Source organism: Luteimonas terricola, from assembly GCF_004352845.1.
GTDB lineage: Bacteria > Pseudomonadota > Gammaproteobacteria > Xanthomonadales > Xanthomonadaceae > Luteimonas > Luteimonas terricola.
This window is the reverse complement of record NZ_SJRX01000002.1, coordinates 560,687-611,157: the sequence shown is the minus strand read 5'-3', so window position 1 is coordinate 611,157 and position 50,471 is coordinate 560,687. Positions and strand designations below refer to the sequence as shown.

At 71.1% G+C, this 50,471-nt stretch carries 40 protein-coding genes, 1 tRNA gene and 1 riboswitch (1 of these 42 cut by a window edge); of the genes, 12 read left to right on the top strand and 29 right to left on the bottom strand.

The genetic code is table 11. The annotated features are described in order from the left end of the window. Positions 1-265: 265 nt before the first annotated feature. Positions 266-2,788 carry an ATP-dependent helicase HrpB gene (hrpB, locus tag E2169_RS07525; RefSeq protein ID WP_132985977.1) on the top strand — a complete coding sequence of 841 codons (2,523 nt, stop codon included), beginning with the start codon at positions 266-268 and terminating at the stop codon, positions 2,786-2,788. Positions 2,789-2,897: 109 nt separating this feature from the next. Further along, the gene (locus E2169_RS07520) at positions 2,898-3,347 is read left to right on the top strand and encodes a hypothetical protein (protein ID WP_132985976.1); all 450 of its coding nucleotides are present in this window, start codon (positions 2,898-2,900) and stop codon (positions 3,345-3,347) included. Positions 3,348-3,385: 38 nt separating this feature from the next. Here the strand turns inward: E2169_RS07520 and E2169_RS07515 are convergent, their stop codons facing one another. The 19 genes from E2169_RS07515 to E2169_RS07425 form a co-directional block, all read right to left on the bottom strand. Beyond that, positions 3,386-4,489 carry a hybrid sensor histidine kinase/response regulator gene (locus tag E2169_RS07515; protein ID WP_165942361.1) on the bottom strand — a complete coding sequence of 368 codons (1,104 nt, stop codon included), beginning with the start codon at positions 4,487-4,489 and terminating at the stop codon, positions 3,386-3,388. Positions 4,490-4,615: 126 nt separating this feature from the next. Continuing rightward, positions 4,616-5,173: a pseudouridine synthase gene (locus E2169_RS07510; RefSeq protein WP_132985974.1), complete on the bottom strand. Its 558-nt coding sequence runs from the start codon at positions 5,171-5,173 to the stop codon at positions 4,616-4,618. Beyond that, a complete protein-coding gene (locus tag E2169_RS07505) occupies positions 5,174-6,076 on the bottom strand; it encodes a class I SAM-dependent methyltransferase (RefSeq protein ID WP_370465084.1) in 903 nt (300 codons plus the stop codon). It abuts the gene before it with no gap. A 185-nt stretch (positions 6,077-6,261) separates the two neighbouring features. Continuing rightward, complete coding sequence (gene aceK / locus E2169_RS07500) at positions 6,262-8,028, bottom strand: bifunctional isocitrate dehydrogenase kinase/phosphatase (RefSeq protein ID WP_132985973.1); 1,767 nt, start codon at positions 8,026-8,028, stop codon at positions 6,262-6,264. A gap of 508 nt (positions 8,029-8,536) precedes the next feature. Then, complete coding sequence (gene icd / locus E2169_RS07495; protein ID WP_132985972.1) at positions 8,537-9,865, bottom strand: isocitrate dehydrogenase (NADP(+)); 1,329 nt, start codon at positions 9,863-9,865, stop codon at positions 8,537-8,539. 179 nt (positions 9,866-10,044) lie between these two features. Continuing rightward, a complete protein-coding gene (locus tag E2169_RS07490) occupies positions 10,045-10,536 on the bottom strand; it encodes a hypothetical protein (protein WP_132985971.1) in 492 nt (163 codons plus the stop codon). A gap of 34 nt (positions 10,537-10,570) precedes the next feature. Next, complete coding sequence (locus E2169_RS07485) at positions 10,571-10,933, bottom strand: LysM peptidoglycan-binding domain-containing protein (protein ID WP_132985970.1); 363 nt, start codon at positions 10,931-10,933, stop codon at positions 10,571-10,573. A gap of 120 nt (positions 10,934-11,053) precedes the next feature. Then, a complete protein-coding gene (gene queF, locus E2169_RS07480) occupies positions 11,054-11,923 on the bottom strand; it encodes an NADPH-dependent 7-cyano-7-deazaguanine reductase QueF (RefSeq protein ID WP_132985969.1) in 870 nt (289 codons plus the stop codon). A 268-nt stretch (positions 11,924-12,191) separates the two neighbouring features. After that, positions 12,192-13,508: a M20 family metallopeptidase gene (locus tag E2169_RS07475; RefSeq protein ID WP_132985968.1), complete on the bottom strand. Its 1,317-nt coding sequence runs from the start codon at positions 13,506-13,508 to the stop codon at positions 12,192-12,194. A 60-nt stretch (positions 13,509-13,568) separates the two neighbouring features. Continuing rightward, complete coding sequence (gene mgtE, locus E2169_RS07470) at positions 13,569-14,987, bottom strand: magnesium transporter (RefSeq protein ID WP_132985967.1); 1,419 nt, start codon at positions 14,985-14,987, stop codon at positions 13,569-13,571. A 172-nt stretch (positions 14,988-15,159) separates the two neighbouring features. After that, on the bottom strand, positions 15,160-15,558 hold the full coding sequence (locus E2169_RS07465; protein WP_132985966.1) for an acyl-CoA thioesterase: 399 nt from the start codon (positions 15,556-15,558) through the stop codon (positions 15,160-15,162). Further along, positions 15,555-15,896, bottom strand: a complete 342-nt coding sequence (locus E2169_RS07460) for a thioredoxin family protein (protein WP_132985965.1) — start codon at positions 15,894-15,896, stop codon at positions 15,555-15,557. The genes E2169_RS07465 and E2169_RS07460 overlap by 4 nt, the downstream gene beginning before the upstream one ends. After that, the gene (locus E2169_RS07455) at positions 15,868-16,431 is read right to left on the bottom strand and encodes a flavodoxin (RefSeq protein WP_132985964.1); all 564 of its coding nucleotides are present in this window, start codon (positions 16,429-16,431) and stop codon (positions 15,868-15,870) included. Before E2169_RS07455 ends, E2169_RS07460 begins: the two co-directional genes overlap by 29 nt. Positions 16,432-16,435: 4 nt before the next feature. Next, positions 16,436-17,497, bottom strand: a complete 1,062-nt coding sequence (locus tag E2169_RS07450) for a ribonucleotide-diphosphate reductase subunit beta (RefSeq protein ID WP_132985963.1) — start codon at positions 17,495-17,497, stop codon at positions 16,436-16,438. Positions 17,498-17,659: 162 nt separating this feature from the next. Continuing rightward, positions 17,660-20,074, bottom strand: coding sequence for a ribonucleoside-diphosphate reductase subunit alpha (locus E2169_RS07445; protein WP_165942359.1), 2,415 nt, complete (start codon positions 20,072-20,074; stop codon positions 17,660-17,662). Between the two features lie 187 nt (positions 20,075-20,261). Further along, a riboswitch (cobalamin riboswitch) is annotated at positions 20,262-20,497 on the bottom strand. A 52-nt stretch (positions 20,498-20,549) separates the two neighbouring features. Beyond that, complete coding sequence (gene zapE, locus E2169_RS07440; RefSeq protein WP_132985961.1) at positions 20,550-21,683, bottom strand: cell division protein ZapE; 1,134 nt, start codon at positions 21,681-21,683, stop codon at positions 20,550-20,552. Continuing rightward, complete coding sequence (locus E2169_RS07435) at positions 21,676-22,347, bottom strand: alpha/beta hydrolase (RefSeq protein ID WP_132985960.1); 672 nt, start codon at positions 22,345-22,347, stop codon at positions 21,676-21,678. The genes zapE and E2169_RS07435 overlap by 8 nt, the downstream gene beginning before the upstream one ends. Before the next feature lie 93 nt (positions 22,348-22,440). After that, the gene (locus tag E2169_RS07430) at positions 22,441-23,862 is read right to left on the bottom strand and encodes an ExeM/NucH family extracellular endonuclease (protein WP_132985959.1); all 1,422 of its coding nucleotides are present in this window, start codon (positions 23,860-23,862) and stop codon (positions 22,441-22,443) included. A gap of 78 nt (positions 23,863-23,940) precedes the next feature. Continuing rightward, positions 23,941-24,456, bottom strand: coding sequence for a c-type cytochrome (locus E2169_RS07425; protein WP_132985958.1), 516 nt, complete (start codon positions 24,454-24,456; stop codon positions 23,941-23,943). Positions 24,457-24,730: 274 nt separating this feature from the next. Here E2169_RS07425 and E2169_RS07420 point away from each other — a divergent pair, with 274 nt between their 5' ends. Beyond that, positions 24,731-26,482: a sodium:solute symporter family protein gene (locus tag E2169_RS07420; RefSeq protein WP_207918371.1), complete on the top strand. Its 1,752-nt coding sequence runs from the start codon at positions 24,731-24,733 to the stop codon at positions 26,480-26,482. After that, positions 26,479-26,610 carry a putative transporter small subunit gene (locus tag E2169_RS14435; protein WP_229659070.1) on the top strand — a complete coding sequence of 44 codons (132 nt, stop codon included), beginning with the start codon at positions 26,479-26,481 and terminating at the stop codon, positions 26,608-26,610. Before E2169_RS07420 ends, E2169_RS14435 begins: the two co-directional genes overlap by 4 nt. Before the next feature lie 112 nt (positions 26,611-26,722). Here the strand turns inward: E2169_RS14435 and E2169_RS07415 are convergent. Then, positions 26,723-26,799, bottom strand: a tRNA-Arg gene (locus tag E2169_RS07415). 110 nt (positions 26,800-26,909) lie between these two features. Between E2169_RS07415 and ubiA the strand changes: the two genes are divergently transcribed. Then, positions 26,910-27,830: a 4-hydroxybenzoate octaprenyltransferase gene (gene ubiA, locus E2169_RS07410; RefSeq protein ID WP_132985956.1), complete on the top strand. Its 921-nt coding sequence runs from the start codon at positions 26,910-26,912 to the stop codon at positions 27,828-27,830. Then, entirely contained in the window at positions 27,830-29,515 is a 1,686-nt protein-coding gene (locus E2169_RS07405) for an MFS transporter (RefSeq protein WP_132985955.1), read from the top strand. The genes ubiA and E2169_RS07405 overlap by 1 nt, the downstream gene beginning before the upstream one ends. Before the next feature lie 5 nt (positions 29,516-29,520). Here E2169_RS07405 and E2169_RS07400 read toward each other — a convergent pair whose 3' ends face one another. Further along, entirely contained in the window at positions 29,521-30,372 is an 852-nt protein-coding gene (locus E2169_RS07400; RefSeq protein WP_229659071.1) for a ComFC family protein, read from the bottom strand. 49 nt (positions 30,373-30,421) lie between these two features. Here E2169_RS07400 and bioB point away from each other — a divergent pair, with 49 nt between their 5' ends. From bioB to E2169_RS07385, 3 genes are read left to right on the top strand one after another with little or no spacing between them, the layout of a single operon-like run. Further along, positions 30,422-31,483 (top strand): biotin synthase BioB, encoded by a 1,062-nt coding sequence (bioB, locus tag E2169_RS07395; protein WP_132985954.1) that lies wholly within the window; start codon positions 30,422-30,424, stop codon positions 31,481-31,483. A gap of 10 nt (positions 31,484-31,493) precedes the next feature. Then, a complete protein-coding gene (gene bioF / locus E2169_RS07390; protein ID WP_132985953.1) occupies positions 31,494-32,693 on the top strand; it encodes an 8-amino-7-oxononanoate synthase in 1,200 nt (399 codons plus the stop codon). 31 nt (positions 32,694-32,724) lie between these two features. Further along, positions 32,725-33,729 carry a DMT family transporter gene (locus E2169_RS07385; protein WP_132985952.1) on the top strand — a complete coding sequence of 335 codons (1,005 nt, stop codon included), beginning with the start codon at positions 32,725-32,727 and terminating at the stop codon, positions 33,727-33,729. A 42-nt stretch (positions 33,730-33,771) separates the two neighbouring features. On the opposite strand, the gene E2169_RS07380 is transcribed toward E2169_RS07385, so the two are convergent. Genes E2169_RS07380 through E2169_RS07355 form a run of 6 tightly spaced genes read right to left on the bottom strand, consistent with a single transcriptional unit; the run spans position 33,772 to position 43,052 of the window. After that, the gene (locus E2169_RS07380) at positions 33,772-35,577 is read right to left on the bottom strand and encodes a serine hydrolase (RefSeq protein ID WP_132985951.1); all 1,806 of its coding nucleotides are present in this window, start codon (positions 35,575-35,577) and stop codon (positions 33,772-33,774) included. Further along, on the bottom strand, positions 35,577-37,070 hold the full coding sequence (locus E2169_RS07375; RefSeq protein ID WP_229659072.1) for an NAD-dependent succinate-semialdehyde dehydrogenase: 1,494 nt from the start codon (positions 37,068-37,070) through the stop codon (positions 35,577-35,579). The genes E2169_RS07380 and E2169_RS07375 overlap by 1 nt, the downstream gene beginning before the upstream one ends. Before the next feature lie 8 nt (positions 37,071-37,078). Beyond that, complete coding sequence (locus E2169_RS07370) at positions 37,079-38,293, bottom strand: MFS transporter (protein WP_132985950.1); 1,215 nt, start codon at positions 38,291-38,293, stop codon at positions 37,079-37,081. Further along, positions 38,290-39,699 (bottom strand): tetratricopeptide repeat-containing sulfotransferase family protein, encoded by a 1,410-nt coding sequence (locus tag E2169_RS07365; RefSeq protein ID WP_165942358.1) that lies wholly within the window; start codon positions 39,697-39,699, stop codon positions 38,290-38,292. The genes E2169_RS07370 and E2169_RS07365 overlap by 4 nt, the downstream gene beginning before the upstream one ends. A 28-nt stretch (positions 39,700-39,727) precedes the next feature. Then, positions 39,728-42,130 carry a TonB-dependent receptor gene (locus tag E2169_RS07360; RefSeq protein ID WP_207918370.1) on the bottom strand — a complete coding sequence of 801 codons (2,403 nt, stop codon included), beginning with the start codon at positions 42,128-42,130 and terminating at the stop codon, positions 39,728-39,730. Between the two features lie 52 nt (positions 42,131-42,182). Further along, on the bottom strand, positions 42,183-43,052 hold the full coding sequence (locus E2169_RS07355) for a carbon-nitrogen hydrolase family protein (RefSeq protein ID WP_132985948.1): 870 nt from the start codon (positions 43,050-43,052) through the stop codon (positions 42,183-42,185). Positions 43,053-43,306: 254 nt separating this feature from the next. Between E2169_RS07355 and E2169_RS07350 the strand changes: the two genes are divergently transcribed. Continuing rightward, positions 43,307-45,814 (top strand): choice-of-anchor D domain-containing protein, encoded by a 2,508-nt coding sequence (locus E2169_RS07350; RefSeq protein WP_132985947.1) that lies wholly within the window; start codon positions 43,307-43,309, stop codon positions 45,812-45,814. A 13-nt stretch (positions 45,815-45,827) separates the two neighbouring features. On the opposite strand, the gene E2169_RS07345 is transcribed toward E2169_RS07350, so the two are convergent. Together E2169_RS07345 and gabT are read right to left on the bottom strand one after the other, a co-directional pair. Further along, positions 45,828-47,627 carry an aminotransferase-like domain-containing protein gene (locus E2169_RS07345; RefSeq protein ID WP_165942357.1) on the bottom strand — a complete coding sequence of 600 codons (1,800 nt, stop codon included), beginning with the start codon at positions 47,625-47,627 and terminating at the stop codon, positions 45,828-45,830. A 64-nt stretch (positions 47,628-47,691) separates the two neighbouring features. Next, positions 47,692-48,987 (bottom strand): 4-aminobutyrate--2-oxoglutarate transaminase, encoded by a 1,296-nt coding sequence (gabT, locus tag E2169_RS07340; RefSeq protein ID WP_229659073.1) that lies wholly within the window; start codon positions 48,985-48,987, stop codon positions 47,692-47,694. 273 nt (positions 48,988-49,260) lie between these two features. Here gabT and E2169_RS07335 point away from each other — a divergent pair, with 273 nt between their 5' ends. Together E2169_RS07335 and bioC are read left to right on the top strand one after the other, a co-directional pair. Next, positions 49,261-50,172 carry an alpha/beta fold hydrolase gene (locus tag E2169_RS07335; protein WP_132986021.1) on the top strand — a complete coding sequence of 304 codons (912 nt, stop codon included), beginning with the start codon at positions 49,261-49,263 and terminating at the stop codon, positions 50,170-50,172. Continuing rightward, positions 50,169-50,471, top strand: partial view of a malonyl-ACP O-methyltransferase BioC gene (bioC, locus tag E2169_RS07330; protein ID WP_132985944.1) — the 5' end (the start) only. Its footprint extends 600 nt past the window's final position; 303 of the gene's 903 nt are visible here — the first part of the coding sequence; its start codon is at positions 50,169-50,171; its stop codon lies beyond the right edge, outside the window. Before E2169_RS07335 ends, bioC begins: the two co-directional genes overlap by 4 nt.

Below are 50,471 nucleotides of genomic sequence, written 5' to 3'. Positions count from 1 at the left end.
CCGCCGTGGCCGGGAGGCCTTCGCGGGGAAGTAAAGGAGGAGGCATCCGCCGCCAGGCGGATGCCGGGGGACATGAGCCGCGAAGGCCTCCCGGCCGCGGCGGGGCCCTCCAGCTCACGACGAGGCGTAGCGAAAGAAGCAGACACCTCGTCGAAGCCGCTTCCCCGGAGTTGGCAGATGAACCGGAAATCGAGCGTGGCCGGCGTCGCGATCGCGCCGCAGCGGGCGTCGCCGGGGGTGTGTGCGGGGCGGCTATCCTTTGCGGGTGCACGATCTCCTGTTCCCGATCGATGAGCTGATTCCGGCGATCCGCGAAAGCCTGGCGGTGCATCCACGCCTGGTGCTTGAAGCCCCGCCCGGCGCCGGCAAGACCACGCGCGTGCCGCTGGCGCTGCTCGATGCGCCGTGGCTGGCCGGCCGGCGCATCGTGATGCTGGAGCCGCGCCGCGTGGCCGCACGCGCGGCGGCCGGATTCATGGCCTCGTCGCTTGGCGAAGACGTCGGGCAGACCGTTGGCTACCGCATCCGCTTCGAGAACCGGATCTCCGCCGCGACCCGGATCGAAGTGGTCACCGAGGGCATCCTCACCCGCATGCTGCAGGACGATCCGATGCTCGAGGGCGTCGCTGCGCTGCTGTTCGACGAGTTCCACGAGCGCCATCTCGCCGCCGACCTGGGCCTGGCGCTGGCGCTGGACGTGCAGACAGGGCTGCGCGAGGACCTGCGCATCGTGGTGATGTCGGCGACGCTCGATGGCGAGCGCCTGGCGGCCCATCTCGATGCGCCGCGGCTGGCGAGCGCGGGGCGCAGCCATCCAGTGGAGGTCGCGTATTTCCCGGCGCGTCGCGAGGAGGCGCTGGAACACCAGCTGCGCCGCGCCGTCGAACAGGCGCTGCAGCGCCATCCCGGCGATGTGCTCGCCTTCCTGCCCGGACGCCGCGAGATCGCGCGCGCGGCGGCGGCGCTGGCCGGTGGCGATGCGGTGCGAACCGCCGGCGCCGAGGTGCTGGAGCTCCACGGCGACCTGCCGGTTGATGAGCAGGCGCGGCTGCTGCGCCCGGCCGCCGACGGCCGTCGGCGCGTGGTGCTGGCCACGAACGTGGCCGAGTCCAGCGTCACCCTGCCCGGCGTGCGGGTGGTCGTGGACAGCGGGCTGGCGCGCGAGCCGCGGCACGATCCCAACAGCGGCTTCAGCCGCCTGGACGTGGTGCGCATCGCGCAGGCGTCGGCCGACCAGCGCACCGGGCGCGCGGGCCGCGTCGCGGCGGGCTGGGCGTACCGGCTGTGGCCGGAGTCGCAGCGGCTGGAGGCGCAGCGGCGACCGGAGATCGCGCAGGTCGAGCTTGCGGGGCTGGCGCTGGAGATCGCGGCCTGGGGCAGCGATGCGCTGCGCTTCGTGGATGCGCCGCCGGTGGGCACGCTGGCGGCGGGGCGCGACCTGCTTCTCCAACTCGGTGCACTCGCGACGGGCCCCGGTGCGATGACGATCACGGCACGGGGGCGACGCATGCTCGCGCTCGGCACGCATCCGCGGCTGGCGGCGATGCTGCTGGCGGGCGACGATGCGCCGTCGCGCGCACTGGCCTGCGACCTGGCCGCATTGCTGGAAGCGCGCGATCCGCTGCGGGCGCGCAGCGACGCGGTCGGTGCGCGCTGGCGGGCGCTCGCCGCCTTCCGCGCGCGCCGGGTGCCGCCCGAGGCCAACCGGTCGGCGCTGGCCGCGATCGATGCCGCCGCGCGCCAGTGGCGCCGCCGACTGCGCGTGGACGCGCCGCCGCCCAACGATGTGCCTGCACATGCGCTCGGCGACCTGCTTGCGCACGCCTTCCCCGATCGTATCGCCGCCCGCCACGCCGGCGACCTGCGCCGCTACCAGCTGGCCAACGGCCGCATGGCGCGACTGCTCGACGACAGCGAGCTCCTCGGCGAACCCTGGCTGGTGGCCAGCGAGCTGCGGCACGAAGCGCGCGGTGACGCGCTGTTGCTGCGCGCCGCGCCGGTGGACGAGGCCGCGCTGCGCCGGGACTTCGGCGACCGCTTCAGCGAGCGCGACGAAACCCGCTGGGACGCCGACCGTCGCGCGCTGGTCGCCGAGCGGGTGCGTCGCTTCGCCGGCATCGTGCTCGACAGCCGGCCCGCCGGGCGTGCCGATCCCGCCGCCGCCGCCCAGGCGCTGACCGACGCCGTGCGCGCGCTCGGCCTCGACGTGCTGCCCTGGAGCGAAGGCCTGCGCCAGTGGCGCGCGCGCGTCGCCGGCCTGCGCGCCTGGATGCCGGAGCTCGCGCTGCCCGACCTTGGCGACGAGGCCTTGCTGGCCGGCCTCGACGATTGGCTGCGGCCGGCCTTGGCCGGCAAGTCGCGGCTCGACGCGCTCACCACCGGGGAACTCGGCACCGCGCTGCGCGGAGGATTCGACTGGGCGCTGCAGCAGCGCGTCGACGCGCTCGCGCCCACGCGCATCACCGTGCCGTCGGGCCAGTCGCGTGCCATCGACTACGCGATTGGCGACGACGGCCAGCCGCGTCCACCGGTGCTGGCGGTGAAGCTGCAGGAACTGTTCGGCCTGGCCGACACGCCGCGCGTCGCCGACGGCCGGGTGCCGCTGCTGCTGCACCTGCTGTCGCCGGCGGGGCGGCCGCTGCAGGTGACCTCCGACCTGCGCAGCTTCTGGGACCGGACCTGGCCCGAGGTGCGGCGCGAAATGAAGGGCCGCTATCCGAAGCACCCCTGGCCCGAGGATCCGTGGGATGCCGTTCCCACCCATCGGGCGCGACCGCGCAGCGGCTGAACGGGATCGGGCGGATCACGCCGGCACCACGCGTCGCGCCCGACACTACGCACCTGGTCGTTCCGACCTCGGCGCACCCGCGCCGGCCCACGCAACCGAGGACCCCCGCATGCGCAAGCGCACCATCATCCGCGACGTTCGCGACGCTCTTCCCGACAAGGCCATGGACTTCGCCGGTCGCGTCGGCGACGGGCTCCGCCACGCCGTGCCCGACGGCGCCGGCAAGTGGCTGCACGACGCGCCGCGGAGCGCGGGGCAGTGGCTGCAGGGCGTGCCCGATGGTGCGGGCAAGTGGCTCCAGGCCGGCGTCGCGCTGGGCGCCGCGCGCACCGGCGCGCGTGCGGCCGGCAAGGTCGCGCGCCGCCATCCGGTGGCGCTTACCGCGGCCGCGGTCGGTATTGGCGCCGCGCTGTACGCCGTCGCCCGCCACCGCCGCAAGGCCGCCGAGCGCCGCGCGACCGAAGGCCGTTCGCAGCGGATCCGGGATGCGCTCGACAGCGTCGACGTCGACCCGCATGCCGGCGACCTCGGCGTCGGCCCGGCTCGCGACGTCGGCTGACCCCCCGATGCAGGAGCAGCCATGGCCGCTCCTGCGAATCAGGTGAGGTCCGGCACCTCGGGCAACTCGACCACGAAGCAGGCGCCGCCGCCTTCGCGGTCCTCGTACCAGAGCTGCCCGCCCGCGTTGCTCACGATCTGGCGCGCAAGCGACAGGCCCAGCCCGCTCGATGCGCCGACCCGCGCCGGGTCGCCCTCGGCGATGCGCGTGAACGGCGTGAACAGTTCGCGCTGGCGGTCGTTGGGCACGCCCGGGCCGCGGTCGGACACCCGCAGTCGCCTGTAGCCGGGCGCCCCGCGATCGGTGTCGAGGTCGACGTCGCTGCCCGGCGCGTACTTGATGGCATTGCTGATGAGGTTGCCGGCGACCTGGCGCAGCACCACTTCGTCAATGGCCACCACGGCCGGCCCGATCTCGCCCACGCGCAGCCGGCAGCCGCTGTCCTCGAACTGCAGGCCGTAGCGCCCGACGATCCACTCCACGATGGCGGCCAGCGCCACGCGCGCCTCGGCGTTGTCCGTGGCCTTGCGGGCGGTGGCCTGGGTTTCCAGGTAGCGTCGGATATAGCCCAGGCCGTCCTCGGCGCTCTCGCGGATCACTTCGAGATAGCGCGGGATACGCTCGGGCTTGAGCGTGCCGGAGACCAGGATGTCGCTTGCGAAGACGACGCTGCTCAGCGGGTTCTTGAGGTCGTGCGCGACCAGGTTCACCAGCTCCTGGCGCTCCCGGGCCACGTGCTCCAGCCGGTCGCGCGCGAGCTTGAGGCCGATGTGCGCGTTCACCCGTGCAAGCAGCTCCTCGGGGATGAAGGGCTTCACCACGTAATCGACCGCGCCGACCTCGAAGGCACGCAGCAGCAGCGCGCGGTCCTGGGCGGCGGTGAGGAAGACCACGGGCACCCGCGGCAACAGCGCGCGCACGCGGATCTCTTCCATCACCCCGAAGCCGTCCATGCCCGGCATCATCATGTCGAGCAGCATCAGGTCGGGAGCCTGCGTCTCGGCGACCGCGAGCGCGCCCTCGCCGTTCTCGGCGATGGACACGTCGTAGCCCTGGCGCTCGAGCAGCGCGCTGACCACGCGCAGATTGGCCGGCTGGTCGTCGACGACGAGAACGCGGCCCCGGTTGTTGTGTGCCTTCATTGGCATTGATCCGCAGCTGCGCGGGAGGAGGAGTTGCGCGGCAACGGGCAAGTTAGCAGAAAGACGCAGCGCTGAAGCGGGCAGCGCAGGCGCTGGCGGCCGTCGCGATGACAACGCCTGAACCGTTCAGGAAAACGGCGTTGCGTGTGGCAGCGCGCGCCACTGTCCAGGCGCAAGCGCGTCCAGCGCGACGCCGCCGATCGCGATCCGCACCAGGCGCAGCGTCGGCAGGCCGACCGCCGCGGTCATGCGCCTGACCTGCCGGTTGCGGCCTTCGCGGATCACGAGCTCAAGCCAGGCGTCGGGCACCGTCTTGCGTGCGCGCACCGGCGGATCGCGCGGCCACAGCGGTGGCGCGGCATCGAGCAGGCGCGCCTGCGCCGGCCGCGTCGGGCCGTCGCGCAGCTCGATCCCGTCACGCAGTCGCGCAAGCTGTTCGCGGCCCGGATCGCCTTCCACCTGCACCAGATAGGTCTTGGCCAGCTTGTGGCGCGGGTCGGTGATGCGGTGGACCAGGGCGCCATCGTCGGTGAGCAGCAGCAGGCCTTCGCTGTCGTGGTCGAGGCGGCCCGCGGGATAGACGCCCGCCGGCAGGCCGAAGCCCGCCAGCGTCGGCCGTGGCGGCGTGCTTCTGTCGGTGAATTGACAGAGCACGCCGTGCGGCTTGTTGAACGCGACCAGCACTCAGGGCTTGATGAAACGCAGCGTCATTCGGTCGCTTTCGCCGATGGCCTGGTACTGCTGCCGGTCCTCGGCGTCGTGGCGGTTGGTGGGCGGCAGGGTCCACACGCCGTTGGGATGGTCGCGCGTGTCGCGCGGGTTGGCGTTGATCTCGCTCGCCTCGTCGAGGCGGAAGCCCGCGGCCTCGGCCAGCGCGATCACCTGGTCCTGGCCGACGTAGCCGGACCGGTCCTCGTCGGCCACGTCGCCCGCGGCGCGGTGCTCCACCACGCCCAGCACGCCGCCGGGCTTGAGCACGTCGAAGAAGCCCTTGAACATGGCCCCGGCGATGCCTGCCGAGCGCCAGTTGTGGACGTTGCGGAAGGTGAGCACGGCGTCGGCCGAGCCTGCCGGGCCGAAGACGGGGGCCGCCGGGTCGTAGGCGACCACGCGGGCATCGCCATACTGCTCGGGCTTCGACGCGAACAGCGTGTCCAGGCCGGCCTTGGCGCGTGCCGGATAGTCGCGCCGGTCCTCGGGATAGGCCATCGGGTCGGGGATCGCGGCGACGTAGCCGGTACGCAGCCAGGGCGCCAGGATCTCGGCGTACCAGCCGCCGCCCGGCGTGATCTCGACCACGGTCCGGCCGGTCTCGATGCCGAAGAAGGTGAGGGTCTCACGCGGGTGGCGATGCACGTCGCGGGCCACGTTCTCCGGCGAGCGCCAGGCGCCGGCCAGGGCCTGGTCGAGCAGCGGGTCGGGCGCGCGCATGGACATCGCGACGGGCGGGGTCGACTGCGCGGCCGCATCCGCGTTGGCTGCGGACTCGCCCGCGGGCGTAGCCGCGCAGGCGCAGAGCATCAGCGGCAGGAGGGCTTTGGCTAGCAGGCGTCGGCTCATGGGGCGGCTCCTCGGGGCAGGCGCCAAGCCTAACGGCAAACCGCTCAGACCGTCGCGCCAGCGGCGGGTCGCCCTGCTCGCGCATGCGCGCCACCAGGCCCGGGCTCGCCACCGGCACCAGCCACTCGGGCGGCGCGATCCGTTCCAGCAGGCGCTGGCCCTCCGCGGTCGTGCGGATGCCGGATCGGTGGAGACGCGCTTCGGCCGCGGTGTCACGACCCTGCGCGCGACGGCGCTGTCGCTGTTCCGCTGAGCCCGGGCCGGGCCAGGCGGGCCGCATCCGGGTACGGCGCGACGTCGAAATGGCCACCCCCGCGGAGCCGCGCCTGCACCTCGCGCCACCAGCCGGCGCGGAAGATCCCCGGATGCGCCTCCAGCAGCGCCTCGCGCAGCGGCGGCGCCAGGCCGAGGAAGCGGGTGAACAGCGCGGGGAAGACGTCGTCCCTGCGGGCATAGAGCCAGTCCTCCAGGGGGCGCGTCTCGTCTTCCTCGCGCGGCTCGGGGACGTCGCGGAAGCGCACGTCCTCAAGCAGGCACAGCTCGTCGAAGTCGTAGAACAGCGCGCGTCCGTGGCGCGAGACGCCGAAGTTCTTCAGCAGCAGGTCGCCGGGGAAGATCCCGCTGCGCGCGAGGTCGGTGACCGCCTGGCCGTAGTCGATGACCGCGCGCAGGGCTTCGTCCACCGGCCGCTCGCGTGCGTGCAGGTCCAGCGGGCGCAGCCGGCGTTCGGCGTAGCAGTGGCGCACGAGCACCGCATCGCCTTCGTCCACCACGGTCTCCGCGCACTCCTCCAGCAGCTCCCGCAGCATCGCCGGCTCGAACGCCGCGCGCGGGAAGCGCAGGCGGCGGAACTCCTGCGCTTCCACCAGCCGCCCGACGCGGTCGCGGCGCGACACCAGGCGATACTTGCCCTCGATGTCGGCGCGCACGCTGTCCTTGGGCTCGGCGAAGCGGTCGCGGATGACCTTGAACACCACCGGCAGCCCGCGCGGGGTGAACACCGCCATGACCATCCCGCGCACGCCGTCGGCGCGCACCAGCTGTTCGTCGGGATGCGCCGCGAAGTGGCGCTGGATCTCGCGGAAGCGTTCGGTCTTGCCCTGCTTGCCGCGGCCGAGCACCGAGTACAGCTCCGACACCGGCTTGTGCGGCAGCAGTGCGTGCATGAAGGCCACCGCATCGCCCACGCGCGCGAGGTCGGCATGGAACCAGCTGTGCGCGTGCCCGAACAGCATCGACACCCGGTCGCGCTCCACCAGCACCGCGTCGGCGCGCACGCCCTCGGGCTCGTTCACCAGCGCCACCACCAGGGGCCGCGGACCGCCGGGGGCGTCGACCCGGCCCACCAGGTAGGCACGGCGCTCGCGGTAGAAGACCGTGTCGAGCAGGTCGACGTCGGGGCCGCGCGCGTCGGCATGTGCGTCGAGCCGGCCAGCCACCGCGTCGGCGATCGCGCGCGCGTCGGCCTCCAGGTCGCGATGCGGAAAGCCGCGCGACCTCAGCGCCAGCCGCCAGCGCTCGGAGGCATCCGCTCCGTCCGGCAGCGGCCGCAGCTCGCCCGGGCAGGAGGGATCACCGGGCGCGCCGTCGCCGGGCTCGTGGAATTCCAGCGCTGGCGCCACGCCCTCGGTGAGGAAGAAGCGCCGCGACATCGAGTTGAACAGCGTCCGCGCCAGCGCGGCATCCGCCCGCCCGCTTGTCAGCTCGCCATAGCGTTCGCGCACCGCGGCCCAGAACGCCCGCGACCGCATGCGCTCGCCGACCAGCGCCTCGAAGCGCCCGAGTGCCTCGGCCAGGAAGCCGTCCTGCATGTCGATGCGCGCCACCGCATCCGCCTGCGCCCCGCGCCAGTCCCGCCGCACGAACCGGCGCCGCGCCCGCCGCGTCAGGTCGCCGAAGCGCGCGTCGTAATCCTCGAACGCATCCAGCACCAGGGCTGCCGCGCGCTGGACCAGCGGGTCGGTCAGGAGTGTCGGCATGCCGCCGAGTGTGGCGCAGTTCGGGTCGTGGCGACCACGACCTCAAGGCCCAAAAACTTCTCCCAGCTGAGGCAATGGCGCGCCATTGATGCTCTCGGGCGCCGGGTGCCAAGGCCCTTGAGTGCTCATGTCCCCCGGCGCTGGCCTTGCGGCCATCGCCTCCTCCTTGACTTCGCTCTCAAGGGCCTTGGCACCCGGTGCGCAGCAATACGCGGTGGCCCAAGAGCAAAGCCGGGACCATGCGCATCTGCAGCCGAAGCCGAGCCCCGTCGTGGCCGGGAGGGCGTCGCGGGGAAGTAAAGGAGGAGGCATCCGCCGCCAGGCGGATGCCGGGGGACATGAGCCGCGAAGCCCTCCCGGCCGCGGCGGGGCCCTCCAGGTCACGGCCAGGCGTAACGAAGGAAGCAGACACCTCGTCGAAGCCGTTCCCCCGGAGTTGGGAGATGGACCAAAAAAAACAATGCCCACGACTCGCATCGCGGGCATTGCCGTTGAACAGCGGTAGCGATCAGAGGTGCTTGATGATCTCGTCCGCGAACTCGCTGCACTTCACCTCGGTCGCACCGTCCATCAGGCGCGCGAAGTCGTAGGTGACGCGCTTGCTGTCGATCGCGCCGTCCATCGCCTTGATGATCGCGTCGGCGGCCTCGGTCCAGCCCATGTAGCGCAGCATCATTTCGCCCGACAGGATCACCGAGCCCGGGTTCACCTTGTCCAGGCCGGCGTACTTCGGTGCCGTGCCGTGCGTGGCCTCGAACACCGCGTGGCCGGTGACGTAGTTGATGTTGGCGCCCGGCGCGATGCCGATGCCGCCGACCTGGGCGGCGAGCGCGTCGGACAGGTAGTCGCCGTTGAGGTTGAGCGTGGCCGAGACGTCGTACTCGCGCGGGCGCAGCAGGATCTGCTGCAGGAACGCATCCGCGATCGCGTCCTTGATGATGATGCCCGCGCCCGGCTTGCCCTCGGGGATCACGTGCCACGGACCGCCGTCGAGTTCGACCGCGCCGAACTGCTCGCGCGCCACCTTGTAGCCGAAGTCGCGGAACGCGCCCTCGGTGAACTTCATGATGTTGCCCTTGTGCACCAGGGTCACCGACTTGCGGCCGTTGGCGATCGCGTACTCGATCGACGCCCTCACCAGGCGTTCGGTCCCCTGCCAGCTGACCGGCTTGATGCCGACGCCGACGTTGACCGAGGTGTCGGTGGCCGGCAGGCCGACCGCGGCCAGCTGGTCGTTCCAGGCATTGGCCTTGTCGGCGGTGCCGAAGCGGATCTTGTCGAAGCCCTTCGGGAACTCCTTCTGCAGGAAGTCGAGCACCTTCTGCGCGTCGGCCGAGCCCGGCTCGAACTCGATGCCGGCGTAGATGTCCTCGGTATTCTCGCGGAAGATCACCATGTCGACGTCGCCAGGCTTCTTCACCGGCGAGGGCACGCCCTCGAACCAGCGCACCGGGCGCAGGCAGACATAGAGGTCGAGCATCTGGCGCAGCGCGACGTTGAGCGAGCGGATGCCGCCGCCCACGGGCGTGGTGAGCGGACCCTTGATGCTGACCAGGTACTCGCGGCAGGCCTCGACGGAGGACTCGGGCAGCCACTCGCCGGTGGCGTTGAACGCCTTCTCGCCGGCCAGGACCTCCATCCACTCGAGCTTGCGCTTGCCGCCGTAGGCCTTCGCGACCGCGGCGTCGAGCACGCGCACGCTGGCGCGCCAGATGTCGGGGCCGGTGCCGTCGCCTTCGATGAAGGGAATGATCGGGCGGTCGGGGACGCTGAGTCCCTTCGCGGTCTTGGTGATCGGGCTGCCGCCTGCCGGCACGGCCGGGGTGAAGTCTGCCATCGGTTCCTCCAGGGGGGCCGCGGCGGATCGCGCGCGGCGGAATTGGACGGCCATTGTCGCGCTTCGCGGCGGTGCGGGCAAAGCGCGGGGCGGCGGCGGGCGCGGTGGTTCCGGGCTGCCGCGGCCTGCGGGCATCAAAAAGGCGCGGCCCCTGAGGACCGCGCCTGCAGGCGTGTGCCTCAGCGGACCTCGAAGTCCCGGGTCTGCACCACCTGGCCGTCATGGAGGATCTCCACGCGGTAGTTGCCGGTCGGCCAGCCGTCGGGCTTGCTGATCTCGAAGGCGGTGGTGCCGGTGCCGGTGAAGCTGAAATCGCGGCTGGTCTCGTCCACCAGCTGGTCGCCCTCGTAGGTCCAGCGCGCGGTCAGTTCGCCGGCCTGCGGGGTCGAGGGATCCGAGGACACGGTGGCCACCGATGCGTGGATGGTGTCGGTGGTGGCGAAGGTCGTGGCCGGCGCGGCGACGCGGTTGTTGCCGTCGATGGCGTTGCCGAGGTCGACCGAGGTCACGCTCACCATCGGGGCGGGCGCCGGGGTGGGGGCCGGCGTGGGCGCGGGCGCCGGGGTGGCCACCGGCGGCGGCGGAGCCGGTTCGTCCTTCTTGCAGCCGGCCAGCGCCAGGGTGGCCAGCAGTGCCGCGGCCAGCGCGGCGGGAATCGGGTTGCGGGTCATGGGGTGTCTCCGTGGTGTCGGGATGCGGGGGCGGTCAGTTTTCGGAGGGCGCGGCCGGGATCTTCAGGACCTGGCCGGGCTTGATCCGGTCGGGATCGTCCAGCTGGTCGCGGTTGGCGTCGAAGATCCGCCGCCACTGGCTGGCCTTGCCGTAATGCGCCTTGGCGATGTGCGAGAGGGTGTCGCCCTCCTGCACGGTGTACCCGGTCTCGCCCACGGTCGCCTCGGTCGAGCGGACCGAGGACTGCACGTTGCTGAAATCGGGCTTCGCCGCTTCGGCCTCGGTGCTGCGGACGCTGCTTTTGACGTTGCTGAAATCGGGCTTGTTCCCGGACGCGGTGCCGCCGGGCTTCAGCGACAGCGAGTCCGGATCGTTGGGATTCTGGCGATTGCTCATTCGGGCCTCCTGTGCCGCACGTGGCTGTGACAGATAAGCACCGGTCCTGTTAAGAAAACATCGCGCCGGCGTGGAAGCCGTGGCGAGTTGTCGCGGACGCAGTGGCGGGCCGTGGCGCGCCTACTGCCGCGGATCGCGGCCGGCCGGGGGCGGCGACAGCCCGGGCGTCGCCCGCCAGGGATTGATGTCGAGTCCCCCGCGGCGGGTGTAGCGCGCCTCGACCGACAGCTCCGTGGGGCGGCAGTGGGCGCTGACGTCGACGAAGACCTGCTCCACGCACTGTTCGTGGAAGCCGGCGTGCTCGCGGAAGGACACCAGGTAGCGCAGCAGGCCGGCCCGGTCGATGCGCGGCCCGCGATAGGCGACACGCAGGCTGGCCCAGTCGGGCTGGCCGGTGACCGGGCAGTTCGACTTCAGCAGCGCCGAGTGCAGGACCTCGTGCACGAGGTCGCCGGGATCGGCGGCGAGCAGTGCCGGGTTGGGCGCGTCGTATTCGTCGCAGTCGACCGCGATGCCGTCGATCGACACCGGCGCGGGATCGGTTCCGGGCAGCGTCGCCGCGGCACGGGCCCCGTCGCCATCGCCTTCCAGGCCCGTGCCCATGTCCAGCGGCGGCAGTCCGAAGCCGACCGTGACCGCGGCACCCGCCGCCGCCGACAGGTCGGCGGCGATCCGTGCCCGGACCTCGTCACGGCCGGTGAAGCGGGTGGAGTTGAGCGAGTTGAGGTAGAGCTTGAGCGATTTCGATTCGACCAGCCGCGGCGAATCGGCCGGCACCAGGAAGGTGGCGGTGGCCGTGTCCGGCTTGCCGCGCGGGCCCAGCCAGGACAGCTCGTAGGCGTGCCAGCGGTCGTGGCCGGCAAAGGGCAGGGCGCCGCTGGCGATGCCCAGCGCCGCGCGGCCCTGGTCGCGGGCGATCGGGAACAGCAGGGACGGGTCGTAGCTGCGCGGGTAGGCGACTTCGCGGCCGAGGGGGAGTTCGCTGGTCATGCCGCCATTATCGCGCGCCTGCGTCGCCGGATCCTGCCGTTCGACGCCATTGCGGATCGCCGGTGGCATGCACAGCCTTGCCACGGATTTACGCGGATAAGGGCGGATTTGCACGGATGAAGCAGAGGAAAGAAAGAGCAAAGGGCTTCTGCCGCGGCTGTGAACGGATTGCACCAACCTGGCCGAGCCGCGGCTGAAAGGCTTTTCCCGGCTTCGGCTTTATCCGCGTAAATCCGTGGCAAAAAAGCTTTCTTTCTTTCCAGCGGTGTCAGCCCTCGCCGTGCAGATAGTCGAGTGAGAGCTGCAGCATCGCGCGCAGGCCGACATCGAGCGCGGATTCGTCGAGGAAGAATTCCGGCGAGTGGTTGCTCGGCGCGGTGGCCGGATCCTGCCCGGCCGGCGTCGCGCCGACGAAGAAGAACACCGCGGGCACCTCGCGGGCGTAGTACGAGAAGTCTTCGGCGCCCATGTTCAGCGGCATGTCGATCAGGTTGCCGGTGCCGGCGACCTTTTCCAGGCTGGGCCGCATGCGCGCGGTCAGCGCCGGGTCGTTGGCGGTGACCGGCGTGCCCTCGGTGTCGGGCACCTTGGCCTCGACGGTGGCGCCGTGCGCGGCCGCGACCTTTTCGGCGACGTTGGCGAGGTCGGCGAACACCGCCTGGCGCATGTCCTCGTCGAAGCTGCGGATGGTGCCGACCAGTTCGACCTGGTCGGGGATGATGTTGAAGCGCACGCCGCCCTTGATCGCGCCGAAGCTGAGCACCACCGGCAGCCTGGAGATGTCCTGGCGGCGGCTGACCACGGTCTGCGCGGTGCCGATGATGTCGGCCGCGGCCACGATCGGATCGACGCCGCCCCAGGGCCGCGAGCCGTGCGTCTGGCGGCCCTTGACCACGATGTTGAAGCGGTCGGACGCGGCCATGGTCGGCCCGCTGCGTACGCCGAGCTGGCCGGCGTTCAAGGTCGAGAACACGTGCAGGCCGAACACCGCCTCGGGCCTGAAGTCGTCGAAGATGCCCTGCGCCAGCATCTCCTCGGCGCCGCCCTTTTCGCCGTCGGGCGGGCCTTCCTCGGCGGGCTGGAAGATGAAGAGCACCTCGCCCGGCAGTTCGTCGCGCATGGCGACCAGCGCCTCGGCCACGCCCATCAGCACGCTGGTATGGGCGTCGTGGCCGCAGGCGTGCATCACGCCGACGGTCTCGCCGCGGAAGGTGGTGGTGGCCTTCGAGGCGAAGGGCAGGCCGGTGGCCTCGGTCACCGGCAGCGCATCCATGTCGGCGCGCAGGGCGATGCGCGGGCCGGGCCTGCCGCCCTTGAGCAGCGCGGTGACGCCGGTGGTGGCGATGCCCGTTTGCGGTTCCAGCCCGAGCTCGCGCAGGTGCTCGGCCACCAGCGCCGCGGTGCGCGTCTCGCGGTTGCCGAGCTCGGGGTGCTGGTGGATGTCGCGGCGCCAGGCCACGACCTTCGGCTGCAGCGACCGCGCAGCGTCCGCGACTTCGGCGCGCTGGGCGTCCTGTGCCTGCAGCGGGGCGGCCAGGCCGGCCAGGACAAACGACGACAGCAGGATGCAGGTGGTGCGCGACATGGCGATCTCCCCGGGCAGTACGCCGATGTTACCTGCCGCCCGGCGACACCGGCAGTCCGCTCACGCCGGCTGTCCCAGCCACGAAAGCATCACGGTGGCGATCCCGAAATAGATCAGGATGCCGACGCCGTCGGCCAGCGAGGTGATCAGCGGCGAACTGGCCGACGCCGGGTCGGCCCGGAACCGGCTCAGCAGGAACGGCAGCGACATGCCCATGACGCTGCCGACCAGCACGATCAGCAGCATCGTGGTCGCGACCACGATCGCGATCTCGGGCCCCCCGCGGAACAGTCCGATCGCGCTCACCGCCAGCGCCATGGTCAGCCCCAGCAGGGTCGACACGATGAACTCGCGCCCCAGCATGCCGGCCCAGTCGCGCATTTCCACGTCGCCGGTCGCGATCGCGCGCACCATCAGCGTGGCCGACTGCGCGCCGGCGTTGCCGCCGCTGGCGATCAGCAGCGGCAGGAAGAACACCAGCGCCAGGTTGGCGGCGATCAGGTCTTCGAAATGCGCGATGCCGGCCCCCGAGAACAGGTTGGCGAACACCAGCAGCACCAGCCAGAACACCCGTTGGCGGTACAGCAGGCCGATGCCGGCATCCTTCATGCTGACCGTGAGGGTGCCGAGCGAACCACCGGCCTTGTGGAAGTCCTCGGTGGCCTCGGCCTCGGCCACGTCCATCGCGTCATCGGCGGTGACGATGCCGACAATCCGCCGCTCGCGATCGATCACCGGCAGGGCGATGAAGTCGTAGCGGGCGATCTTGCTGGCGGCCTCGTACTGGTCGGCATCGACGAACACGGTGACCGGATCGGACGCCATGACCTCCGAGACCGGCATGTCGGGCGCGGCCAGGATCAGGCGTCGCAGCGTGGCCACGCCAACCAGGCGGCGGTCGTGGTCGATCACGTAGGCGTTGTAGATCGTCTCCTTGTCCGGCGCGACGCGGCGCAGTTCGGCGATCGCTTCGCCCGCGGTGAGCTCGGGGGTGAGCGTGGCGTACTCGGAGGTCATCAGCGCACCGACGCTGTCGCGCGGGTAGCTGGCCAGGCGACGGATGTCCTCGCGCTCGGCCTGCGCCAGCGCCGGCAGCAGGCGCTCGCGCCGGTCCGGAGGCAGGGTGTTGAACAGGTCCACGCGCTCGTCGGCGGACATCAGGTCGAACAGCTCCAGCACCGCGGGCCGCGACATGCCGGCGGCCAGCGCGGTCTGCAGCTTCAGCGGCAGGTAGCCGAATACCAGCGCGCGCTCGTCGGCGGCGATCAACGCCAGCATCGCGGCCTGCTGGCGCGGGCCCAGCCGCGTCAGCGCGTCGGCCAGGTCGGCCGCGAGCTCCCCGTCGAGCGCGTCCTGCAGGCCGGCCGGGTCGGTGTCGAGTGCCACGGCGATCGCCGCCGCTACCTTGTCGGCATCGAAGTCGCCTTGCGCATCGACCAGGTGCAGGGCGCGTCGACCGCGCGTTGCGTGCTCAATCATGGCGTGTCTCCAGCCGGGCGTGGGGCCCCCACGCTCCGCCACGGACGCGCGCGGTCCAAGGGGGTCGGGAACGTGGAGGATCGATCGTGTCGGTCCGTGCCGTGGGCGTGGACGTGGTCGCGGACACCGGACCTTGCGCCCGCGGCAGTGTAGGCAGCCGCCCGGAAACCGGTCAATCGCCGGGCAAAGGGGCCACCTGCGCGGGTCGCCCGCGACTGTCGAGCGCGATCATCACGAAGCGGCCGCGGGTGCAGGTTTCGCGCTCGCCGCTGAGCAGGTCCTCGGCGATCAGCTCCACCTCGACCTGCATCGAGGTGCGGCCGACCGCGACCACCCGGGCCACGGTCTCGACCAGCTGGCCCTGGCGGATCGGCAGCGTGAAGTCGACCTGCTCCGACCGCGCCGTCACCACGGTCAGGCGTGCGTAGCGCGAGGCGGCGATGAATGCCGCCTTGTCCATCCACGCCAGCGCCTGGCCGCCGAACAGGGTGCCGAGGTGGTTGGTGTGGTCGGGGAAGACCATCTCCAGCAGGCGGGCTTCGGTCGGCGCAGCGGAGGCCGGGGGCGTCATGCCGGAGCCCGCGCGAAGTGGCGTTCGACGGCCTGCGCGATCTGCGCCGGGGCCTGGAAGCCGGGCAGGCGTGCCGCCTCGGCACCGTCGGCGAACAGGGCCAGCGTCGGCGTCTGGCGCAGGCCGAGGCCGCGGAAGAAGTCCTCGCCCACGGTCTCCAGCTTCACCTTCAGCAGCACCGTGCCTTCGGCATCGGACGTGGCGGCGAACGTCCGCAGCGCCATGTCCAGCATGCGGCAGCCGGGACAGTCGTCCTTGTAGTAGTCGACCAGCAGCCGCGGATGTGCGGCGATGGCGGCGTGGTGGTCCTCAGGCGAGGCGGCGTGCAGGGTCTGCATGGGGGATGGTCTTCTCGGGAAAGGGTTCGTCGGGTGCCGGCCCGCGGCCGGCGATGTCGTTGCCGACGCGGCCGATGGCCCCGCCGCCGGCACTGCCGGCGATGGCCAGGACGTCGTCGGTCCAGCGCTGGATCTTCAGCGCGTCGCGCTCGCCGTGCGGCATCTGCTCGATCTCCAGGCGCGGGTAGCCGCTGTCGAAGAAGGCCGCCATGCGCCGCAGCGCGCCGCAGTAGTACTCCTCGCCCCACTGCGTCTCGCCGGTGCCGAACACGGCCAGCTGCTCCGGCTTGCCGACCGCGGCCACGAGCTCGGCGATGAAGCGCTTCATCTCCGGCGGCGTGCGCCCGGCGTTGTCGGTCCAGGCGCCGAGCAGGTAGAGGTCGTGGTGCGGGTCGTCGCCGGCGGTAGCGAGGCCTTCGATGTCGGTCTCGATCCAGCTCACCGCGTGGCCCAGTGCCTCGCAGCGCGTGCGCACCGTGCGCGCGAGATCGCGCGTGTTGCCGCTCAGCGATGCGTAGGCGACCAGGATGCGCATGGCGCTAGAGGTCGTCGAAGCCGTTGTCGACGTTGGTCTTCTTGTAGCTGGCGTTGCGCATCTCGAAGAAGTCGGTCTTGGTCTCGGTGAAGTTGTCGGCGTAGGCCTTGATCCAGGGCATCACGTTCTCGGTGGCGTCGGAGTACAGCTTCTCGATGCCCAGCATCCCGGCCATCTTGTTGGCGCGGTACTTCACGTAGCGGACCATCTCATCGACGTCGATGCCGTCGATGCCGTCCAGCACCTCGCCGGTCCACTGCACTTCCAGCTCGATGGCGTGCTCGAAGGCGCCGTGCACATAGGCGGTCAGCTCGTCGGTCTGCAGCTCCGGGTTCTCGCCGACGATGGCGCGGATCAGCTCGCTGATGAACTTGGTGTGCGCCAGCTCGTCGCGGTTGATGAAGCTGATGATCTTGCCGGTGCCGGTCATCCGGTTCTGGCGCACCAGGTTGTAGAAATAGGCGAAGCCGGAATAGAAGTTGATGCCCTCGAGGATCGAGGACTGGATCAGCGAACGCAGCAGGGTCTCGGCGGTCTTCTCGCGCATGAAGTCGTCGTAGGACCCCATGATCGGCGCATTGCGCTTCTGGATCGTCGGATGCGTGCGCGCGATCTCGAACACGCGGTTCTGGTTGGCCAGGCCGGTGATCGAGGCCAGCACGTAGCTGTAGCTCTCGTTGTGGATCACCTCCTGCTGGCCGATGATCGCGGCGTTGGCGTGCGCCGCCGGATCGGTGATGTACTCGGCGACGTTGTAGATGAAGCGCGTCTGCGGCGAATCGAGCGTGGCCAGCAGCCCGATGATCGAATCGTAGGCATTCTTCTCGCGCGCCGAGAGCTCGCCGTACTGCCTGGCGTCGGCCTTCATGTCGACCTCGTCCGGGATCCAGAAGTTGGTCGAGAGCTCCTTGTAGGCGCGATAGAACGACGGATACGGAATGTCGTTCCAGTTGAGGATGCCCGAAGTGCGGCCGTTGATGATCCCGGTCGAACGGTTCGGATGGCGCGGCTCGAGGATCCGGATGCGATCGAGCGGCGTGGCGGTAAGCGGCGTGGTGGCGGACATGTGTGCCTTCTCGTGTTTCGGTTGCGCGCAGCAGCGCAAACGCTCTGGAGGAAAGCCCCCCTGAGTCAGGGGGGCGCGCCGAAGGCGCGGGGGTCTGGGTGCTGGTAATGCAGGGTCCACGGTTCGCAACGCGAACCGTGGAAGCAAAAGCGCGAATGCGCTTTAGCTACTGCACCACTCGCATTCGGCGATATCGATGTCGTTGGAACGCACGTAATAGGTCGTCTTCATGCCTTCGCGCCAGGCGGTCATGTGCAGCTCCAGCAGGGTGCCGGCGCGGATGGTGCTGGGCACGTAGAAGTTGAAGCTGATCGACTGGTCGACGTGGCGCTGGCGGCGGGCGTTCTGGCGCACGCTTGCGAACTGGTCGACCCGGTAGGCGCCCTTCTCGTAGTAGGGCCAGGTCCCGAGCGACAGGCCGGGCGCGGCCACCGGGCGGCGGTAGTCCTTCTTTTCTTCGTAATAGAACGCGGAGTAGACCGGGTCGATCGACGCGGTGCTGCCGGCGATCTGCGCGGTGGACATGTTCGGCGCAACGGCCATCAGCCAGCCGTTGCGGACGCCGTTGACCGCCACCTGCGCGGCCAGCTCCAGCCACTGCGGGCTGTCGTAGTCGCGGTCGCGGAAGTAGGCGCCGCTGTGCCAGTCGCTGCCCTGGAACACGGGGTAGGCGCCCTTCTCCTTCGCCAGCGCCATGCTCGCCTGCACGGTCAGGAAGTTGATGCGCTCGTACAGCGTGTCGCTGTAGTCCTCGGCGTCGACCGAATTCCAGTCGATGCCCTTCTGCGCCAGCAGGTGGTGCCAGCCGAAGGTGCCCAGGCCGATCGCGCGGTACTTGCGGTTGGTGATCGTGGCCTGCGGCACCGGCAGCAGGTTCAGGTCGATGACGTTGTCGAGCATGCGCACCTGGATCGGGATCAGGCGCTCCAGCACGTCGGTGATCAGGTCGCCCTGGCCGCCCTGGGGCACGATCGCGCGGCCCAGGTTCACGGACGAAAGGTTGCAGACCACGAAGTCTCCGGCCTGCTTCGTGGTCACGATCTGGTTGCCGCTGATGATCTCCTGCATCAGCCGCGTCGGGCTCATGTTCTGCAGGATCTCGGTGCAGAGGTTGGACGAGTACACCATGCCGGCGTGCTTGTTCGGATTCTTCCGGTTGACCTCGTCGCGGTAGAACATGAACGGGTTGCCGGTCTCCAGCTGGCTGACCATCAGCCGCTTGAGGATGTCGATGGCCTTGATCGTCTTGCGGGAGATGCGCTCGTCGGCCACCACTTCTTCGTACTTCTCCCGGAACGAGCCTTCGCCCTTCTTCTCGTCGAAGAAGTCCTGCAGGTACCAGCCCTTGATCCGCTGCACCTCGTGCGGGTCGAACAGGTACCAGTCGCCGCGGCGCTCGACCGCCTCCATGAAGATGTCGGGGATGCAGACCGAGGTGAACACGTCGTGTGCGCGCAGGCGCTGGTCGCCGTTGTTGAGGCGCAGGTCGAGGAAGGCCTCGATGTCGCGGTGCCAGACGTCCAGGTACACGGCGACCGCACCCTTGCGCTGGCCGAGCTGGTCGACCGAGACCGCGGTGTTGTTGAGCTGCTTGATCCACGGCACCACGCCGCCGGAGGAGTTGGGCACGCCGCGGATCGACGCGCCCGACGCGCGCACGTAGCCCATGTAGGCGCCCACGCCGCCGCCGCCCTTGGACACGCGGGCGACGTCGGTATTGGAGTCGTAGATGCCCTGCAGCGAATCGTCGACGGTGTCGATGAAGCACGACGACAGCTGGCCGCCGGTCTTGCCGGCGTTCTGCAGGGTCGGCGTGGCGACCGTCATGTACAGGTTCGACAGCGCCCAGTAGGCCTCGCCGACCAGCTGCATGCGCCGCTCGCGCCCGCCCTTGCCGGAGGTGCCTTCTTCCTGCATCAGGTACAGCGCGATCGTCAGCCAGCGCTCCTGCGGCAGCTCGTAGACCTCGCGAGAGGTGTCGGTGGCGAGATACCGCGTGGCCAGCAGGTACAGGCCGTTGTAGTTGAACAGCAGGTCGCGCGCCGGATCGATCATCTTCCCGGCTTCGACCAGCTCCTCCTTGGAATAGGCGCGCAGGATGTCGTTGGAGTACACGTTGCGGTCGGCCAGGCTTTCCTGCAGGCCGACGTAGGAACCGTACTTCTGCGCCACGTCGTAGAAACGGTTTCGGCTGGCGCGCTTGTACAGCCGGTGCAGGTAGATCCGCGCGGCGAACATCTCCCATTCCGGCGCGGCCACGTCCACGCGCGCCTCGGCCTCGCGGATCAGGTGATCGACCAGGTCGTCGGCGTTGACCGCGTCCTTGCGCTCGACGAAGCCGAACACGCTGCGCTTGTAGTCGGCGGCGTCGAGCTGCGGGAATTCGGCGTGCACGCGGTCGATGGCGCGCTCCAGGCGCGCGCGGTCGTAGGGGATCCGGCGGTTGCCGGCTTCCTTGGTGATCCACGTGGCGGCGGTGGCGTCCGCGGACGCATGGGACGTGGATGACGCAGCGGTCGTGATCGGTGGCGCGGGTGGTGCGGGTGGTGCCGTGATGGTGCTGTCGTAGCTGCTCATGCCTGCTCCCGGATGGCGTGCGCACGGCCGCCTGTCCCGGGGCAGGCGGCGGGCCGGAGCGGTCATCGACAGGGTGGGAGCGCGGCGTCGCAGCGGCCGCGGCCGCGCTCCAGGGCGGAGGGCGGGCGTACGCATGCTTCACCAGCCATCTCCCCCCGGAGATTGCGCAGCCGGCACCGCGCGATGTGCATGCGCGCGGCTGTCGGCAGGTCTTCGGGCTCGTGGATCCGGGAGCCTGGGCTCCGCGCCTCGGCCGCCGCTTCCCGGGACCACCGTCCCAGTGCGTGTGCGACCTCGTTTCCACCTACCGCTGCGGGGCAGCGCCGGGATTGGCGGGCGCATCGATGGTCTCGACCGCTGCCGTACCGGCTTCCCTTTTCATCCCGTGCCCTGTGGCGCGGGAACCGACGGGACACAACATATCGGGGCACGGCGAATCCGTCAACGCCATATATGGGGGTGGCCGTGGCCGCTTCTACAGGTGGTGCCGGGCGAGGTAGTCCGTGGACTGCATCTCGATCAGCCGCGATGCGGTGCGCTCGAAGGCGCCGGCCAGGCGCCCGCCGGCATACAGCGCGTGCGGCGCGGCGTCGGCGGTGCAGACCAGCTTGACGTTGCGGTCGTAGGCCTCGTCGATGAAGGTGACGAAGCGGCGCGCGGCGTCGTCGCGCAGGGCGTCCATCACCGGCACGCCGCCGAGCAGCACGGTGTGGAACTCGCTGGCGATCTCGATGTAGTCCGACGCCGCGCGCGGACCTTCGCACAGCGCTTCGAAATCAAACCAGGCCATGCCCGGGCAGCGCGCGCGGGTGGCGATGCGCCGGCCCTCGAGTTCGATGCTGCCGTCGCGGTGCGCATCGTCGCCGCCGAGCGCATGCCAGCGCGACGCGAGCCAGCCGTCGGCCTCCGCGTCCAGCGGCGCGCGGTACACCGGCGAACGGGTCAGTTCGCGCAGCCGGTAGTCGGTGTCGCTGATGATCTCCAGCACCTGGCAATGCTGTTCCAGCAGCGCGATCGCCGGCAGGAAGCGTGCGCGCTGCAGGCCTTCGGCATACAGGCCCGACGGCGCGATGTTCGATGTCGTCACCAGCACGATGCCCTCGGCGAACATCCGCTCGAGCACCCGCGCCAGCAGCATGGCATCGCCGATGTCGCTGACGAAGAATTCGTCGAGCACCAGCACCCGCAGCGAACGCCGCCATTCGGCCACGATCGTGGCCAGCGGGTCGCGTTCGCCGGCGTGCTCGCGCAGGCGCGCGTGGACCACGCGCATGAAGCGGTGGAAGTGGGTGCGGCGCTTGCCGTTGCCGTCGCCGCGGCCGGCGTCGAGCTTGGCCACCGGCAGCGGCAGGCCGGCGTAGAACAGGTCGACCATGAAGGTCTTGCCGCGGCCGACGCCGCCCCAGAGGTACAGGCCCTGCGGCGCGGGCGCGCCGCTGCCGAAGGTGCGCGACAGCCAGCCGCGGCGCGGCGTGGCCAGCAGTTCGCCGTGCACGCGGTCGAGCGCGGCCAGCGGCGCGTGCTGCGCGGGATCGTCGTCCCAATCGCCGCGCGCCACGCCTTCGCGATAGGCCTGCGACGGGCGCGGTGCCGCTGGCGCTTCAGCCATGGGCGGCCGGCAGGTGGCGCCGGGCACCGCTCTTGATCGCGCCGCGCAGGTCGATGAGCTTGCGGTGGAAGAAGTGGCTGGTGTCGGGCATGCGCACCAGCTCCGGCGCGGCCTTGAGCCCGTCGAGCCAGTTGTAGACCGCCTGCGGGTCGACGATCTCGTCGGACTCGCCCTGCACCACCAGCCAGGGCATCGTCGGCGTGGTGATTGCATCGAAATCCCAGCGCCCGGCCGGGGGCGCGATCGAGATCAGCATCGACGGCTGCAGCTCCGCCGCCATCGCCAGGCTGACGTAGGCACCGAAGCTGAAGCCGGCCAGCCAGAGCTGGTCGTCGGGGCGCGTGGTGCGCACCCATTCGGCCACCGCGCGCAGGTCGCCGCGCTCGCCGTCGCCGCCATCGAACTCACCTTCCGAGCTGCCCGTGCCGCGGAAGTTGAAGCGCACCGTGGCCAGGCCCAGCTCGCGCAGCGCGCGCGCGGCCATGGTCACGACCTTGTTGTGCATGGTCCCGCCCTCGGTGGGCAGCGGGTGGCAGACGATCGCGATGGCCGGCTGCCGGGCGACATCGTCCTCGGGCAGGTCCACGGCAACTTCGAGCGCGCCGGCGGGCCCAGGCAGGACGAGGCTGCCGGAGGCGTCCGGAAAAAGCGGGGGGCTGGTCATGCGCCCATGATAATCGCCACGGCATGTGGGGGCGGTTACGCCCTGGGGCCGTCGGTGTCGGGGAGCGCGCGGGGCGCGTCGCCGCGTCCGAAGCTAGCGGGTGCGCAGGCGCAGACCGACCAGCGACGGATCGTGGTCCGAGGCCCGCCAGGGCCCGGTCGGGAACTCGTCGTCGTTGGCTGCAGGATCGACGACGTTGGCCGCCTCGTCTGCATTGCTGTGCCAGATGGCCGCATCCTGCAGCCGCCCGCCCAGCGCCGGACTCAACAGCACGTGATCCAGGCGTCCGGCCTGCGCATCGTAGACATAGGTGTAGGGCCGGCCGCCGTCGGCATCGGCCAGGGCGTCGTGCCAGCCGGAATCGATGAAGCCGCGGACCGGGTCCTCCATCGCGTAGGCGTTGAGGTCGCCCAGCACCGCGACCAGGTCGCTGCCGCTTGCGGTCGGGTCGCCGGCCAGCCAGTCGCGCAGCGCCTCGCCCGATGCCCGGCGGGTGGCGTTGAAGCAGGCCTGGCCGTCGCCCTGGTCGAGGTCGGCGCCGGCGGCGTCGCGGCAGCCCTTGGACTTGAAGTGGTTGGCCACCACCACGAAGGCCGGGCCGTTGCCGGCGCGGAAGGCCTGGGCCAGCGGTGCGCGGCTGAGCGGGCCGAAGGTGCCGGCTTCGAGCGTGGCCGGGCGACCCAGCGGCGCGACGCGGTCGGCGCGGTAGACGATGCCGACCCGGATCGGGTTGTCGCCGGGTCCGTTGCCGGCATCGACGAAGCGCCAGCGCAGGCCCTGGGGATCCAGCGCGGCGACCAGCTGGGCGAGGCTGGAGTCGGCGTCGTAGCCGTCGTTCTCCAGCTCCAGCAGCGCGACCACGTCGGCATCGAGCGAGGACAGCGTGGCGACCAGGCGCGCGAGCTGGGCCTGGTATCCGGCCGGGCTGCGCGCGCCGCGTTCGGTCGGGAAGCCGCCGCCGCGGCCATCGCCGTTGAACAGGTTCTGCAGGTTGAGGCTGGCCAGGCGGACTTCGCCGGCCACCGTCGGTGCCGCCGGGCGTGCCGCGGGCTGCAGCACTTCGACGTCGCGCAGGTGCAGGCGCGGGCCGTCCGCGTCGAGCCTGAGTTCGCCTTCGGCGCCCTCCAGCACGCCGCCACCGCGCCAGGTGCGCGGATGGCCGGCAGCCTTCTCCGGCAGCACCAGGGTGAGGCTGCGCACGCGGTTGGCGGCGGCCAGGGCAGCGGCCTCGGCGCCGGGCAGGGCGATTTCGGTCGGTGTCCGCAGGCGGTCGCCGAACGCGGCCACCACGCTGTCGTCGCGGCCCAGGCGGTGGTTGCCGGACACCACCAGCGGCACGGTGATGCGCACCCGCTGGCCGTCGTGGACCTGCCAGTCGGCCGGTGGCGTCGCGATCTCGACGACGGCCTGAACATCGGCGGGCGCGTCGCGCATGGCCGTCGAGGCCGCGCATCCGGCCAGCGCAAGCGCCAGCAGCATCGACAGGGCGGGAAGCACGGGCGCTTTGTGGATCATGGCAGCCTCACGGATTGCGGGGAGCGAAAACGAAGACGCCGCCCGGTGGGCGGCGTCGGCGGCCAGCTGGCGGCCAGCTTACTGGAGGTTTTCCAACATCCAGTCGACCGTGGCGATCACCTGCTCGTCGGTCAGCGCGGGGTTGCCGCCCTTCGCGGGCATCATGCCGGTCGACCCGGTGAAGCCCTCGATGGCGTGGCGGTGCAGGGTCTCGGTGCCCTGGGCGATGCGCGCCGTCCAGTCGGCGCGCTCCATCTTCGGCGAGCCGGCGACGCCGGCGGTGTGGCAGCCGGCGCAGAGGTTGCCGTAGATCACCGAGCCGTCGAGCGTGCCGCCGTAGGCGACCTGCGCGGCTGCGGAGGCCACCGCGGCGGCGGCGGCCACGGCCTGCGCGGCGGCACCGGTGTCGCCTGCGTACACGGCGCCAATCGGCGCGATGCGGTGGGCGGTACGCGTGGCGACGCCGGGGTCGACCTCGCCGGGCAGCGACTTGTGCACGAAATAGGACAGGACGATCAGCCCGAAGGTCACCACGGCCAGGAAACCGATGATCAGGGAGAACCGCTTGAGGAAGTCGAGGTCGTAATTGCGCACGGAACACCTTGGCATGCGTGGCCGGCGGCCACAGCTGCGCTGGATTATAGAACACGCGCCGGGACTGCGACATGGCCACCCGCCGCCGCACCGGGCAAGCTGCAACAGTGCGTTTCCAGCGGCTTTTCGCGCAAATGCTAAGATGGTGCCTTCGCCGCGCCCCCGATGTCATTGCCGTCCGACGACGGTTCCGGGGTCGCCCCAAGGCGCAGCTGGTCCAATTCCGCGCTCAATGCATCCGTTCGGACGTCTGCCGTCCGCCCCGGACTGTCGCGTGCTGCGTCCCATCAAGCCCCAGCGGCTTCGACCAGGGAGCTTCCACCTGCCAGTGGCCGACCTCACGTTCTATCAACTGCAAACATCCACCGTCATCCTGCTGATGCTCGCCTTCTATGGCGGCACGTTCCTCCTGTCCACCCGCATCGGGCGCAAGAACGAGAACGTCGACGGCTACATGACCTCCAGCGGCAAGGTCGGCTTCGGCGTCTCCGCCGCCAGCATGACCGCCACCTGGATCTGGGCGGCTTCCTTCTACGCAGCGGCCACCTCCGGCTACAAGTACGGCATCTCCGGCCCCATCCACTACGGGCTGTGGGGCGCGCTGATGATCCTCTTCATCTATCCCTTCGGCCGCCGCTTCCGCGAGGTCGCGCCCGAGGCGCATACGCTGGCCGAAATCATGCACGCCCGCCACGGGCGCTCCAGCCAGCTGATCCTCGCCGGCTCCAACATCGCCGGCAGCGTGATCAGCCTGATGGCCAACTTCACCGCCGCCGGCGCGCTGGTGGCGATGCTGTCGCCGCTGGACTTCGTGCACGGCGTGATGATCGCCGGCATCGGCACCTTGTCGTACACGCTGTGGTCGGGCTTCCGCGCATCGATCATGACCGACGTCATCCAGGTGGCGGCGATGCTCGGCGCCGCGGCGCTGATCATCCCGCTGGTGTTCTTCAGCGCCGGCGGTATCGACGCGGTGGCCCAGGGCTGGGACCGCCTCAGCGCCGAACAGGCGTCGATGTTCTCGAAGACCGCGTTCCTGGAACAGGGCGCACCCTACTTCGTGGCGGTGCTGGCCTACGCGATCGGCAACCAGACCATCGCCCAGCGTCTGTTCGCGGTGCGCGAGGACCTGATCAAGCCGACCTTCATCACCGCCACCATCAGCTATGGCGCGACCGTCATCGGCCTGGGCATGCTGGGCGTGGTGGCACTGATGGTCGGCATCGAACCGAGCGGCGGCGACCACAACAACCTGATCCCGCAGATGGCATCGAGCTACCTGGGGCCGGTGATGATCGGCGTGTTCTTCATCATGGTGATCGGCTCGCTGTCGTCGACCGCGGACTCCGACCTCTCCGCGCTGTCGTCGATCATGATGACCGACATCTACGGCAAGAACCTCGCGCGCGGCCGGGTGAACCCGGCGACGATGCTGTGGGTGGGGCGCATCACCATGATCGTGGCCACCACCGCGGGACTGATCTTCGCCAGCTTCCGGATCGACATCCTGTCGCTGCTGGTGTTCGTGGGCGCACTGTGGGGTTCGATCGTGTTCCCCGTGATCGCGAGCTTCTACTGGAAGAAGGTCAACAACCGCGCCTTCACCACCGCGGTACTGGTCTCGCTGGTGGCGTTCACCGTGGCGCGCTTCGAGCTGCTGCCGATCGTGGGCACGTACGCGGTGGTGCTGGAGCTGTTCGCGACCGTGGGCGCCGGCGTGGTGCTGGGGCTGATGACCTTCGGCTTCTTCGGCAAGCGCGCCGGGCTGACCGTGGGCGCACTGGCGATACTCGCGCTGGCGCCCTTCACCTTCGGCTTCCTGCGCGACTATCCGGTGCTGCTGAGTTCGCTCAACGCCTATGGCGTCAGCACGGTGGTGTGCACACTGCTCAGCGTGCGCAGCGACGAGGACTTCGACTTCGACCTGATCGCCAAACGCGTGCGCAACTTCGACGACCGTGACCAGGCCGGACCGGCCGACGATGCCGGCGCGCCGCCGGTGCTTGCCCGGGAGGCGACGCGATGAGGGACGTATTGATGGTGGCCTACGTGCTGGTCTGGCCGGCGATCGTGCTGGTGATGATGTTCATCATGGGCCGCGGCGTGTGGCGCGACGTGCGCCGCGCGCGGCGCAGGGGCGAGGAGGTGGTTTGACCCGTTGACGGGCGGCGCGCGCGGCGTGGGCCCGTCACCCGGCGCGGCCTGCTCGGCACGCCGGGGCTGGACAAGGGGTTTATCGATGCGCCGGGAAAGCCACCGGAAGGATTGGCGCGCCTGGAGGGATTCGAACCCCCGACCAATGGCTTCGGAAGCCACTACTCTATCCGGCTGAGCTACAGGCGCGCAGACCGCCATTTTCCACTATCGCGGGGAATGTTGCGAGCGCCGGGGGCCGCGGCGGGTGCCCGCAGGGGCGTCCGGGGCGAGGGATCACAGCCGGGCCCAGCGGTACCATGGACGCCATGCCCTACGAACGTTTCGAAGCGCAGCCCCCTGCCGCGCCCGCCTGGCGCGAGCACCTGGGCCTGTACTGGAAGCTGATGCGCGCCGACCGGCCGATCGGCTGGCTGCTGCTGCTCTGGCCCACCTGGTGGGGCCTGTGGATCGCCGCGGAGGGCGTGCCGCCGCTGTGGATCCTGTTTGTCTTCAGTGCCGGCGTGTGGCTCACGCGCGCGGCCGGCTGCGTGATCAACGACTACGCCGACCGCTGGCTGGACCCGCACGTCAAGCGCACCCGCGAGCGCCCGCTGGCCACTGGCGCGGTGTCCGGGCGTGAGGCGCTGCTGCTGTTCGCGGTGCTGATGCTGGCGGCCTTCGCCCTGGTGCTCACGCTCAACCGGCTCACCATCCTGATGAGCTTCGTCGGCGTGTTCCTGGCCGCCACCTATCCCTATCTCAAGCGCTACACGCACCTGCCTCAGGTCTACCTGGGCATGTCCTTCGGCTGGGGCATCCCGATGGCGTTCGCCGCGGTGCAGGGCGAGGTGCCGCCGGTCGCCTGGGTGCTGTACGCGGCCAACATCCTGTGGTCGACGGCCTACGACACCTGGTACGCGATGGTCGACCGCGATGACGATCTGCGGGTGGGTTCGAAGTCCACGGCGGTGCTGTTCGGCGACATGGACCTGGTGGCGCAGGGCGTGCTGTATGCGCTGACCTTCCTCGGGCTGGTGCTGGCCGGGCGGCAGGCGGGACTGGGGACCTGGTACTGGGCCTCGCTGTGCGTGGCGCTGGCGCTGGTGGCCTGGCAGTTCTGGATCTGCCGCCACCGCGAGCGGGAGCCCTGCTTCCGCGCGTTCCTGCACAACCACTGGGTGGGGCTGGTGGTGTTCGCGGGCATCGCCGTCGACCTGGCGCTGCGCGGCCCGGGCTGATGTCGCAGGCCGCTCCGACCCCGCCCGATCCCGCGCCGCGTCCGTCGGCGCTGTCGGCGATGCGCTATCCGATCTTCCGCAGGGTCTGGTTCGCGAGCGCGTCCTCGAACTTCGGCGGCATGATCCAGTCGGTCGGCGCGGCCTGGCTGATGACGTCGATCGCGCAGTCGGCCGACATGGTTGCGCTGGTGCAGGCCTCGGTGGCGCTTCCGGTCATGCTGTTCTCGCTGGTGGCCGGCGCCATGGCGGACAACTTCGACCGCCGCAGGATGATGCTCGGGGCGCAGCTGTTCATGCTGCTGGTGTCGGTCGTGCTGGCGCTGTGCGCCTGGGCGGGCCTGATCACGCCGTGGCTGCTGTTGCTCTTCACCTTCCTGATCGGCTGCGGCGCGGCGTTCAACGCGCCGGCGTGGCAGGCGTCCGTTGGCGACATGGTGCCGCGTGCGGAGCTGCCGGGCGCCGTCGCCATCAACAGCATGGGCTTCAACATCGCGCGCAGCGTCGGGCCGGCGATCGGTGGCGCCATCGTCGCCGCCGCGGGCGCCGCCGCGGCGTTTGCGATCAATGCCGTCAGCTACATCGCCTTGATCGTGGTGCTGGCGCGCTGGCGCCCGGCGCCGGGTCCGCGGCTGCTGCCGCGGGAAGCGCTCGGTGGCGCGATCGCCGCAGGCGTGCGCTACGTGGCGATGTCGCCCGCCATCCGCACCATCCTGGGGCGCGCCGCCGTGTTCGGCGTCGGCGCGAGCGCGCCCATGGCGCTCATGCCGCTGGTCGCCAGGGACCTGATCGCGGGCGGGCCGCTGACCTATGGCCTGCTGCTCGGTGCCTTCGGCCTGGGCGCGATCGCCGGCGCGATGGGCAGTACGCGCCTGCGGGACCTGCTGTCGACCGAGGGCCTGGTCCGCTGCGCCTGCATCGCTTTCGCCGTGGCCGCGGCGGTCGTCGCCATGAGCACGCTGCTGTTGCTGACGATGGCGGGGCTTCTGCTTGGTGGTGCCGCGTGGGTGCTGGCGCTGTCGACCTTCAACGTGACGGTGCAGCTGTCCACGCCGCGCTGGGTCGTGGCGCGCGCGCTGTCGCTGTACCAGATGGCGGCGTTCGGTGGCATGGCGCTCGGCAGCTGGCTGTGGGGCTTCGTCGCCGAGCACGATGGCGTGCGCACGGCGCTGCTTGCGGCGGCGCTGGTCATGGTCGTCTGCGCGGTGCTTGGACGCTGGATGCCGCTGGCGAAACTGACCGAGCTCAACCTCGATCCGCTGAGCCGCTGGCAGGAGCCCGCCACCGCGGTCCCGGTGCAGGCGCGGACCGGGCCGGTGGTGATCACGGTCGAGTACATCATCCGCGAAGAGGACGTGCTGGAGTTCCTCGGCGCGATGGCGGAGCGGCGACGCATCCGGCGCCGCGACGGCGCGCGCAACTGGCGGGTGCTGCGCGATCTCGCCGACCCCCAGGTCTGGATCGAACGCTACGAGACGCCGACGTGGCTGGAGTACATCCGGCACAACAGCCGCCTCACCCACGACGACGCGACCATTCCGGAGCATCTGCGCGCGCTGCACCGCGGGCCCGGCGGGCCCCGGGTCCAGCGGATGATCGAACGCCAGACCAGTGCACTGCACACCGTGCCCGCATCCGGGCCGCAGGCCCTGACCGAGCCGGTGACCGAGTCCACCCGGGGGTCGTAGGAAGCTTAGGGCGCGCGGGCGCAGATCCAGGCGTCGACGCGGTCGGCGCCGGCGTCGAACAGGGCGTCGGCGGCGGCATGCAGGGTGGCGCCGGTGGTCATGACGTCGTCGACGAGGGCAACGTGGGGCGGGGGCGCGGCGCGTGCCGGCACTTCGAAGGCATCGCGAAGGTTGCCGGCGCGGGCGTCGGCGTCCAGGCGCGACTGTGGTGCGGTGCGGCGGGTGCGCAACAGCAGCTCGGGACGCACGGGAAGCGCCAGCATCCGGCCCAGCGGGCGGGCGAGCTCGAGCGCCTGGTTGTAGCCGCGCTGGCGCAGGCGGCTGCGATGCAGGGGGATCGGCACCAGGGCGTCGGGGCGGAGGTGGCCGCAGAACGCGGCGGCCATGGCTTGGGCCAGCAGGCGGCCGCCGGCGAGGTCGCGATGGAACTTGAAGCGCGGCAGCAGGCGATCCAGCGGAAAGCCGTAGAGAAAAGCCGCGTGGACTTCGCTCAGCGGCGGCGTGGCGTGGCGGCAGGCGCTGCAAAGCTCCGGAAGACCGGCACCGCCTCCTGCAGGAGCCGCTACAGCGGCGACCCTCGTGCTGGCCGCGCGCGCACCAGCAGGCAATGCGGTCGCAGCCGTGGCTGCTCCTACGGCGTCGGCGCGTCGGGTGGGGGCGGGGAGCAGCGGCATGGCGCAGCTCAGGCAGGCGGGCGGCATCCACGGCAGGCCGGCCTCGCAGCGGGCGCAGAGATCGAAACGGCCCGCCGCCGGTTCACGGCAGACCAGGCAGCGCGGTGCCCACAGCCTGCGGCCCAGCCGTGCCATCCAGCCGTCAACCGGAACGGCCTGCGCAAGGTTGACAGGTGCAGGCATGGTTTCCAGACTGCCCGGTCAGCCCCGCAAGCGCCTTCAGGATCACGCCATGCCCGCCGTCAGTGAATTCCGCGCCGGTGACGCCGTCACGCCGCGCCACGACTGGACCCGCACCGAAGTGGAGGCGCTGCTCGACCTGCCGCTCCCCGAACTGCTGTTCCGCGCCGCCAGCGTCCATCGGCAGAGCTTCGACCCGGCCGAGGTCCAGATCAGCACCCTGCTGTCGGTGAAGACCGGCGGCTGCCCCGAGGACTGCGCCTATTGCCCGCAGGCCCAGCGCTACGACACCGGCGTCGACGCGCAGAAGCTGATGGAAACCGAAGCGGTGCTGGAGAAGGCGCGCCAGGCCAAGGCCGCCGGCGCCTCGCGCTTCTGCATGGGCGCCGCCTGGCGCTCGCCCAAGGACCGCGACATCCCGAAGGTCGCCGCGATGATCGCCGGGGTGAAGTCGCTGGGCCTGGAGACCTGCGCCACGCTGGGCATGCTCTCGGGCGACCAGGCCCAGGCGCTCAAGGACGCCGGCCTCGACTACTACAACCACAACATCGACACCGATCCCGAGCACTACGGCAGCATCATCCGCACCCGCGAGCTGCAGGACCGCTTCGACACGCTCGGGCACGTGCGCGACGCCGGCCTGAAGACCTGCTGCGGCGGCATCGTCGGCATGGGCGAAACCCGTCGCCAGCGCGCCGGCTTCCTGCAGACGCTGGCGACGATGCCGGCGCACCCGGACTCGGTGCCGATCAACCGCCTGGTGCAGGTGGAGGGCACGCCGCTGCATGGCACCGCGGAACTCGATCCCTTCGAGTTCGTGCGCACGATCGCGGTGGCCCGCCTGCTGATGCCGAAGTCGATGGTGCGGCTGTCGGCCGGGCGCGAGCAGATGTCCGACGAGCTGCAGGCGCTGTGCTTCAGCGCTGGCGCCAACTCGATCTTCCACGGCGAGAAGCTGCTGACCACCGGCAACCCCGACGTCGCCCACGACCAGGCGCTGTTCGATCGGCTGGGCCTGCGCGTGATGGAGGTCACGGTCGATGCCGAAGGGCACGATCACGGCGGCACCGTGCACGCCGACATCGTCGGCCAGCCACGCAGCTGCGTCGCGTAGGATCCGGGTCATGGCGACCAAGCGCCCCGACCTCCGCCGCCGTGCACAGGCCCAACGCGCCGAAGCGATGGCGCACGACCTCGTGCGCAGCCGTCGCACGGTCGGCCGTCGCGACGGCGTGCGCATGGAGCTCGATGGCCGCTGGCTGATCAACTTCTGCGGCAACGACTACCTCGGCCTGTCGCAGCAGTTCCAGGTGGTCGATGCGATGCAGAACGCCGCCGCCCGCGACGGCGTCGGCGGCATCGGCTCGCACCTGGTCTGCGGCCACCACGTCGCCCACGAGGCGCTGGAGCGCGAGGTCGCGGACTGGCTGGAGGTGCCGCGCGCGCTGGCCTTCGGCAGCGGCTACATGGCCAACCTGGCGGTGCAGCAGGCGCTGCTCGGCGACGGCGACACCAGCGTCCAGGACCGGCTCAACCACGCCAGCCTGATCGACGGCGCGCGCCTGGCCGGCTGTCGCCTGCGCCGCTATCCGCACGCCGATGCCGAGGGTGCGCTGCGCCAGCTGCGCTCGGTGCCCACGGGCGCGGCGATGCTGGCCACCGACGGCGTTTTCAGCATGGACGGCGATGTCGCGCCGCTGCGCCAGCTGGCGCTCGCCGCGCGCATGCAGTCGGCACTGCTTTACGTCGACGACGCCCACGGCATCGGCGTGCTCGGTCCCGGCGGTCGCGGCAGCGTGGCCGAGGCGCGCCTGGGCGTGGACGATGTGCCGCTGCAGCTGATCACCCTGGGCAAGGCGCTGGGCAGCTACGGCGCGCTGGTGGCCGGCGATGTCGATCTCATCGACCATCTCGCCGGCACGGCGCGGCCCTACCTCTACACCACCGCGCTGCCGGCGCCGCAGGCCGCGGCCGCGCTGGCGTCGGTGAAGCTCGCGCGCCGCGAACACTGGCGGCGCGAGAAGCTGGACGCGCTGGTGCAGCGCTTCCGCGAGGGCATGCAGGCGCGGGGCTTCGAGCTGCCGGACTCGCAGACCCCGATCCAGCCCGTGCCCTGCGGCGACAACGCACGCGCGCTGGACATGGCCGCGCGCCTGGACGCCGAAGGCTTCCGCGTTGCCGCGATCCGGCCGCCGACCGTGCCCGAGGGCCGCGCACGCCTGCGCGTGACCCTGTGCGCGGCGCACGACGAAGACCAGGTGGATGCGCTGGTCGCCGCGCTCGCCCGCGCGCGCGACCGCGTCGACGCCGCCCGCGCGGCCTGAGCGCCGCGCGACGTCCGCAGCCACAGCCACCATGTCCAGGGACGTCCTCACTCCGGGCCGCGCGCTGGCCGCCGTCGGCATCGCCCTGTGCGCGGCGCTGTTCTTCACCTTCACCTACGTGCTCAACCGCGTTGCCGCGGACCAGGCCACGCACTGGGCCTGGATCGCCTCGCTGCGCTACCTGTTCACCCTGCCGCTGATGCTGGTGCTGATGCCCTTCCAGGGCGGCATGAAGCCGGTGCTGCGCGCGATCGCCGCGCACCCCTGGCCCTGGCTGCGCAGCTCGCTGATCGGCTTCGGGCTGTTCTACTGCATGCTCAGCTTCGCCGCCGCGAGTGGCCCGTCCTGGCTGGTGGCCGGGACGTTCCAGTTCACGGTGATCGCGGGGATCCTCTGCGCGCCGTTCCTGTACAGCGACGCGCGCCGCCGGATCCCGCGCGCGGGGCTGGCGGTGGCGGCGCTGATCTTCGCCGGCGTGCTGCTGATGCAGTTCGGCCACGCCAGCGGCGCGCTCGACGCCGCGGGATGGATCGCGCTGGTGTGCCTGCTGGTCGCGGCGTTCGCCTTCCCGCTCGGCAACCGCATGCTGCTGCTGCACCTCGAAGGCACGGGCGAAGCGCTCAACGCCACCCAGCGCGTGTTCGGCATGACCTTGGCGAGCCAGCCGCTGTGGATCCTGCTGGCGGTGTATGCCGGTGCCATGCACGGCCTGCCCACCGCCTCGCAGCTGCTGCTGGGCGCGGCCGTTGCGCTGTTCGCAGGCGTGATCGCGATGGTGCTGTTCTTCCAGGCCACGGGCATGGTGCGCAACCATCCGCTGGCGCTGGGCGCGGCCGAGGCGATGCAGGGCTCCGAAGTCGTGTTCGCGATGCTGCTCGGCGTGCTCCTGCTCGGCGAGGACTGGCCACGCGGCATGGCGCTGGGCGGCGCCGCGCTGGTGGTGCTGGGCATCGTCGCCTTCGCCTGGGTGGTGGCGCGTCCGGCCGCGGGCAGCGAGCGCGCGACGCGGGTGTTGCGGACCGACAAGGGCGCCTGAGCGCCGTTGTCCCCGGGAACGCCGCTGTTCCGTCGAGCGCCGCTATGGCTGCTGCGGAGCCCGCGCGTCGTCGCTGCAGATCGGCCCCAGCTTCGCCGCTTCCAGCGCCGGCGCCGCGAAGTCGATCGAGGCCAGCAGGCCGTCGTCGGCGACGTTGTACCAGGCCACTCCGTTGGGAAACATCGCCACGGTGATGCCGCCGAAGCCGGACATGAAAGGCACCCACGTCGGCCCTGCGCAGCCGAGCTCCGGCTGCAGGTCGCGCGCCCAGAAGCCGTGCTGGTAGCGGTAGCGCTCGAGCGTCGCCGCCTGCAGGCCGCGACGCTGCGGATCGCGCTGCATCGCGGCGGCGAACATCGTGGGGTCCAGCAGCTGCCGGCCATCGATGCGGCCCCGGCCTGTGCCGAGGAAGCGCGCCAGTTTGGCGATGTCATCACCGAGCAGGGTCAGGCCGAAGCCGAACAGCGGCTGGCGCGCGGCGTCGTGGCTGCGTCGCGTGACGCGCGCGGTGGGGCTCAGGCCGATGGGCCCGAGCACGCCGGCCCAGACCACGTCGTCGAAGATGTCCTCGCCTTCGCGGCCCGGCAGGCGCCGCAGCGCCTCCTGCAGCACCGTGCCGAGCAGGTAGGTGTCCGAGGTGTGGTAGACCCAGCGCGTGCCGGGCGCGTCGCGCCGCGGGTAGGCCTCGCAGGCGAACGCCAGGCGCTGGGCATGTGTGTCGGGCGCGAGGAAGTCGCGCACGCGCACGTCGTCTTCGTCGGCCATGTAGGCGGGCGAATCGTGCTGTCCGGTGGCCATGTCGAGCAGGTGGCGGAAGCGCACGCGGTCCCACCTCGCGGTCATGCAGCCACTGGCGCGCGCGAAATCGCTCACCGGCAGATCGGCGACGCCGGGATGCAGCCGCTCCATCCGCATCAGCGCGATGCCGGCGACCGCCGACTTCGCGAGCGAGTACGAGGGGAGGTCCATTGCGTCGCAATACGGGTATGCGCCGTGGCGGGTGTCGCAGCCGGAGCGGTAGTGGACGCCTTCGAACACCACGCCGTGCACGCTGCGCCCGCGCGGCGCGCCGATGGCGAAGCGGTCGGGATTTATGCCGGGGTGGTCGACGGCGAGTGCCGACATCGGCCACACCGGCAGGCGCGCGGCGACTTCGCGCGCGTGGGCGGCGACGAGTGCATCGCTACCTGCAACCGGCCCCGGCACGTAAGCGGCCTCCAGCAGGCCCCACAGATCGAGCTGCAGGTAATGACAGGTCTCGGACGACACCTGCATCGCCGCCCGCGAGACCTGGCCGTCGGACTTGAACAGCAGCATCAGCACACCGTTGTGGGTGCAGTTGGCGTTCCTCTGCACCAGGGCGAAGGGGATCGCCGCGCGCGTCCAGCCGGCGTCGCCGGGCTCGTTCCAGGCGCGCCCGGCCTCGACCACAAGCTCCCACCAGGGATGCGTGCCGGGGATCGGCCCGCGCCGTGCGGGGACCAGGACGTCGCCGTCCTGCACGAAGGCGATGTCGATGTCCTGCGGCAGCGTGCGGGCGGCCGCGACGTCGCCCGGGCCGAGGAAGCCGTCCAGCGCCACGAGGGTGCGTGTGGACGGTTGGCCGGACAGGCGCAGCCGACCTTCGAAGCGGTGCGTCGGTGGCAGCGCATCGGCCGGCGGAGCGTAGGCGGACAGGTCGACGCTGCGGCGGTAGGTGCCCGACAGCAGGGTGTCGCGGTCCAGCGGTGCGCGCGTGCCGGTGCCGGCTGCGCCGATCGCCGCAGCGTCACCCGTGGCCGCGGCCATGAGCATGACCGGTAGCGCCAGCGCGGCAAGCGCGCCGATCACCGCGCGCCACACCGGCATCAGATCCCGCCGATGCACACGTACTTCAGCTCGGTGTAGTCATCGAGGCCGTACTTCGAGCCCTCGCGGCCGATGCCCGATTCCTTGACGCCGCCGAACGGCGCCACCTCGGTCGAGACCAGCCCGGTGTTGACGCCGACGATGCCGCACTCCAGCGCCTCGGCCACGCGGTACGCGCGCGCCAGGTCGCGGGTGTAGAAGTAGCCGGCCAGGCCCACCTCGGTATCGTTGGCGAGCGCGAGCACCTCGTCTTCGCTTGCGAACCGGAACAGCGGCGCCACCGGCCCGAAGGTTTCCTCGCGGGCGAGCAGCATGCCGGGCGTCGCGTCCAGCAGCAGCGTGGGTTCGTAGAAGGTGCCGCCCAGCGCATGTGGCCTGCCGCCCATGGCAGCGCGTGCACCCTTGGCCAGCGCGTCGGCCACGTGCTCTTCCACCTTCTCCAGCGCCTTGGCGTCGATCAGCGGGCCCTGCTCGGTGGCGCCGGCCAGGCCGTCGCCGACGCGCAGCTTCGCGATCGCTGCGCCCAGCTTGTCCGCGAAGGCGTCGTATACCGCGTCCTGCACGAACAGGCGGTTGGCGCAGACGCAGGTCTGCCCGGTGTTGCGGAACTTGCTGGCCATCGCGCCCTCGACCGCGGCGTCGAGGTCGGCGTCGTCGAAGACGATGAAGGGCGCGTTGCCGCCCAGCTCCATCGACACGCGCTTCATGCCCTCGGCGCACTGCGCCATGAGTTTCTTGCCCACGCCGGTGGAGCCGGTGAAGCTGAGCTTGCGCACCTTGGCGTTGCCGGTCATCTCGCCGCCGATCGCCGCGGCGTCGTGGCCGGTGACGATGTTGAGCACGCCCGGCGGCAGGCCCGCGCGCTCGGCCAGCACGCCCAGCGCCAGCGCCGAGTACGGCGTCTGCGTCGCGGGCTTGCAGACCACGGTGCAGCCTGCGGCCAGCGCCGGTGCGATCTTGCGGCCGAGCATCGCCGAGGGAAAATTCCACGGCGTGATCGCGGCGACCACGCCGACCGGCTGGCGCAGGGTCATGATGCGCTTGTCGGCGGCGTGGCCGGGGATGGTGTCGCCGTACATGCGCCGCGCTTCCTCGGCGAACCATTCCAGATAGGCCGCGCAGTACGCGATCTCGCCCTTGGACTCGGCCAGCGGCTTGCCCTGCTCCGCGGTCATCAGGCGCGCCAGGTCGTCCTGGTGCTCGAGCATCAGCCTGTGCATGCGCTTCAGGACGTCGGCGCGTTCCTTCGCCGTCCTGCGCGACCAGGCCGGGAAGGCGGCGTGCGCGGCGTCGATGGCGCGGCGGGTCTCGCCGGCGCCCATGTCCGGGATCGTGCCCAGCACAGCGCCGGTCGCGGGGTTGGTGACTTCGCAGGTGGCGTCGGCATCGGCGTCGATCCATTCGCCACCGACCAGGCCGCGCGTGCGCAGCAGGCCGGGATCGGACAGGGACTGCGCGAAGGAGGAGGTCGTGTAGTTCATGGTCGTACTCATGTGCGTGCTCATGTCCGGGGTTCCAGCCGATCGATGCGCCTTGCGGCGGCCAGCATCGCCACGCCGGACAGCGCCAGCGCCACGATCGCCGCCGCGATCAGCAGGGGAAAATCGTCGTCGTGCAGCAGCAGGCCGGCCGCCATGGGGCCGGAGGCGAGGCCGAGCTTGGACATGAAGCCGCCCAGCGTCGCCAGCCGGCCGGACAGGTCCAGCCGCGACAGCATGCCGAACAGGTACGGCACCACGAACGACCAGGTGACCGCGGTGCCGACGTTGGCGATGAAGAACACCGGCTGGCTGCCGCTCCAGAAGAATCCGGCGGTGCCGGCCAGGGTGAGCAGCATCGCCACCAGCATCGGGCGCAGGCGGCCGAAGCGGGTGCCCATGAAGATCACCAGGCCCGCGCCCGCGGCGCCGACCCACGTCGCCCAGCCCAGGGCCTGGCCGATGAAGCCGCGGCCAAGCTCGTAGTGTTCGCCGAGGCGGATGATGAAGGCCGACAGCGCCATGTTGCCGGCCTGGAACAGGAACAGCGCGAGCAGTGCCAGCACGGCCGTGTTGCGTGCGGTCGTCGACATCCGCTGCGCCACGGCGCCGTCGGTGGCCGGACGCGCGTCGGCGAGATGCGGAATCGCGAAGATCGCCACCAGCGCGCAGGCGGTCAGTGCCGCCAGCGCCAGGAACAGGATCCGCGCGCCGAACTCGGGCACCAGCGTGGGCAGGAACATCACCCCCAGCCCGCCGAGGCCGAACTGCAGCAGCAACAGCATGCCGAACGCCCGATCCGGCGAGTGCGTCCTCGCCATCACCGAATAGACCACGCCGACCGCCATGCCGCCGACCAGCCCGTGCAGCGCGCGCATCGCGGTGAGCGGGCCGGCGGCGTGGATCGCCAGCGAACCCAGGTCGAGCAGCAGCAGCAGCGACAGCAGCGCGAACAGCGTCGGCCGCCAGCGCACGCGCCGCACCAGCAGCACGGCCACGAAGCTGCCGACGCTGGCGCCGTAGATGTTGGCGGCGCCAACGGTGCCGGCCTGCGCGTTGCTGAAGCCGAGGCCGGTGATCAGGCCGTCGACGATCGCCGACATGATGTTGACGTAGAAGAAACCGGCGGTGGCCACCAGCGCCAGCAGCGCGTACAGCCAGAGCCGGTCCGGGGCCTGCGCGGCGGGGGCCTGCACCACGGCGGCGTCGAGGGCGGGTGCGTTCGCGGTGGCGGTCATGCGGCGGGAGCCTTGTGGTCGTCGAGCGAGCGGTCGTCGAACGCGTGTCCTTCGATCGGCACGCCGGCCGCTTCGAAGCGGCGCATCAGCGGTGCGAGTTCGCGTTCGTGGTTGCGCCACAGCCCGACCGAGCTGCGGTAGACCGGCTGCCGCACCTGCGCCGCGCTGGCGGTCAGCGTCGGCTGCGGATTGCGGTCGAAGGCCAGGCAGGCGTCGTCCCAGGCAAGGTCCGCGTGGGCGACCAGGCGGCGGCTCACGCCCTCGTGGTCGGCCACCAGGTCTTCGTAATCCACTTCCAGGAAGCGGTCGGCGGGCAGCACGCGCCGCCAGTGCGCCATCAGCGCGTCGTGGCCGAGCCAGTAGCGCCCGAGGTCGTCGAGGTCGTAGGAAAACGGATAGGCCATGCGGAACAGCGTCTTGTACATGGCGTAGCAGGCGTCCATCGGGTTGCGCCGCAGGTGGATGATGCGCGCCTGCGGCAAGGCCGCGGCGATCAGCCCGAGGTAGAGGACGTTGCCCGGCGTCTTGTCGATCACGCGCGCGTGGCCGCCGGCCGGCAGCGTGCCGCAGTACGCGCGGCCCAGCGCGGCGAAATCCATCCCTGCCGTGCGCCGCACCAGGTCGGCCTTGCCGCTGGCCGGCCCTGCCAGGCGCACGACCGCCTGCGCCAGGTCGGCGCTTTCACCGCGACTGGTGACCGCGTGGTGCGAGCCGAGGGTGCGGTCGACCAGGGTGGTGCCGCTGCGCGGCAGGCCGACCACGAACAGCGGCCGGGCGTCGTCGTGCCCGGCGTGCCGGCGCGCGAAGAACCCGGCGTCGAAGGTGTCGGCGATCAGCCGCATGGTGTCGAGGTCGTCCTCGACGCGGTACTGCAGCCGGCGCCGGCGTGCGTCGGCGCCGCGCTTGAGCGAGGTGAAAGAAGCGGCGTGTTCGCCCAGGTCCTCGCGCTCCTTGGCCAGTGCGTGGCACAGCGGCACGAGCGCGGGATCCGCCTCCGGCAGCCGTGCGATCCGGGCCTCGAGCGCCGCGACATGGTTGCGTGCCGGTGTCTGCCGGCGCAGCGTGGAGCGGTTGTACCAGGCGTCGCCGTCGCCGGGCGCCAGTGCGATCACCCGGTCCAGCGCCGCCTCCGCCTCGTCCAGGCGGCCCAGCGCGATCAGCGTGGTCGCGTGGTTGTAGAGGCAGGACGGGTCGTCGGGGCGCCGCGCAAGCGCGGTCGCATAGCAGCGCTCGGCCTCTTGGAACAGGCCGAGCAGGGTGTAGCGCAGACCGAGTTCCTGCAGCACATCTGGCTGTTCGCCGGCCCCGGCCGCCAGCGCGTGCATCTCCGTGATGCACGCGCCGGCATCGCCCGCACGATGGTGTGCGTCGATCCGCCGCAGCGCTTCGGCCGCGGCATCGCCCATCGCTACGTCCTGCCGGCGTTCCCCCATGTCAGAAACGGTAGCCGACCGTCACGCCCACGGTACGCGGCAGCGCGACCAGCGCCTTGGAGCCGTTGCCGAAATAGCCTTCGCCCGGCGCGGTGCCCATGTACTCCTCGGTGTAGATGCCGCTGATGCCTTCCTCGTTGGCCAGGTTCTTCACCCACAGCGTCAGGTCCCAGCTGTCGATGCTGTACGTGGCCGATGCGTTGAAGATCGGGAAGCCGTCCAGCGTGCGCTGGAACTTCGGGTTGAGGCTGAGCGCGTTCTCGGACTCCGACTGGTAATAGGCGTCGCCGCGGAGCGTCACCAGGCCGCGGCCAACCGGGATGCCGTAGCTGCCGCCGGCGTTGAAGCGGTGCTCGGACACGCCGGGCAGCGGGTCGCCCTTGTAGCCGTAGAGGTAGGCGCCGTCGACGGCGATGGCATCGGCTTCCAGCTGCGCCTTGGTATACGTGTAACCCAGGTTGTAGTTGAAGCCCTCGCCGATGCCGCCGGCCAGCTCCAGCTCCACGCCGCGGGTGCTCGCCTTCTCGGCGTTCTGCACCGCGAAGAAGCCCCACCACGTGGTCGAGCTGTTGACCTGCGGGTCCTTCCAGTCGACGTAGAACACGTTGGCGTTGTAGCTCATCCGGCCGACGCGTCCCTTGAAGCCCAGCTCGTGGTTGCGCACGGTGTCGGACCTGTAGGTGGTCCAGGCCGGATCCTCGGCGAAGTTGCCGGTGGTCGGCGTCCCGTTGGTGCCGCCGCGGCGGTAGCCCTCCGAGACCGTGGCGTAGAGCTGGCTGTGCGGCGAGAAGAACCAGGACACGTTGCCCTTGAACAGGGTGCGGGTGTCGGTTTCCTCGCCGTGCGACTGCGAGCTGTCGGCGAACGATGCCCAGTTGCTGGTGGTCTGCGCGACATCGGTCTCCGCCTCGTGGCGGAAGTGGCGGAAGCCGCCGGTGAACTGCAGGCTGTCGGTGGCGTGCCAGGTGAGCTCGCCGTACACCGCGGTCTCCTGGAAGTTCTCGGCCTGGCGGTAGTCGTAGTCGACGTCGCTGATCACCGCGTCCTCGAAGCCGGGGAAGGCGGCGTCCCACCAGCGCTTGAAGCCGCGCAGGTAGCTCACCTGGGTCGCGTAGCGATCCTGGTCCTGGTAGTAGGCACCGAGCACGTAGTCGAACCGGCCTTCGGTCTTGGAAATCAGGCGCAGCTCCTGGGTGAAGGCCTTCTCGCCGTAGCCGCGCTCGGCCGAAGCCAGCGGCCGCGGGTAGTTGTAGTAGAAGCCGAGCCAGCCGTTCTGGGCGTAGAAGCCGGTGTTCTCGCTGGTGATGTCGCCCTCGTGGTTGTAGGACGAGGTGCTGGAGGTGAGCGTGGCGAAGCCGAGGTCGACGTTGGCCTCCAGGCTTGCGAGGTTGACGTGGCGCGCCGACGGTTCGCGCTGCACCGAGCCGATTTCGAGGTCGCCATAGGGCTCGCCCCAGCCGTCGTTGCCGAGGCTGGTGCCGCGGCGGCCGCCAAAGCGGTCGGCCTGGGCCATGTAGCTGAGCGTCAGGTCGAAGGTGTCGCTGGGCTTCCACAGCAGCGAGGCGCGGCCGTAGTTCTGGCGCACGGTGTCGGCGTCGCGGGCGTTCTCGTACTCCGCCGTCGGCGCCAGGACGCCGTCCGGGGCGGTCGGGATGCCGTCGCCGTCGAGGCGGTAGACGTTGCGGTAGTCGGTGACGCCCGCGAAGTCGTTGCTGGTGACGTTCAGGCGCAGGGCCACGGTCTCGGCCACCGGGATGTTCAGGGTACCCGTGCCCGACAGGCCGATGCCGCTGGAACCGTCGACGCTCGATGCGCTGAAGCCCACGCGCGCGTCCCAGGCATCGAGTTCGGGCTGGCGCAGCAGGAAGCGCACCGCGCCGCCCAGCGCGCCGGAGCCGTACAGCGTGCCCTGCGGCCCGCGCAGCACTTCCACGCGGTCGATGTCGGAGAGCAGGAAGTTGGCGAACAGCGGGGTCTTGTCGACATAGGTGGCCACCGTCGACATCGCCGAGACCGCGTAGTCACCCAGCGCAGAGCTGTCGACGTTGAGGCCGCGGATGCGGATGCCGCTGACCACGCTGGAGTTGCGCGCGCCGCGGTCCACCACGCCCACGCCGGCGACGCCGCGCATCAGCTCGGCGGTATCGAGGATGTTCTGCTGCTCGATCGCCTCGCCGGAGACCACGCTGATGTTGTACGGCACCGCGATGATGTCCTGCTCGCGGCCCTGCGCGGTCACCACGATGGTGTCGAGTTCGGTCGGCTGGCTGGCCGGCGCGTCGGTGGACGCGGCCTCCTGCGCGAATGCCGGTGCTGCCAGCAGTCCGGCCATGATCGCGACGGCGAGCGGCGAACAGCGGGGGCGATGGTGGTGCGGAGTCTTGCGTGCGTTCGGTGCGTTCATGTTCTCGGCCTCCCCAGGCAAAAAATCGAAATGTGGCGGATGTGTCGCGGACTTATCCGGCGCCGGGCAGCCGCAGCGGCCCGAGCGCATCCAGTGCGGTCGAGGGCGCCGGCGCGGCGTTGTAGGCGGGAAACGTGACGGTGCTGTCGCGGAAGCTCTTCAGCGGCTGCCCGAGGCCTTGCCAGCCGCGCTCGCGGCAGCGGCGCACGTGGGCGAAGTCGACTTCGAACGCGATCACTTCGCGGCCGCTGCCGGCCTGGTGGATCACCTCGCCGCCGGGCCCGCAGACCAGCGAGCGGCCGACGCCGAGCGCGCCGGCGACGTTGATGTCGACGAAGTAGCACTGGTTGGTGGTGGCGCTGGCGCGGGCGATCGCGAGTTCCGCCTCGCGGTCGATGGTGTTGGTCAGCGTCGGGTGCAGGATCACTTCCGCGCCCATGGCCGCCAGCGAGCGCGTGGTTTCCGGGAACCACATGTCGTAGCAGATCGACACGCCGAAACGGCCCGCGCCGGGCACGTCGAACACCACGAACTCGCTGCCCGGCGCCACGTCGCGCTCGTAGGGCAGGAACGGGAACATCTTGCGGTAGCGGGCGACGATGTTGCCTTCGGGATCGATCACCGGCGTGGTGTTGTAGACCCTGTCGCCGTCGCGCTCGTACAGCGAGCCGGGGACCAGCCACAGGCCGCTGTCGCGGGCGATGTTGCGCAGGGCTTCTTCGGCGTCGCCGGGCAGGCACTGCGCGTGGCTGGTGTTGGCGCCAAAGCAGCCCAGTTCGCCCAGCAGCACCATCTTCACCCAGGGGAAGCGCCTGGCGACCTGGGACACCTCTGTCGCGATCCGCGCCAGGTTGTCGCCCGGCGCGAGGTCCAGCTGGAGGCCGGCGATCCCGAACCCGGCAGGAGTGTTGCTGTTGACCAAGGCGTGATCCTGTTCGATGTGCACGAGGCCGACGGTAGGGGCAGCGGCGCGAGCCGATTAGTGCCAGTCGGCAGGCCTGGATGGTGCCAGTGCGTGTGCACCTCGCGGCTGGCTCTGCGGCGCCGTGGGGTGGCCAGGGTCGCGGCCCGGTCCGGTTCTGGCCCCATCGAAGGCCCCGGATTGGCGCTATCGCCGACCGGCGTGCATGGCGCAGCGTGCGGTGATCGCCTTTCCAGGCCAAGAGGTGCGTCGGCATGAAGCTGCCTGTTTTCGTGGGTTCGATCGTGGTGTCGCTGGCGTTGGGGTTGGCGCTGTCCGCCACGGCGCGTGCGAGCACCGTGTTCTCCGTCGACTTCGCGGGCGGCATCGCCGGCTGGACCACCAGCGGCAGCGTCGACGCCCACCAGGGCACGCTGCGGCTGCGCGGTCCGGCCAGCGCGACCCGCGCGGTTTCCACCGCCGGCTACAGCGCGGTGGTGGCGGAGTTCACGATGTCGGCCGGTTCACTCGAAAACAACGACTTCTGCTACGCCGAGGTCTCCACCGACGGCGGCGGCAGCTGGACCGCGGTGCTGACCCTGGGCAACGGCCAGGACAACGGCACCCCGCACACTGCGGGCGCCTCGCCCGCCGGCATCGACAACAACGCGCAGGTGCTGCTGCGCCTCCGCGGCAGCGGCGCCACCACCGGCGACTACTGCTACGGGCACTCGGTCGTGGTCAGCGGCACCGGTGGCGCGGCCACCGGGCCGGACATCGTGGTGCCGGCGAGCCTGGGCTTCGGCAGCGTCGCGGTCGGCGGGAGTGGCAGCCTGGTGGCGACCGTCGCCAACGCCGGCACTGCGCCGCTGGTGGTCTCGCAGGTCGCCGCGCCCGCCGCGCCCTTCAGCATCACCGGACACGACTGCGGCACCGTGGCGCCAGGCGCGAGCTGCCAGGTCCAGCTGCGCTTCGCACCGACGGCTGCCGGCGGCTTCTCGGGCACGCTGGCCATCGCTTCGAACGACCCCGATCAGGCCCAGGTCGGCATCGCGCTGTCCGGCACCGGCATCACGGAGCCCGACGGCGGCGATGATTTCGATCCGCTGCCCGGCAACGGCAACGTGGTCCGCAGCCAGCTCGGCTTCGCCACGTTGATGGACGGCGCCGACCCCGGCGCGCTGCTCGATTACATCCATTACGCGCTGCCCGCGGGCGCGGCGACGCCGGGCAATACCTTCGCGGGTCGGCTCACGCTGTCAGGCGAGGCCACCGGCGGCGGTTTTGCCGAACATGTGGACAGCTTCCGTTATACCGGCAGCCAGGACAGTCCGCTCAAGCATCTGCCGGAATTCGACTTCGAGCTGGTGCAGACCGGCAGCCACATCGTCCCGGTGCGGCGCGACTCGGTGCCCGGCAGCCATCCCCACTGGGAATACGTGCTGTCCCCGGGGCGGGCGTGGGACGAGGCCGGCGACAACGGTTACAGCCGCGTGGCACTTCCTTTCGCGCTGCAGCAGAAAAACGCCAACTGCATGCACAACGGCGTGCTCACGTTCCTGTTCCGGGATGACGGCGCGGTATCGAACGTGGCCTACCAGATCGCCTCGGAGACCTGCCTGTACTTCAAGGTCGACATGTGGGGGCTGCTGGCCGGCGACTACACGCCGGCCGCGGTTGCCGGCGCGGCCAGCGTGGTCGCCGACCACCAGGCCGAAGTCGCCGGCCGCATGCCGGTCCGGCCGCTGTCCGCGCTGGCCCAGGACTACCCGGGCACCGATCCGGCGAAGTTCGCCGCGCCCAACGGCAAGGACCCGCAGCACGTGTCGCTGGTCGGCTTCGTCATCGACGGCATCCACTACAGCGGCGGCTGCACCACCCGGCGCGGCGCGTATCCCTACTGCGAGTCGCTGGTCGTGCCGTCGTACTCGGCCGCCAAGAGCGTGTTCGCGGGGCTGGCGATGATGCGCCTGGAGGCCAGCCATCCGGGGACCTTCGACCAGGTCATCGGCCACCACGTCCCGGCCTGCGCCGCGAACGGCAACTGGAACGACGTGACGTTCGGCAACGCGCTCGACATGACCACCGGCAACTACGCCCTTGCGGGCTACATGAGCGACGAGGGCGCGACCCACACCAACGGCCTGTTCCTCGCCGAGACCCACGCGGCGAAGATCGACTACAGCTGCAGCAACTACAGCCGCAAGGCGGCGCCGGGCAGCCGCTGGGTCTACCACAGCTCCGACACCTACATCCTCGGCACCGCGATGAACGCACGCCTGAAGGCGCTGGAAGGCGCGGGCGCCGACATCTACGCGGACACCATGCTCGGTGACGTGCTGCTGCCGCTGGGCGTGAGCCGCACCGCCGATTTCACCCGCCGTACCTACGATTCCGCGATCCAGCCCTTCACCGGTTGGGGACTGATGTGGACGCGCAACGACGTGGCCAGGATCGCCGACTTCCTCGCCACCGGCAGCCAGTCGCAGACCGTCCTGCACCAGGGCCAGCTCGATGCCGCCCTGCAGCGCGACCCCAGCGATCGCGGCCTGGCCCCGCTCGCCGGCTATCGCTACAACAACGGCTTCTGGGCGCATGACGTGGGCGGCCGGATGGCCGGCTGCAGCGGTGAGCTGTGGATCCCGATGATGTCCGGCTACGGCGGTATCACCGTGCTGATCCTGCCCAATCGCAGCGCCTACTACTACTTCTCCGACGACGACACCTACCTGTGGATGGACGCGGCCGTGGCCGCGCACGGCATCCGCAGCCTGTGCCAGTGACGCCGGAAGCGGTCTACCGGCCGCGACGCGTGGAGGGCCAGCGCGTCAGCACCGCGGTATCGGCGAGGAACCCGTCCTCGCCGAAGAAGCGCACCTGGTCGCCGTCGACCACCACCGAGTAGCCGGTCGCCTCGCCGTAGGCCCACTGCCGCCACTGCCGGTACCAGCGATCGTCTTCGATCCACCAGTGGCCGCGGTCGCAGTCCTCGCCGGCATAGCCGGCGGTGCCGGCCAGGTCGCCATCGGCGTTGATCTCCAGCGTGCACGGCGCGCCATACACGGTGCTGTAGAGCAGGGACGCGCCTGCCATCGCCCGGCGCAGCGCCTTGCCGCGCAGCGGCGCGGTGGGCTCGTCCTCCATCCGGCGCGAGGACGGCGACAGGTCGCCGCGCACCAGCCGCGCGAGGTGGCGCACGCCCTCGCGGATGCGCGCGGCGGAAATGCCGGTCACGCCCATGCACAGCGCTTCGCGGCCGTCGCGGTGGCAGCCGGGTTCGACCAGCACGCCGATCTCGGCCGCCTGGCGCGCCAGTTCGCGCGCGTCCATGCCGGCCGGCACGCTGACCCAGTAGGCGCTGGCGCCGGGCGCGGTCTCGATGCTGACCCGTTCGTGCAGGTAATGATTCAGCGCGTCGCGCAGCGCGGTGCGGCGCTCGGCCAGCACGCGTCCGGCACGCACCAGCGCGGACGAGTAGTGGCCCAGCCCGATGAAGTACGCCCAGGCGCGCTGCACCAGGCGCGGCGGCGTGGTGCCCTGCCGGGCGCGCAGCTCGCGCGCACGTTCGATCAGCGCCGCCGGCGCGACCAGCATGCCCGGCGGCTCGCCGTAGGACACCGCCGGGGCCAGCCCGCCGGCGTAGACCACGCGGCCGTCCTGGTCGAAGGCGCGCAGCGCGGAGGCGATGCGACCGGTGTCCTGCACGCCGGACGGCACGTCGTGTTCGATCAATACCCCGTCCGCCGCGGCGACGCGGGCCAGCAGCCGCCCGGGGTCGTTCGAGCCGGAGGCAAACCCGTGCCGCCGGCTGGTCACCACCACGGCGCCCGGTGGCAGCGGACCGTGCGAGTCCGGGTCGAGCATCGACACATCCGCATGGCGCGCGCGCAGCCGGCGCTCGAACGCGGGGTCGGCCGGGCGCTCCAGGACCACCGGCGTGCCGCGCCGGACCAGGAGCTCCCCGGCGATCTGCAGCGCATGCGTGCTCGACAGGGTCACCAGCACCTCGTCGGCGCCGGCCTGGATGCCGCGCATCGGCAGGATCTTGCCGCGGATCTCCTCCACCAGCATGGGGTCGTCGTTGTCGCCGCCTTCCTGGTGCCACTGCTGCACCTCGTGGCGGGAACCGGCCAGCCGGATGGCCTCGCCCCACTCCGCCGCAGGGGTCAGTTCGGCGTCGACGCGACCGTCGATGAACGGGAACGGGTAGCGGTGCCAGTGCTGCGGACAGCGGAAGCCGGTGTCCTCGGGCTCCGGCGACAGTCGCGCGGCCAGTGGTGATGCGGGATCGCGCCGCCGCCGCCCGGCGCCGATCCGCGTGCCGGCCACCTCCGCGCCCACGTACACGCCGCTGCGTGAGCGGCTGGAGAGGTAGCCATCCGCCAGCAAACCGTCGTAGGCCAGGCTGACCGTGTTTCGCGACACGCCAAGGCGTTCGGCGAGCTGGCGCGAGGACGGCAGGCGTTGCCCCGGGCGCAGCACGGCGCGGTGCATGGCATCGACGATCTGCTGCCGCAGCTGATGCTGCAGGCTCAGCGGCGCGGCCGGGTCGAGGGCGAGGTTGAGCTGGTCCAGCGCGCGTGGTCCGGGTTTCATCGGCGGCATCGAAGGCGCGGCACCGCCGCATGGTAGCCGCAGGACATCGATGCCGGCCCGCGCGTCAGGCCGCGCCGTGCTGCGGGGGTGCCAGCGCCTGTTCCAGCAGCGCCATGCCCTCGTCGAACACGGCGTCGGAAATCGTCAGCGGGTACAGCAGGCGGATCGACTCGCCCTGGCCGCCGCAGCCCAGCAGCACCAGGCCCAGCGCATGCGCGCGCTGCAATACCGCGCGGGTCGCGGCCGGGTCGGGCGCGGCCTCGCCGCGGCGCGCCAGCAGGTCGAAGGCGAGCATCGAGCCCAGGCCGCGGAGGTTGCCGACGGGCCGCAGGTCGTCGCGCTGTGCGAAGGCCGACAGGCGCGCCTCGACCCGCTTGCCCAGGACCTGCGCGCGCTCGAGCAGCGCCTCTTCCTCGATGACGTCCAGCACCGCGAGCGCGGCGGCGCAGGCGATCGGCGAGCCGGCATAGGTGCCGCCCAGCCCGCCGGGCTCGGCCGCGTCCATCAGCGCCGCGCGGCCGATCACGCCCGACAGCGGGAAGCCGCCGGCGAGCGACTTGGCCACGACCATCAGGTCGGGGCGGACGCCGCTGTGTTCGATGCCGAACATGCGCCCGGTGCGGCCGAAGCCGGTCTGCACTTCGTCGGCGACCAGGACGATGCCGTGTTCGTCGGCGATCCGGCGCAGCGCCTGCATCAGCCCGGTCGGCGCGGGCAGGAAACCGCCCTCGCCCTGCACCGGCTCGATGACGATCGCCGCCACGTCCTCGGGCGACACGTCGGTGCGGAACAGGTTCTCCAGGGCCTCCAGGCTCTCCTCCACCGTGCCGGCGCGGTGCGCGGCCGGGAACGGGACGTGGTGGACGTCGCCCGGCAGGGGGCCGAAGCCGCGCTTGTAGGGCACGGTCTTGCCGGTCATCGCCATCGCCATGAAGCTGCGGCCGTGGAAGCCGCCGGAGAAGGCGATCACCGCGCGGCGGCCGGTCGCGGCGCGGGCGATCTTGACCGCGTTTTCCACCGCCTCGGCGCCGGTGGAGAACAGGATGGTCTTGGCCGGGCCGTCGATTGGCGCCAGCGCGTTCAGGCGTTCGGCCAGCGCCACGTAGGGCTCGTAGGCCATGACCTGGAAGGCGGTATGGGTGTAGCGGTCCAGCTGGTCGCGCACCGCCGCCATCACTTTCGGATGGCGGTGGCCGACGTTGAGCACCGCGATGCCGCCTGCGAAATCGACGAAGCGCGTGCCATCGGTGTCCCAGATCTCGGCGTTCTCGGCGCGGTCGGCGAAGTTGGGCATGGCGGTGGCCACGCCGCGGGGAATGGCGGCTGCGCGGCGCTGCAGCAGCGTCTGGCGATCGGTCACGGTCTGGACTCCTTGGCTTTGGGGCCAGATTGCGAGGGGCGCCGGGGCGATCATAGGGCCAGTATGATCCGGTTGATGGGTCCAGGGCTGCGGCCGGTCGATCACCGGGTCGATTCCGCCGTCAACCGCTGCCGGCTGCGCGCGGTTGACAGTGCGCGGCGCGGTTTCCAGACTTCCCTGTTCCCCGCATCGCTCCCGGATATCCGCCATGCCATCTGCCACCCCGGCCTCCCGGCCGCGCCACGAGACAGCGGCGGCCGGGTGAGCACCGACCTGCACATCGAGGTCCGCGGCGCCGGCGCGCCGCTGGTGCTGCTGCACGGCTGGGCGATGCACGGCGGCGTGTTCGCGCCGCTGGCGGAGCGGCTGGCCGGCCGTTTCGAACTGCACCTGGTCGACCTGCCGGGCCACGGCCGCAGCCGCGACAGCGCAGTGGCGCTGGAGCCCGACGCCGTGGTCGAAGCGGTTGCCGCACAGGTACCGGTGGCACCCTGGCTGGGGTGGTCGCTGGGCGGCATGTTCGCGCTGCGCGCCGCGGCCATGCGGCCGGCGCAGGTGCCGGCACTGGTGATGATGTGCTCGGCGCCGCGGTTCGTCCGCGAATCCTCCATTGCAGGAGCAGCTCTTGCTGCGACCCCGGTCCCCATCGCGGCTGTAGCCGCTCCCACGGCCGCCGACTCCACAGCCGCCGCGGTTACAGCGGCGACGACGGGTGACGACGCGCGCTACGGCATGTCGCCGGAGATCTTCGCCGGCTTCGCCCGCGGCCTGCGCGAGGACTACCACGGCACGCTGGAGCGCTTCATCGCGCTCGAGGCCTTCGGCTCCGACGACGCCCGAGGCGAGCTCCGGGCGCTGCGCAACGAGGTGTTCGCGCGCGGCGAGCCGCCGGCGGAGGCGCTGGCACAGGGCCTGGACCTGCTGCAGTCGGTCGACCAGCGGCCGCTGCTGCCGGCGCTGGAAGTGCCCAGCCTGTGGATCGCCGGCCGCCGCGACCGCGTGGTCGATCCGCGCGCGATGCGCGCCGCCGCCGCGCACGCGCGCGATGCCGGTTTCGTCCAGATCGAGCACGGTGGCCACGCGCCGTTCCTCACCCACGCCGACGAGGTGGCCGATGCGGTCGCCGGCTTCCTCCTGAAGACGCATGCCGGCACGCATGCCGACATGCCGGCAGGAACGGCATGAGCGGCACGGGCGAAATCTTCGACCGCCGCCAGGTCCGCCGCGCCTTCTCGCGCGCGGCCGGCAGCTATTCCGCCGCCGCCGACCTGCAGCGCGAGGTCGAGTCGCGCCTGTTCGAATCCCTGGAATACCTCGGTGAACAGGTGCCCGCCGACATCGTCGACCTCGGCAGCGGCCCCGGCACCGCGGCGGTGGAGCTGCGTCGGCGCTGGCCGAAGGCGCGCGTGGTCGCGATCGACCTTGCCCTGCCGATGCTGCGCCAGGTCGCGCCAAAGCGCGGCTGGAACCCGTTGCAGCGCCCG

Coding starts and splice junctions, on each gene's coding strand:
- E2169_RS07520 (WP_132985976.1), top strand. CDS start 2,898: ATGCGCAAGCGCACCATCATCCGCGACGTTCGCGACGCTCTTCCCGAC.
- E2169_RS07515 (WP_165942361.1), bottom strand. CDS start 4,489: ATGAAGGCACACAACAACCGGGGCCGCGTTCTCGTCGTCGACGACCAG.
- aceK (WP_132985973.1), bottom strand. CDS start 8,028: ATGCCGACACTCCTGACCGACCCGCTGGTCCAGCGCGCGGCAGCCCTG.
- icd (WP_132985972.1), bottom strand. CDS start 9,865: ATGGCAGACTTCACCCCGGCCGTGCCGGCAGGCGGCAGCCCGATCACC.
- E2169_RS07490 (WP_132985971.1), bottom strand. CDS start 10,536: ATGACCCGCAACCCGATTCCCGCCGCGCTGGCCGCGGCACTGCTGGCC.
- E2169_RS07485 (WP_132985970.1), bottom strand. CDS start 10,933: ATGAGCAATCGCCAGAATCCCAACGATCCGGACTCGCTGTCGCTGAAG.
- queF (WP_132985969.1), bottom strand. CDS start 11,923: ATGACCAGCGAACTCCCCCTCGGCCGCGAAGTCGCCTACCCGCGCAGC.
- E2169_RS07475 (WP_132985968.1), bottom strand. CDS start 13,508: ATGTCGCGCACCACCTGCATCCTGCTGTCGTCGTTTGTCCTGGCCGGC.
- mgtE (WP_132985967.1), bottom strand. CDS start 14,987: ATGATTGAGCACGCAACGCGCGGTCGACGCGCCCTGCACCTGGTCGAT.
- E2169_RS07465 (WP_132985966.1), bottom strand. CDS start 15,558: ATGACGCCCCCGGCCTCCGCTGCGCCGACCGAAGCCCGCCTGCTGGAG.
- E2169_RS07460 (WP_132985965.1), bottom strand. CDS start 15,896: ATGCAGACCCTGCACGCCGCCTCGCCTGAGGACCACCACGCCGCCATC.
- E2169_RS07455 (WP_132985964.1), bottom strand. CDS start 16,431: ATGCGCATCCTGGTCGCCTACGCATCGCTGAGCGGCAACACGCGCGAT.
- E2169_RS07450 (WP_132985963.1), bottom strand. CDS start 17,497: ATGTCCGCCACCACGCCGCTTACCGCCACGCCGCTCGATCGCATCCGG.
- E2169_RS07445 (WP_165942359.1), bottom strand. CDS start 20,074: ATGAGCAGCTACGACAGCACCATCACGGCACCACCCGCACCACCCGCG.
- zapE (WP_132985961.1), bottom strand. CDS start 21,683: ATGGCTGAAGCGCCAGCGGCACCGCGCCCGTCGCAGGCCTATCGCGAA.
- E2169_RS07435 (WP_132985960.1), bottom strand. CDS start 22,347: ATGACCAGCCCCCCGCTTTTTCCGGACGCCTCCGGCAGCCTCGTCCTG.
- E2169_RS07430 (WP_132985959.1), bottom strand. CDS start 23,862: ATGATCCACAAAGCGCCCGTGCTTCCCGCCCTGTCGATGCTGCTGGCG.
- E2169_RS14435 (WP_229659070.1), top strand. CDS start 26,479: ATGAGGGACGTATTGATGGTGGCCTACGTGCTGGTCTGGCCGGCGATC.
- ubiA (WP_132985956.1), top strand. CDS start 26,910: ATGGACGCCATGCCCTACGAACGTTTCGAAGCGCAGCCCCCTGCCGCG.
- E2169_RS07405 (WP_132985955.1), top strand. CDS start 27,830: ATGTCGCAGGCCGCTCCGACCCCGCCCGATCCCGCGCCGCGTCCGTCG.
- E2169_RS07400 (WP_229659071.1), bottom strand. CDS start 30,372: ATGCCTGCACCTGTCAACCTTGCGCAGGCCGTTCCGGTTGACGGCTGG.
- bioB (WP_132985954.1), top strand. CDS start 30,422: ATGCCCGCCGTCAGTGAATTCCGCGCCGGTGACGCCGTCACGCCGCGC.
- bioF (WP_132985953.1), top strand. CDS start 31,494: ATGGCGACCAAGCGCCCCGACCTCCGCCGCCGTGCACAGGCCCAACGC.
- E2169_RS07385 (WP_132985952.1), top strand. CDS start 32,725: ATGTCCAGGGACGTCCTCACTCCGGGCCGCGCGCTGGCCGCCGTCGGC.
- E2169_RS07380 (WP_132985951.1), bottom strand. CDS start 35,577: ATGCCGGTGTGGCGCGCGGTGATCGGCGCGCTTGCCGCGCTGGCGCTA.
- E2169_RS07375 (WP_229659072.1), bottom strand. CDS start 37,070: ATGAGTACGACCATGAACTACACGACCTCCTCCTTCGCGCAGTCCCTG.
- E2169_RS07370 (WP_132985950.1), bottom strand. CDS start 38,293: ATGACCGCCACCGCGAACGCACCCGCCCTCGACGCCGCCGTGGTGCAG.
- E2169_RS07365 (WP_165942358.1), bottom strand. CDS start 39,699: ATGGGCGATGCCGCGGCCGAAGCGCTGCGGCGGATCGACGCACACCAT.
- E2169_RS07360 (WP_207918370.1), bottom strand. CDS start 42,130: ATGAACGCACCGAACGCACGCAAGACTCCGCACCACCATCGCCCCCGC.
- E2169_RS07350 (WP_132985947.1), top strand. CDS start 43,307: ATGAAGCTGCCTGTTTTCGTGGGTTCGATCGTGGTGTCGCTGGCGTTG.
- E2169_RS07345 (WP_165942357.1), bottom strand. CDS start 47,627: ATGAAACCCGGACCACGCGCGCTGGACCAGCTCAACCTCGCCCTCGAC.